This is a genomic window from Companilactobacillus insicii, from assembly GCF_003946015.1.
GTDB lineage: Bacteria > Bacillota > Bacilli > Lactobacillales > Lactobacillaceae > Companilactobacillus > Companilactobacillus insicii.
The window spans coordinates 1-57,671 of the sequence record NZ_RHNU01000003.1; the positions used below are offsets into that span (position 1 = coordinate 1).

Consider the following 57,671-nt stretch of genomic DNA (forward strand, 5'->3'; position numbering starts at 1 on the left):
GTGCATAAAAATAGGCATCCTCATTGAGGATGCCCATAGGCCAAAAATCATTCATCAATACTATTTGACAAAGAGCCTTTTTAATTCAATTTCAATGTTAAAAACTCTTTTAATCCAGTCGCTGGACGTCCCATTATTTTTTGATAATCATCAGTTAATGTATCAAGTAAACCCATACCACCGGCTTTATACATTGAAGCTAACATATGGCCTTCTCCACCTTGATCATACATATCACCAAACTCTTTTAGAGTAACTGGCTGATAACCAATCTTATGACCTGAAACTTCAGTTAAAACAGATGCCAATTCAGTCATAGTATAATTTTTATCTTGAGTTAATGTATAGACTTTGCCATCCTGACGCAATTCGTCATCTGTAGCAACCTTGGCAAAAGCTTTTGCACTATCTTCTAAGCTAATGAACGACAAAGCTTCTTTTCCGACTGGATAAATTACATTTTTGCGCTCAATTAACTCTGGCAAATATGGTACCAACGGATCAGCATAGAGCGCATTTTTAATAATCGTATAATGCAAATCTGATTCTGCCAATCGACGTGGTAAGTAACCGTAGAACGCTGACAAATCAAAAGGATTGTTTGCCTGATCCGCAATAAATCCCATTGCCAAAATATGACCAATCTTAGCTTTTTCAGCTGCCGAAATAACATTCTCTAACTCAGTTACTCGACTAAAACTGTCATGACTTTTACTTGGAACATAAATAAATACGTCCTTGCCAGTTAAAGCCTTGACCATCATATCCTCGTTTAAATAGTCAATTGGCAACACTTCTAATCCTTGATCAGATAATTTTTTTGCTTTACTTACAGTATGAACACCAACACTTATATCAGAGTTAGGTACAAGTTTCATTACTTCTTTTAATATTTGTGATCCTAAATGACCCGTTGCACCAGTAATAATATATTTCATATTTGGATACCTCTCAACTTTCAATACACACATGTTACTCAATTAGTTACAAGTATGCAAATATTCAGTTCTTAACTATGTCTTGCCACAATCTTATAGTCTTTTCTTATTTAGTATCAGTATCGCCAAATAAATAATTACTATTGATGAAACGATAGTAATCCAAATTGCAGGCATAATAGTATCAATTTGTTTAGTCCCTTTGATTAGCGACATATTATCGGTCACTAAAGCAATAGGATTATAATGTTTGAACTCTTTAAATAAATTCAATAGTGTCAATATAATAAAAACAACCACCGCAGTTAAAAATCCCATGTAATTACTATTACTTAAAGTTGAACCAAAGATCGTGACTGCAACAAACATCAATCCAAATATTATCAACAGACTCATACCCGACCAAACGTTAGGTGTCTTATTGTCGGGGAAATAATATGCTGTATACGCCCAATTAATCAAAAAGGTAATCAATATTGCGAAACACCACTGCATATACGCCACAAAATATTTGGCAATAATAATTGAATATCTCGATAATCCTTTTGTAACGAGATTTACCAAGGTACCTCGAGAAACTTCGCCACTAACCGTTCCACTAAAAATAACAACTAAAACAAAAATCCCAATTTGTGTCATATTTTTATAATATTGTTGCCAAGCATCGATACTTGTCGGATCAGGCATTTTGATAGTAAAGCTACTACTCGAAGCCATCTTTAATATATCCGGCGTTAGTTTAGCCATAAGTGGACCTTCAATTCCGAAGATAATAAAGACAATAGCGATAATTAGTAGATGATAACTACGCAATGATTCTAACGACTCTTTTCGAATAAAAAACCATGTATTCCTCATGACGTTACCTCCATGAAAATATCTTCTAAACTAGTCTCCTGACTCTTCATAGAGATTGGAACTAAATGATTTTTTAACAGTAACTTCAATGCTGACTCCGCATTAGTATGATAATCATCCTCATAATTTAATATTACTTTTCTTTGCTTAAGAATACTCTTAGGTCCAATAATCTGATTAGCTCGTTGGGCCAACGCATTTGATTCGAATTCAAAAATAATTTGTGACTTGGCATATTGTTGTTTCAAATTATCCAAGCTATCATTAGCCTTAAGTATACCGTCATGCAGAATTCCAACACGATCACTAATACGCTCTACATCATTCAAAATATGTGTTGAAAAAATTATTGTTGTTTTTCCTTTTAAACTAGCTAACAAACTAAGAAATTCACTACGTCCTATTGGATCCAAAGCTGATGTTGGTTCATCACAGATCAACAATCTAGGACTATTAAGCAACGCTTGAGCAATGCCTAGTCGCTGTTTCATCCCACGAGAAAATCCATGAATCCTACGTTTGTTAATAGGTAAATCTACAGTTTTTAACATTTTTACAATTTTGTTCGGCAAGTCTCTCTTGGGAATACCTGTTAATTGTCCACATAAAGTCAAATATTCAGTTGGATTCATATAACCATAATATTCTGGTACATCCGGTAAATATTCAATTTCACGATTAATATTAGAATTTCCATAATGAACTTTTGTACCATCTATCAAAATATTTCCAGAATCAATCGTCTCCAATCCTAAGATCATCTTCATTGTAGTAGTTTTACCGGCTCCATTCTCACCAACAAATCCGAAAATAGAGCCTTCAGGAACCTCAAAGTTAAGTCCTTTTAATACTTGCTTATCGCCAAAGCTCTTTTTAACATCATGCAATTCAAGAAGTGCCATCAGTACGTCTCCCGTCCAATAATGAAGTACAAAATAGCTCCAATTGGATTAAAAAGTAGTGTTAATAAGACCCACAATAAACGATTACCTACACGGTAATTTTTGTGTCTAAAAATATGAACTAAGGCGGCAACATCTAAAATAACTTCAAGTAAAATCAATGGAATAAAAAGTGGTAAATTATTCATAAAAATATCCGTATTATTCATTGCTCATACGCTCCTTTACGCGATTCAAACGTTTAATAATAGCTTCAAATTCTAAATTGTCCTGATATTGTTTTAAAAACGGATTTTCAACGACAATTGTAATAAAGTCTGACTTGAGCTGATTACCGTCACGAGGTAAAGAATGACCCAAATCAGTTTGATTCAGCCAATCATCAATCCCGTCGAAATATTCATCACCGTGTAATCTAATAGGAAATTTCATATTATCCAATAAATCAACATATTGTGACAAACAATCCAACACTTGAGTAGTTCTTTTCATTTGTGCAAATCCCATTATCGATGAAATGTAAAAATTAGCAACAATGGTTGGGTTAAGTTCTTTCAATGAAAAAGACTCAACAAGTGATAGTCCCTTTTTGTAAGTTGAAACGAACTTCTCAGGCTTGTCTATTAATAATTGTAAATAATTGTTGATTTGACTAAGCATAACAACGACATATTGGAATAGAGAACTTTGAACAGTGGTTATTGCCTTTTGCCTCTCTCCTTTTGCTTTATATGCCCAGGCAATTAGGCTTTCAGTAGAATAATATTCCGGAACATACTCCCCCAAAGTATCTAGAACTTCATCCGGCTTATTTAACATTAAAGAACAATATGCTGAATAGTTGGTGGCCTTATCTAGCAAGACTGGATCATTGGATATTTCTAAAACATGACTAAATAATTCTTGAGCTTTACTCAAATATGTCTTAATTTTATCCTCCTTAGATTGACCTGGAAGCAAATCACCATGGTTCAACAACAACTGACCAATTTCCAATATAAATGGTGCACATGAATAATACCGATGTGTTACGTCTTCAATTGAATTCCAAACTTCTTCCGGAGTTTTAGTTTCAAATTCAGCAGATATAGATGTATAAATATGACGAATTTGTTCAGTTGAAAGATTATTACTATAATCCATCAAATCATCGATAGAAATATTAAAATAACTAGCCAAAAGTGGGACCAACGTAATGTCTGGATAAGATTGACCATTCTCCCACTTAGATATAGATGCTTTAGAGACACCAATAAAATCAGCGAGTTGCTGTTGCGTAATTTTCTGTTTTTTGCGATTCTGTAAAATAATATTTCCCATATTCAGCCTCATATTTGCCTCCAATAAATTACTTTATAAACTAATTATATTAGGTAGACAAAATTAAGTATAGCGATACAAAGTTAACTATACATACTAATAATCAACTATGGAGAAACAAAAAAGCTGCATTTCTGCAGCTTTTGCTCTATTTATTAATGTTTATTAACACGTCTCTTGCGATATTCCAAAATAACTAAGATCATTACCAACAAAATTGCGATGATAAAGGCAATCAATAAGTAATTTGGTCCTGAATTCTTAACGACAGATGTCTTAGCTAGTTTCTTAGCCGTTTCAGTTGTAATGGTGAACTTACGGTCAAAGTGCCAGCTAGTTGTGCCTGATTTAGCATCCAATACAAGCTCATAAGTTCCAGACTTCAAAGTTTGCGATGGACTACCAATTAAATAATCAAAGTCGCTATTTGGTGCCATAGATAATTTAGATCTCTTTTGAGAGTAAACTTGTTTACCTTTCATATCTTTGACTGTCGCATTGACAGATATATTATCAATTATTGAAGGTGTAGGATTAATCAAATTAGCAGCCACATAATTATAGTTGTTAAACTGTTTCTCACTAATGTCACCTAATTGAATCTTAGGTTTGATTTTATCTTCATTTTGTTTTAATTCCAATCCGATAACATAAGCATATTCATTATTAATGCTGATGCCTTTTTTCTTTGCTTTTGGTGCGGAAGTTATCTCTTGAACTCTAATTCCACCAAGAATCACTCCTGAAAAATTATCCTTAGGAGAATCTAGATGAACAGTTACTAATTTAGTCGAGTTAGCATCAACTACTACATCTTGCGGACTTGTTACTAATGATTCAATATTGTATTTTAATTCATCTTTTTCAGGTGATCCATGGGTACCATAATCAATAATACCATTGTTATTAGTCAGGCCACGATTTACTGACACTTCATAGTGGTGGCTCTCATTATCTTTATTATTAATTTTGATAGTCAAATCTTGACTTTGTCCTGGAGTCACTTTCAGATCAAAGTATGCCCCAGACTTTTCAATTTGATTGTCCGGCAAATCCGCCCCGACCGTATAATTCAAAGTATCGGCCTTAACAGAAGTGGTTCCCGCTACTAAAAATACAAATAATGCACTGAACATTAAAGCAATTGGTAAGAATATTTTCTTTATCATTATCATCCATCCTTCCTAGTCAAGAACGAGATGTGAGGTTACAAGCCTCAAATTTCGATAAAAGAAAGGCAATACATTTTAGTATTGTCCTTCAAAAAATATTTTAAAATACTTTCTATGATGGAGCATCAGACAACGTCCAAGTCAACGTTGATTCATATGCGGCTGGTAAATTACCAGCTGGTACGTACAATGATGCTTCATTGTTTGCATATTGCGTTGTATAAGCACCAACACCAGCTCCAGCGGCAGCACTTTCAACTTGAACCGCCGTTGAACTCAATGTAAGTGGTGTAATGTATGATGGTGCAGCTGAGACATTGGTTGAATCATCAGCTGTGATTGGATCTGTAGTGGTTGAATCTAGTGACAACGTAGCACCCTTAAGAGTTAATGCGCTACCTGAAGCCGTATCTTTAAATGGTGTAGTTTGGGCAACAGTTACATTCCAACCTGAAGCAAATCCTGGGTTAGTTACATGTAGTGCAGAAATAGCAGTAGATGCATATGTTGTTTTACCAACAGAATAGTTTTGACTACCAAAGCTGATTGTTGGAACTTTATCCAAAGCTAGAGAACCTGTTTGTAGAATTGTCGCATCAGAAGCTGACGTTTGTGGTGCTGGACTCGTTTCTGGCGATGTCGTCGTGTCGGCTGCTACCGTCAAGACTGTCGAGACTGCCCCAAGGGCGATTGCTCCCAACACAGCCGTTCCCTTAATTAATTTTTTCATGATTTAATCCTCGAATAAAAAAGCTTTCTCGTAAAAATACTATTTTATTTGGATGCCATTAATATGTTTAAACATCCACCGTCTTTATAGTCCTTTTATTATCCGTTATCAAAATAAACGCTCAAAAAAAATAAACTAAAGACATAATAAAAATATCTTTAATTTATATTATCAAATCATTACCATTTATCATGATTCCACAAACGTCCATCAAGTTCATGCTGTATTTGATCAGTTCTAGTAGTTTGTTCAATGACAACTTTTTTCAATGCTGTTAAAAATGCACGTTTTTCATATTCAGGTTGAGAATCTTTTAGTTGATCAATCTGTTGGAGCAACCACTCTGATTGTTCATTCATATTATTCATCCTCACCTTCCTTAATCATCTTCAAAGTGTCACTAACTTGATCTAAATCTTCCATATTCTGAACAAAAGTATCTAGAATCAAGTTACCCATGACTTTATCACCATTCTCAAGATTATCAACAAAATCATGAAGTCGCTGCTCAAACCACTGTTGGCAATTTACTAACGAATCAGGCAATTGTTGAGTTAAATAACGTTGATAATCAATTAACATCTGCATTTGTTCATCCTCTGACATGTACCAAAATTGTGGCACTGCAAACAGTGGCATGATCTTCATTTTTCCTAAATTTGCAATCGCTCGATATGGCGCCATGGCTTCATCTAAGGTGATGTTCTCGGTCGCTCCTTTTTTGAAATCCTTCAATGGCATACCTGTTGTTACGACAATACCAAATTGCTTGTTTTCTAATGGAAAACTTCCATCACCATAAATAAAATTACGAGTAAGAACCTTATCTTCCCACTTTTTCAGCCCATATGGCGCAGCATACCAATACAGTGGAAATTGAAAAATAATTCTATCCGCCTGACGTAACAAATCCTGTTCTTTTGATATATCGATGCTATCCAAAGATTCAACATGATGCCAAACGGCTTTTGATTCTTCTGCACCTTTTTTTAAAAATTGTTGTGTTTGAGAATTATCAATTTCTGGATGTGAAACAATAATTAAAGTTTTCATAATTCACACCTCCATAGTGTTTTTAGAATAACATATTTTGATTATTACAGCTTCTCACAAGATTCGGTCTAAGTGATATAATTAGTGAATATAAACGTAAACATAAATTTGTTATTTAAATTACTTGGAGGATAAAATGCAAAAAATTATCGTTGATCCAGAATTCTGGGAAATATTTCCTGATGTTGAAATCTCTTGTATGACAGCACACAATATTGATAATCATGATGATAGCAATGTTCCTGATAACTTAATTCAACATGCTAATGAGGTTGCTAAGAAATGGGTACCTGATGACCCAATTAGTGCCAATCCTGTTGTACACGCTTGGCGCGAAGCATACCGGAAATTCAAAACCAAAAAAGGTGCACGTAACGCCGTTGAAAACCTTCTAAAACGGGCTAAAAACGATAAAGGAGTTGGTAATATCAATCCGGTGGTTGATGTTTATAACTCCGTATCGCTTGAATATGCATTTCCAATTGCTGCTGAGGATTTAGATAACATAGTTGGTGACGTCCACTTAACAGTAGCTAAAGGTGGAGAACCATTTGTACCAATCGGTGAAGATGAGACTGAAGAAGCACTACCTGGTGAGGTTATTTATCGCGATGACAAAGGTGTTCTTTCTCGTTGCTGGGCATGGCGTGATAGCTCTCGTGTAGAAGCCACTGATGATACCAAAAATCTATTATTCTACATGGAAAATATTCAACCTGAACGAAAAGACGATCATACTGAAGCTGGTAAACAGTTAATCAGTCGTTTCAAGGATTACTTAGATATCGACATCAACGATTTAACTATTATTAGTAAGGAAAATCCTGAGTTCATATTTAAAAAATAACTTAAAAATCGGATCAACATCTATTAATTAAATGTTGATCCGATTTTTTGTATTCAGCCAATTGAAATAAAATTAAATATTCTTAATTCCATCTATTAAACTCCAAGTTATTTTCCCAGAATATTTACCACTGGTGTTACGACCATTAAGTTTAAGAAATATTCCAGTTTGACTATCCCACTGTTTAGCAACATCAACCGTCTGACTGGAATTTGAATTCTTAATATTCGTATAAATACTTGTTAGTTCGGACAAGGGCATTAACTCTCCACCCAAGCTTTTATAAACAATATCACCATCAAGTAATTTTTTATTTTCTTCGTTAATCATCTTATCTGCTTCTGCTTGCAAGGTCCAACTACTTTCACCACTTCGGCCATCAGTAACCTCTAATTGCCATGGTTCTTTTCTTGGGACCAACTGACCAGCATATCCCACATTTACTGAATTAAATGAAACATCACGACTCACTTTTCCAAACTGTAACCCCCCACCGATAAATATGTTAATCACACTCTGTGACGTTGTTTGACCAGAATCGTCGGTCGCATATATTTTGACTGTATTCGGACCTATAAACAATTGAGATTTAAGAACATCAAAATTAAAAGATGCAAAATTTGATTGAGTACCTGTTAATTTGAAACTATTTGCAGGATTACTATTAACAATATAATGTAATGTAACCTTTGATGGATCTATAATTTGGTTATTAGAGTATTTAACAGTACCCCGAATTGGCACTAAATCGGGTACTGCATCCATCGAACCATAGTTAACTGTACCTGATGGATCAGTCGTTAGTAACATTGACGGTATTGTAATATTAAACTTTGGAGTATTATCATCCACGATAAAATTATCACTAGCAAAATGTGCATGTTGTTCCCCAACAGAAACGGGTTGAGTCTGATTATTAACGGTTGTGTGTAATTCTATTTTTGCATGTCGATTATCATTTGATAAACTTTTTAACAATAAATGATTTACTTTTCCATTATTAAACTCAGAATTAGAAATAAACTCAGGGTGATCTGGATCATCATCATAAGTTATTATTCCATCTTTAAAAGTAACTTCAGATGGTAAGTACATCGTTGCGGAAATCTCATTCCACTCTTTTGAACCATTTTTATAATCTAAATCATAAATAAAATCTAAGTCATCCCCAACATTTACCTTATCGTCATTTCCCGGAATAGTATTGCCCTTAGTTAAATCTTTTAAACTAACTGTAGAATCAGCATTAACAAACGAAGGAATGGACTCAAACACAATTAAATTATTCTCAAAAAATTTACCTGTACTACCAGTAAATCCCCATCTTAACTTCTTACTATCACCTAATTTAAAATGACTCATATCTAGTTTTTGTGAACCACGAATAGTCGTATCTTGTGCTATACCATTTAAATCCTTATCATCAAATGCATAAGACAAGGTACTAGTTTCATGATTAAATTTAACCGTTATATGATGCCACCTTGCATCGGTTAAAGATACTTCATCACGAAGGTTCTTGTGGTTCATTTTATAGAAGTACTTACTCCCCCCATTACCCCAACTATCACTGCGCTGATATGTGGCATTATGATCAAAAAACTCTGGATCTAGATCATTATTTTCGTATCCGTCGGGATAATCCATACTAATATGTTGACCTTTTATCTGTTGATAGTAGTCAAAACTTCCACTTGGATTCCTACCCGCTAAAATATCCGCATCAAACGAGACTCCTCTCCCATTGATATCATCTATAGCCGTAAGTCTATTTAGAAAAGTATCAAATTCAATGGCAAAACTATTCTGAATCGCAGTTTTAGATAATTCAAACTTACTTTGAAGGTTATTAAAATCTGCTCCCCAAACACCTAAAGTTTCACCATGAGCTGCTTTCCCATTATACCTAGATATTGCTTCAATTCCACCAAATGGATTTAGTGCTGAGGAATCAGGCTTTGCATTTTGTAAAACAAATGCCATTCCATCACCGACTTCTTTGGGATTTTCAGGATGTAATGGTCTTCCAAAGTACAACCACATAGACATGGACTGATCTTGCGAAACATCTAAGAAATTAGATTTATCTATATTACTCCAAATAGATCCTAATTGATTAAAACCATGAGTAACCCTTAAAATACCCGTTTTATCATCTGGATTTTCAGGAGATCTCAAAATCACTTTTGATGAATTAATATTTTCATCGGAGCCTGGATCTTTAAATTTTCCTAATAAAAATGTGGGATCAGAAATATCCAATCCTCTAGGAGCAGTATCCAAGGCATTTTTAAAATCCACAGGATCGGCAGATTCTGCATCAGCTGGAGTAACATACGTACCTTCATCTGCATCCGCATAAACTTCAGTAATATTTCCATCAATACTCTTAATTGTAAATAAATTAAAAAGCACAAAAAATATAAATAATATTTTATAACGTTTTTTATTAAACACCATAAAAATACCTTTCTTAGAATTTACTATTATCATTTTTATTTACATATTGTATCAAAAAAGTGAAAATAAATCTCATAAGATATACATTTATTTTAAAAAAGTATCAACTGTTTACATTGCAGTGCTGATGAACGTGAAGTGCCCCCTAAATGTTAGACAAAAATCCAGCATTTAAGGGGCACTTCATCTTGTAATTACAAACTTATTTTTCATTACATATTCTTAATACCATCTATTAAACTCCAAGTTATCTTGCCAGAATAACTACCACTTGAATTATCACCATTGAGTTTAAGAAAGATACCTAATTTATTATTCCAATCTTTAACAATATCCACTTTTTGACTGGTATCAGTATCTTTTTTATTCGTATAAATATCAGTTGGTGATGCCAATGACAAAAGTTCACCAGCAGTGTCCTTATAAACCATCTCACCATTTAGAGCTTCTTTAGTATCTAATTTATTTAATTTAGATGCCTCCGCTTGTAAAGTCCAGCTACTCTCGCCACTTCGACCATCTATAACTTCAACTTCCCAACCACTTTGCCTTTGTACAATCTGACCATCATATGAAAGATTTACTGGGTTAAATGACACATCTTTACTTACGTTTCCAAATCGCAACCCACCATCAACATTAATAGTTATCTGTACTTCTCTTGACTGCAAGGTGGCTGTCACACCATTATTAGTAACATTAGAAACAGCATGTAACTTAAGTATATTGGGACCAACATGCAGCTTATCTTTAGGAACATTTAAGTTAAACGTAGCGGTCTGAAAATCCTTTTGAGTGGTTAGAACCATGGGATCGTTTTGTTCACCATTTAGAGAACTATACATAGTAATATTGCTTGGTCTTATCAACATACCAGTTCCATACCAGACAGATCCCTCTATTAATACATTTTCAGGTATAGTATCAATATTTGGAAAACTAATTGTATCTGACGGATCGGTACTAATCATCAAATCATCTACAGTTATTCTAAATCTTGGGGTGTCATCATCAATAATAAAATTATCACTTTTGAACGAGGCATGTTGCTTAGCAACTGTGGTTGAAGTTTTAACAGGGTTCACTGTGGTATGAAGTGTGATTTTTGCATTTGGGTGATTATTATTCAAGACCCCTTTTAAAGTGTGCTGTATATTATTATCCTTTAGCTCATCGGCACTTATATGTTCTGTTAAAGAACCATCATCATAAGTTATATCTCCAGACTTAAAAGTCACTTGCTTCGGCAAATTAATATTGGCTAAAATATCTTCCCAGTTTTTAGACCCACTGGTGTACTTTAATCTGTAATTAAAATCTAAGTTATCACCTATATTTACACTGTCATCAGTATTGACAGGTTTATTAGTTGTCAAATCATCAATAGTTACATGCGATTCAGCATTAATAAATGATGGAATTGACTCAAAAACGATTAAATTGTTCTCTGTAAATCTACCGGTCGTACCGGTAAATCCCCAATGAACTCTATGATCCGCATTTTTGAAATTAAAATTATCGGTATGTAAATCAACCGTTTTGTAATAGGTTGTTCCCTGGGCAGTACCATCCAAATTCTTATCATCAAGTGAAAAGCTCATTTTTTTACTTGACGGATCCCATTTAACGGTCATGTGTCTCCAAGTTTGATTTGTTAATTTCATAAATTGAAAACCATCACCATGATTCAGAACAAAATATTGCTTTGGATCACTAGAACCTACTGAAGAATTCGTTAATCTATTATCATAAGTTAATGGATTAGCAGGGTAATTATTACCTATATGTTGTCCTTGTCTATCCATATCAAACGAAACACCTTTTCCATTCACTTGCTCAAACATTTGTAATTTGTTCACAAAAGTATCAAATTCCAAAGCCCAACTATTCTGAATGGCTGTCTTGGCAATATCTTCCTTAGTAGCATACTTACCATTATGAGCGATATTATCAAAGTCAACCCCCCACACGCCAAGAGTCTCACCGACGGCTGGTTTGCCATCATAAGTTGAGATTGCGCCATATTCTCTAGGATCATTCTGTAATACAAATGCCATTCCGTCTCCAACTTCCAACTCATCGCTTCCAAAGGGACGACCAAAATACAACCACATAGATAATATTTGCGGTTTATCTAAATCAAAATAATTATCCGCAGCAAAATTACTCCATATGGCACCTATTTGATTAATATTATCAGTTACTTTAAGTACTCCTGAACGATCATTAGGATCATCATTCCGACGAAGAACTTGGGCTTCATTCCCATCAAAAGTTCCTAATTTAAACGCGGGATCGTCAATATCTAATCCTCTAGGGGCTGTCTGCATGGCATGTTCAAAATCATCTTTATCTAATGTTTCCGCCATAACATTTATCGTCGCAGAATTAAATATAGTAACCAACGCAAGAAAAGTGATCATTGTAAAAGAAATCAATAATATTTTTTTATAAAATAGCATAGAAACCCTTCCCTTAGAGTTAATTATTATTGAAACAAATCAAAAAATACTAAATATATAAATATAATTTTATTGCTTTATTTAATGGCCTTTATTTTATATCACTTTTCAAAATTTATTTTTATCAATTTTGCAACCATATTGTATCAAATTAGTATCAATAAATCTCATATAACACACTTTTATTTTCAGAAAAATATATTCTTTTTGAAAACAATCCTTTTACAACTTACACACAAATAAACTAAAAAGCAGTCTAAGATTAATTCTAAATAAAGATAAGTCTCTTTACTCAGAATTAATCTTAGGCTGTTTGATTTACATGACAACTTCAACATTACGAATGTCCTCAAGATAAAATTGTTCACCAGAATCAATATAAAACAAATCATCATCATAACCACTGACTTTGCCAATCAAATCAGCTTCAACCTCGTTATTTTTATCATAAATGTTTAGTTGTACTTTGATTACTCGATTATATGTGAATGATTGCATCAAGAGTTTTGTTATTTCAGTACTGGTTTGTTCTTGTCGTAATTGATTAGTATGTTGAATTTGTTTCATCTGTTGATTTAATGCAGCTGTGTGATCTGATAAATAAAATCCTTGCCATTTCATCTTTCCACGATCGTGATAATAGTTATCAAAAAATGACTGCACAGTTGCAGGATCATATTCATATTTACTACTCATCTTTATGTCGTCTTTTCTGAATTAATTCTTGACTCAACGGCCAGCGCAAACCTACGAAGCCATCATACTTAATTGAGAATTGATATTTCTCGAAAATTTTATTAATTAGTTTTTCTAAATATAACAACCGATAGTCCTCAACCGTATGCAAAGGAATGGAATGTACCCTCTTCCCACGCGGACTAATATTGAAAAAAAAGTTATACGTTTCATCGTACTTATCATTCACGACTTGCAAATAATATTCGGTATCTCGACGTCTAATAAAATATGTTTCAATCCGCGAAATAATAATGCGAAAATCATTATCACTACTCATAAGCATTGCCACCATTGTGACCACCAACTAGCGTAGCACGATGGATTGCCGTACCACCTTTTAATAAGCTATTTGCATATACTAATGAATGAAATCCATACTTGGAGCGAATTTCATCAATAATTGCCAGCTTATCTTCTTTTTGAAATTGCTGCTTCACTGGGGTAAAAAAGTCTAACTGTTGAGCTGTTTTGGTAATCAATTTTGAAGAATAAACTGCCAAATTTCTAACCGGTTGTCCTTGCCATTGACTTTCAAACAAATATATCAATAATTCAGAAATATCTTGGTCACTATCCGTAGGATTCAAATTGTCAGCAATACTGAAGCCACCACGTTCTCCTTCGGCTCGGGCAGAATATGAATACGTCACACTCAAATAGAGACATCCTGCCTGTTTGTGATGATGCCGTAATCGTGATGCTACTTGTTGACCCATCTCTTTAATCACTGTCTCAATTTCTTTTTTGTCAAAATAATCTCGTGGTAAAACTTGTGAATTTCCAATACTGTGAGACTTGGGCGTAATATTATCCGCTAAGCGAGTTCGATCAATTCCCCAGGCAATTGCAAAAATCTGTTCACCAATCAAGCCAAGCTTTTCTTTCAAATAAAATGGATTACTTAAAGCCAGTTCTCTCATATTATGAATACCAAGGCTTTTCAAACGTTTTTCAGTTCGTTTAGCAATACTCCAGACATCTGTCATATTCTCAATTGTCCAAATCTTTTCAGGGACAGTCTCATAATGAATTTCACCCATTAGTTCAGGATCATGTTTGGCGTAAATATCCAAAGCAATTTTTGCTTGAACTGGATTGTCACCAATTCCTACGGTTGTGTATAATCCCAATCGGTGTCGGACTGTCTTTTGAATCAAGCGTGCTACTTCCCTAGGACTATCACCGAATAAACGCCACGATTTAGTCATATCAATAATGGACTCATCAATTGAATATGGCCAAACATCACACTCAGCAGCAAACTCACGAAAAATACTGTTAATTTGAAGATTTCGTTTAATATACAAATTCATACGTGGTGGTACAACAATTAATCTAGGATCTTGAGGCAAATTGCGTTGACGAGAAACATTGGCTTGAAGATGGAATAATTTTTTAGCCATTGGAGAGGTTGCTAAAACTAGTCCTCCATTGGTATTGTCAGCTTCACTCATAACAACGAGTAACTCTTTTAAAGGATTCAGGCCTCGCATTGTAGCCTCAACACTGGCATAAAACGATTTATTATCAATTAAGAAAAAAACACCATGTGGTTCTTTGCTATAATCCATCGTTAATACCTACCTTCTATTACTTAATAAATATCTTACAAGTCCAATTATACGAACATATGTTCTATTTTGTCAATCTATTTTTTATCCAAATTAAACATCAAAAAACATCTATGAAAAAAATCATAGATGTTTATATTATTTAATCTTGAAATAATTTTACAAGATCTTCAGATTTAAGATTTTGCTTTTCTTCGCCACGTACATCTAATTTAATCTGACCATCCTGCACCATAATCAGTCTGTTTCCATACTTCAAAGCATCCGACATCTTGTGGGTTATCATCATTGTCGTCAATCCCTCATGCGTAACAATTTCACGAGTTATATCCATAACATCACGACTAGTTTTGGGATCTAGGGCAGCAGTATGCTCATCCAACAACAATAATTTTGGCTTACTTAGAGTCGCCATTAATAGCGATAAGGCCTGACGCTGACCACCTGACAAATACTTAACTTGGGTCTCTAGTCTGTTTTCCAATCCCATATTCAATGTTTTCAATAGTTCTTGATATCTATTCCAACGGTCAACTCTTCTAAATCTACGAAGACTAAACGTATTAGTATGATCCTGAGCTAAAACTAAATTTTCAGCAACGCTTAAATCACCTGCAGTTCCCATCTTTGGATCCTGAAACACACGTGACATCCAACGAGCACGATATGAAACTGGCCTTTTAACCATATTATGATTATCCAAAACAATTTTTCCGGCATCAGCTGATAAAGTTCCAGCAATTGTATTTAATAATGTTGACTTACCCGCACCATTATTACCAATAACTGATATAAAGTCACCGTCGTAAACTTTCAAACTAACATTTTTCAAAATATGTTTCTCATTCTCCGTCCCTGGAAAGAATACCTTTTGCAAATTCTTGACCACTAGTATTTCCGACTTCGTTTCGTTGTTCATAATCTTCACCTTCCGATAACTGTGCTAGATACTGTTTTAGCTGTCTCTTTGTATTTATACGATTTTGAATAATTGGAACACAGATAACAATAACTAAGATTATTGCTGACAAAATCTTCAAATCATCTGGTGGGAATCCTAATCCCATTGCAATTGTGAGTAATAGACGATAAATTATTGCCCCTACTACCATTGCCATCAATCTCACCATTACTTTTCGACCACGCAAGAATATTTCACCTACAAGAACTGAGGCCAATCCGATGACAATTGTTCCAATTCCCATTCCAATATCAGCATATCCATTGCTCTGAGCAATTAGGGATCCCGATAAAGCTATCAATCCATTTGAAATCATGTAACCAAATATAATCATGCCATCAGTTTTAATACCATTGGCGGCACTCATAGCCTTGTTATTACCAGTTGCCATCAAAGATAATCCCAATCTTGTCTTGAAGAGGCTATACAGAAGAAACACAACTATTGACACAATAATCAATCCAACAATAATCGTCTGGACATCTGGATTGATGCTATCCGGTAAGTAATTAGTCAATACTTTTTGGTCTAACAATGGAATATTAGACTTACCCATAATGTGCATATTCACTGAATATAAACCTGTCATTGTTAAAATTCCCGCCAACAAAGAAGGGATTCGCAGTTTCGTATCCAAAATACCAGTTATCATCCCTGCCAAACATCCAGCAACAAACCCAGCAAGAGTCGCAATAAATGTTGAATGTCCTTGAAGCATCAAACTAATTGTGACTGCAGCACCAAATGGAAAACTTCCTTCTGTCGTCAAATCTGGTATGTCCAAAATTCTAAATGTGATGAAAACACCTATAACCAAAGGCGCCCACAGCAATCCTTGTCCTAAGCTAGATATAAGCATATATGAATATCTCCTTTTAAGGTTTTGTAATTGAGCTAGGATCGATACCAATTTCCTTAGCATTTGCTTTATTAACATATAATTTTAAAGTCTTTGAAGTTTCTACAGCCATTGTTTGTGGCTTTTTCTTATTGATCAATACTTGATAGGCCATATCTCCTGCCTGTTTACCAAGGTCTTTATAATTGATTCCATAAGTCGTTGTACCACCGTCTTGCGCCATTTCGATAGATCCAGTAACTACTGGAAGTTTTGCTTCTCTAGCTTTTTTACCAATGGTTTTCATTGAACTTGCCATCAAATTATCTGTTGGTAAGTAGATACCTGAAACATTATTCTTCATTCCTGAGACTGCACTAGCAACATCATTAGTACTTGTTACACTGACAGTTTTAATTGCAATATTATTTTTCTTGGCATATTTTTTAGCTCTATTAACCAAAAGTACTGAGTTCTCTTCAGATGAGTTATACATAATACCAATGGGTTTATCATTTTTAACAATTGACTTTAATAGCTTCATTTGCTTCTCAACGGGTGCGCTATCGCTTGCTCCCGTTACATTTGTATTAGGTTTATTATTTGATTTAACTAAACCTGCGCCTTTAGGATCTGTGACAGCTGTAACAATGATTGGTGTTGTTTTTGTTTTTTTAGCTAACCCCTGTGCTGCTTGTGTCCCTATTGCCAACATGAGTGAAGGCTTTTTTTGAACCAATTGTTGACTCATTGAGTTCACATTCGATTGATCACCTTGAGCGTTCATATACGTATAATTAACTTTCATTGACTTATCATGCTTTTTAACAGCCTCAGTTAATCCTGACTTGAAGCCATTTCTAGCAGCATCAAGTGATCCATGTTGAACATTTTGTAAGATACCAACATTGATCGTCTTGCTATCCGATTTTGATGATGAAGAGCAACCAGCCAATACTACCATTGCCATAATTAGTGTTATTAATCCCATTAAATATTTTTTCATAAGTAATATCCTCCCGATAATTAAAAAAGGTAAATAAAAAGCCAGATAGATTTTTAGAAAATCCATCTGGTTAAACATCGGGCCCGAATATTGTCTCCAGATAGATTTTACCCGTATCTATCTGGCTCATGACATGTTCAAAAACTTTAGCCAATCAATAGATACGAACGCTACTGCTTACGCGTCCGCATCCAGTTGACTGAACACAAACGCTATCTAAAGAAAAAGCTAAAGGCAAATTGACTATTCAAATGTGTGCTATTGCTATTCAGTTTTATCATAGTTAATTACCTTTCCTTTCATGTCTTTAATTTACAATGACTAGTAAACCATGCAAAAATTATACTGTCAACAATTAATTTAATATTCAAATAATATTATGAGTAAATATCTAATTTATCAAACTGGCTCAAATACTGTCATTACAACGTTTATTATTGGCCGACTGCATTATTATAAATATTTGAAATTGTTTTTTCATAATCAGAATTTGATACTCCAAAAACAATCTTCATATCACTGCCTTCTTGAATTACCAACCTTATATTAATTAAGCTTTTATCCAAAAACTGTATTATTCTACCAGCAATAGCAGGACGACTACTTAATTCCGTCGAAACTGCTGCAATAAGTGCAATATTATCATTAACAAATACACTATCAAGATTACAATTACTCTTCAACTCGGATATTACAACGTTAAGAATTCCCTTTAACTCATTTTGCGGTAGCATAAATCTAAATGAATCTGTACCTGAAGGAACTGCATCAACAATTAAATTATGCTTTTGAAAAATTGACAGAACACTTTGTAAAATCTCAAGATGCTTGTTCAATTGATACTTCTTCACAGTAATAATTGTATAATTCTTTTTTCCAGCAATCCCTGTTATCAACTGTTTACTGTTTCTTTTAATTGTGTCGACAACTAATGTCCCACCACTATGAGGATGATTTGTATTAAGGATTTTTGTTGGAATATTCTTTATTCTAACTGGTTGTACAGCTTCTTCTTGAAAGACATTAAAGCCCATATATGACAACTCTTGCAGCTCACCATAAGTTAACGAATCAATTCGTTTACACTTACTGACAATTCTAGGATCAGCCATTAATATACCAGATACATCTGTCCAGTTTTCATACAAATCAGCATCCAAAATATTAGCCAAAATGGCGCCAGAAATATCACTACCACCGCGTTGCATTAGTTGTATTTTTCGATCTTTTATACCATAAAATCCTGGTATAACAACTCTTTCATTACTTAGATACAGTTTACTGAATTTTTGCGCAGTCTGTTGCATATCAATTTCATTATCAACAAAAGTCATAAAATCTGCCGCATCAATGAACTTGAATCCCAAATATGCGGCCATCAAATGTGCAGTTAAAAATTCACCACGAGAAATCAAGTAATCACTAGAACAATCTTTCAAATTATGCTCAATAATCTTAATTTCACTTTCAATATCAAAATTTATTTTTAGATCATTTTTGACTTTTAAAAATCGATCAGTAATTTTGTTTAAAACTTCAGAGAAATCTGCTTTCTTCAGTCTCAAATCATCTAGTTTTATCAATAGATCAGTAATTTTTATTTTTTCAGTATTACTCTTACCAGCCGCACTAACAACCACCACTTTGCGTTCGTCATCATCATTAATAATAGCCTTTACTTTTGAAAATTGTTCTGCATCTGCAACTGAACTGCCACCAAATTTAACTACTTTCATTATGCGACTACCTCCCTGGGTAAACTAGCCATAAAGGCCTTACTGTCACAGGAAAGAACCTCTTTCATAAGCTCATGCATTTGACCAGCAGAAATTTGTTCTACACGAATAAAGTGACCTTCGCGATAAACTTTATAATCTGAAAAAATATCACTAACATCAACTGACGAACGAACAAGATAATCGCTCTTTGTTAAATTGGAACAATATTCTACTTTACTGTCAAAATCACGTACCAAATGATTTTTGGATTCTTTTATATCCAAGATATCTTGGACGACCGCATTAGCAGTTGGTAACATTCCTGCCCCTTGACCAAAAAAATCTAGCTTTCCAATCGTGTCACCATTTAAGGAAATCAGGTTGTAATTATCAGGTGTATTAGCTTCAAGAGTGTGACTTAAAAATAATGTCGGTTCAACTATATAATCAAACTTATTTTCACGTTGATGTGTCTTACCAATTAATTTGATAGACATTCCTTTTTTAGCAAAATAAGCAATATCACTGGCACTAATATTACGAATTCCAAATATAGGCATCTTGTCTTGATCTGATATATCAATGTTATAGGCAATATCTGCACTGATGGATAACTTATTGGCGATGTCAATTCCATCAATATCTGCACTAGGATCTGCTTCAGCGTATCCCAAATTCTGTGCTTCTTTTAATACTTCAGAAAAAGATTGTCCGCGTTTACTCATCTGATCAAGAATGAAATTACTAGTTCCATTAAAAATACCTTCAATAGAATTGACCCGATCGATTCTCAGAGCTTTTTCAAGTCCTTGAATCCAAGGAATACCGCCACCAACACTGGCTTCAAAGTAAAATTTCACACCATTATTACGTGCTGCCTCAGTAAACGCTTTGAGATACAACGCTATAACGGCTTTGTTAGCCGTAATAACATGTTTTTTATGTTTCAAAGCTTCAAGAATGTACTCATGAGCGGGTTCAATACCGCCAATTGCTTCAACTACTACATCCAAATTTTTATCATCCAAAATTTCATCTATACTATCTGTCATTTCTGGCAAAATACGTTTTTTATTCTTACGAATTAAAATATGATCAACATGGAGGCTTTCGGTCTTACCACTAGCCTTCTTTACTATTTCATAAACGCCTTTACCTACTGTACCAAATCCCAAAATAGCTATGTTCATGGTAATAACCTCCTGTTTTCTGTGTTCATTATTAGTAAACACTTGTTTTTTATTTAAAAACAAGTTATCATAATAACATTCAAATTGCAAGGGGTTAGGATAATGAATAATTTTTATACAAGTACAAGAAACAATACAATTAAAATTTCAGCTAAAGATGCTATTCAACAAGGATTCTCTGAGGATGGTGGACTATATGTCTTTCCAAACTTCAATAATGTTTCCATTAATATAAAAGAATTGAAAAATAAAAGCTATCAAGATATTGCTAAATTGGTATTAAGACAACTTTTACCCGACTTTTCAGATAAAGAAATATCTGATTGTGTTAATTCTGCCTATGATTCAAGCTTCGACACAGATGAAATAACCCCTGTCACTGATGTCGATAATTTTCATATACTAGAATTGTTTCATGGACCAACAAGTGCCTTTAAAGATGTTGGATTGCAATTACTTCCTCAATTAATGAAACACTCAATTGCTAACAAGCGCGTAATGATATTAACTGCAACTAGTGGCGACACTGGTAAAGCAGCGTTAGAAGGTTTCAAAAACTCAGATAAAATAGCCATTACTGTTTTCTATCCTCATAATGGTGTCAGCAGGGTTCAAAAACTTCAAATGACTTCAACCACAGGTAACAATACGGAAGTAGCCGCAATTGAAGGCAACTTTGACGATGCCCAAAGTAATGTTAAAAAAATACTAAATGATGCTTCACTAAAAAAAGAATTAGGAAATAACATCAGCCTATCTAGTGCTAATTCAATTAATATTGGACGTTTGATCCCGCAAATTGTTTATTACTTCTATTCATATAAACAACTGTTGCAAAACAACCAAATACATACTGGTGACAAGGTTAATTTCAGTGTCCCAACAGGAAACTTCGGCGATGTTCTTGCTGGATATCTTGCCAAACAATTAGGATTACCTGTTAATAAATTTATTGTTGCAAGTAATGAAAACAAAGTTCTAACAGATTTCTTCAACAGCGGTATCTACGATCGAAATCGTCCCTTTTTTAAAACAGTCGCACCAAGTATGGATATTCAAATATCCAGTAACTTCGAAAGACTACTGTATTACAAGAGTAACGGTAACTCAGAATACGTCAAAAAGTTAATGAATGAACTAGAACAAAATGGAAAATACAAAGTATCTGATGAGTTGCTTAATAGCATTAAAAAAGACTTCTATTGTGGGTACAGCACTGACGAAGAAATTAAACAATCAATCAAAGATGTCTACGATAAGTACGGATATCTGATGGATCCTCACACGGCCGTTGGATATAAGGTTATGCGAGACTATGAAAGAATTGACGATTCATGTCCAACAATTCTATTAAGCACAGCTAGTCCTTATAAATTCGTCAAAGTAGTATCAGAAGCCATCTTAAAAAATAACAGCGATGATGATCTACAATTGATGACTGATATTCAGGAAAAAACTGGCATTGAAATACCAAAGAACTTAGCCGCAGTTTGGAACCTAGCTATCTTACACAAAGATGTTATTAAAAAAGAAGATATGAGAGACTACGTCAAAATGAAAGTTGAGGCCGACTTATATGATAAGAATTAAGGTTCCAGCAACAAGCGCAAATATTGGTGTTGGTTTCGACACACTGGGATTAGCTGTTTCTTTTTACGGAATAGTTGATTTTGAACCAAGTGAAAAAAAATTAGAGATTAACGGATGTCCAAAGAAATATCAAGACGAAAATAACTTGATTTATCAAGCTTTTTCAACAGGATGTGAGTATTTGCATCACAATATTCCCAAAGTGAAAATAAATATCAACAATAATATACCAATAGCTCGTGGTCTTGGCAGCTCCGCAATTTGTATCGTTGCCGGATTAAAAGGAGCAAGTGCTTGGTTCGGTGATGCTATGAATAATGAAGAAATTCTAAATCTAGCCACAAAAATGGAGGGTCATCCCGATAATGTTTCACCGGCTATCTACGGTAATTTATGCGCTTCAATAAATCACGATGGTAATATTCAAGTAGCTCACTACAAAGTGGATAATAACCTAAATTTCATTGCTATTATTCCTGATTATCCAATTAGTACTGAAGCGGCTCGGAAAGTACTACCTGATAAAATAAGTTATGCTGATGCGGTTTATCAAATTGGACATTTAGGAGTATTAATCAAAGCACTTGAAATTGGTGATATGAAAATGATTAAATCAGCTATTGTTGATAAAATGCATGAACCATATCGTAAAAAACTGATTCCCGACTATGAACACATATCTAAAATTTGTGAAGAAGAAAACGTCATTCTTTATATCAGTGGTAGTGGTTCAACTTTAATGGCAATTGCTCAGGATGATCAAATCGATTCATTATTTGATAAAATTTCCGGTCAATTTCCAAAATGGCAAATAAAACCTTTGTCAGTTGACACTAAAGGTGCGACAACAAACATAATTTAACAAAAAGTACCCATAAGAGACGATGAAACTACCGTCGTTCTTACGGGTACTTTTTTGTACCTACTGCACTTTAAAGTACGTAATTGTTTAATTGATCTAACCCCTTATAATGATATTCATGTTCAAAAACACATATAAGGAGTTGAAAATATGAACAACAAAAAAATATCACCAACATGGATCCTAATGTCATTAGCAATAAGTGCCTTTGCGATTGGATCAACAGAATTTATTAGTGTCGGAATAATGCCAATACTAACTAAGACATTCAATATCTCGCTAGCAACTGGAGGATTGACCGTTTCCATCTATGCTGCTGGAATTATGATTGGAGCACCGATTCTAACCCTGATTACAAATCGCTGGAGTCGGAAAAAATTATTAATTGGTATTATGGTTAGTTTCGTAATCGGTAATTTAATTGCCGCACTTGCCCCAACATTTTGGATTCTATTATTAGGTCGTATTGTAACGGCACTATCACATGGGATTTTTATGGCAATTGCATCATTGATTGCCGCTGATGTAGTGGCTCCAAATAAACGAGCTTCAGCTATTGCCGTTATGTTTACAGGACTAACAGTTGCGACCGTTACTGGTGTACCACTAGGTACTTTTATTGGTCAAAACATTAATTGGCGTGCATCCTTTTTCTTCCTAGTTATTCTAGGATTGATTGGATTAATCACAAATATTATCTTAGTACCGAATAATTTGCCACTACCTAAGCCAACTAATGCCAAAGGTTTGTGGAAGATTATCAAACAGCCCGAACTATTACTAATTCTCATTATTACTGCACTCGGATATGGCGCTACCTTCCCTGTTTATACTTACTTAACAACAATTCTAAACAAACAAATGGGTTGGTCAGAGGCTGCAATCGTAATTATATTGATTTTTTACGGTGTCGCTGTTGCTATTGGAAATACTATGGGTGGCCGACTGGCTAATAATAACCCACTTAAGGCCTTACTAAAGATGCTAGTCGGACTTGGAGTAGCTCTTATTCTTGTTAGGGTTACTATGAATATGCACCTCTTAGGGCTAATCTCTATTCTAATTATGGGACTATTTGCATTCATGAATGTTCCTGGATTACAGCTATACATCGTTCAATTAGCTGAGAGATTCACTCCTAACGAAATATCTCTGGCTTCAGCATTGAATATTTCAGCTTTCAACGTTGGAATAACTTTTGGCTCATCAATTGGTGGACAAGCAGTTGCTGCCAATCAACTAGTTAACACACCTTGGTTAGGAATCGGTATGTTAGTTGTTGGTATCGTATTGATCGTTGTTCTACAAAAGATAGTCGCCGCAAAGGATATGACACCTAAGGATATCGAATTAGAAAATTGCTAAAACTTGAGTAATCTATAATTGATGGTAAGATATTAATACTAGTCTATAAGGATGGTAATTACTGATGAAACAATCTATTTATAACATTGGCGTCGAAGCTACGATGAGTATCATTGGCGGAAAATGGAAACCAATCATCCTTTGCCACCTTAAACATCAAACGATGCGTACTGGCCAATTAAGACGTGCCATTCCAAATATCACTCAAAAAATGTTGACGCAACAATTACGTGAACTGGAAGACGATGGCATTGTTGCACGTAAAGTCTACAACCAAATTCCACCTAAGGTAGAATATTCATTAACTGAATATGGAGATAGTTTAAACCGTATTCTTGAAGAACTATGCCTCTGGGGTGAAGATAACATTGCTCGCCGTAAAGCAAAAGGTGAAAATATTATCTTACTTAAGAGTGATTACATGGAGACACAAGAACTACCTGATGTTGAATAAAATAAAAAGAACAGTTCATCTGAACTGTTCTTTTTGATTGAACATTAGTCTATCTATCGTGATATACTTTTAAAAGAGTTATTACAATTTAAAGCGAGGAGATTTATCGTGGAAAAATATTATATAGTTGACAGTTCTATTCTCCCAGAATCATTTGACAAGGTTATCAAAGCTCGTGAACTATTAGAAACTGGAAAATCCAGTAATGTCAGTGAAGCTGTAAAAATGGTCGGAATAAGTCGTGGTACTTATTACAAATACAAAGATTTAGTATTCTTACCTGACGAAGATATGAATGATCGAAAAGCTTTAATTTCGATGATGTTAAATCATGAACAAGGTATTTTATCTAAAGTACTAGGAATCATTTCAGAAACAAACGCTAGTATTTTAACGATTAATCAAAACATCCCCATTCACAATATTGCTAGTGTTGTTATCTCACTAGATATAAGTCATCTAACCGGAACACTTGATGATTTAATGGATAAACTACGTGAATTTGATTTCATAAGTAATGTACAACTAATTTCCGTTGAATAACTACTTAGGCCAAGCAATATACATTGCCATGATTACGCCAAAGGTACCAATACAGTAAAAGAATTTTGAGATATACTTGCTCTTAATGTGACTAGCTGACAACAAAAATGACAACCCTATGACAAATGTCAAAGGAATCGTTAAAAAATTCATGTATAGTCCTCCGTTTAATTAAAATAATTGTTATTACTAATGTAACTAAAAAATGTGACGAAATAATGAATATCATATGTTTATTTAATGCTCAAAAGGGAATCCAAATTGGATTCCCTTTTGCTTTATATTTAATGAACTTTTTTCATCTCATCTCGAACTTGCGAAATGAAATACAGAGATCCGGTTATGAATAATACATCATCTGAACTCATCTCAGATTTAATATCATTCAATCCCTTATGCCAATCATCAACCAAAGTTATCTCATCAATATTTTTAAGACCAGCATAATCATCCAAATTTAATGAACTTGGAAAATCAAAAGTTGTAATGGTGATTTTTATATTAGGAACTTGATCTAACATATCCAACATTTCATCAATATTTTTAGTTGTAATGGCAGAAAACAAAACATTAATTTTTTTATCGCCAAACTCATTAATCATATTATCGGTTAAACGGCGCATGGCATGTGGATTATGTGCTCCATCCATAATAATCAATGGTGATTCACTCACAGTTTCCATTCGGGCAGGCCAACGAACCTTTTTTAGTCCTGCCCGAATTTGATTCTCATTAACTCTAATATTTTCATGCTGACAATAGAGTGAGAACAATTCCAAGGCCACACCAGCATTCTCCGTCTGATGTCTACCTTTGAGTGGAATTCGTAAATCCTTCAATTGGAATTGATGATTTCTAAAATTAAATCTTTCATTACGATTTCTATCAAAGCCAATGTAATCAACTAAGAAATCTCTATTTTCACTGTAAAAAGGTGATTTAGTTCGAACAGCTTGATTGCGAATTACTGCCAATGCATTCTCTGGAATATCGCCGGCCACGATTGGAATATGATTTTTAATGATACCAGCCTTTTGCTGGGCAATCTTCTCTAATGTATCACCCAATATATCAACATGGTCCAAACCAACTGTTGTAATAGCTGCAAGCATCGGATGTACGACGTTTGTGCTGTCCATCTTACCACCAATTCCAGCCTCAATAATGGCGATATCAACTCTATCCTTGAAGTAATAAAATGCCATCCCTGTTAAAATTTCAAATTCAGTTATTCCCCGCAAATGCTCATCTGCATCTAATTTTTCAATTAAGGGAATAAAAATATTTACTAATTCAACAAAATCTGCTTCTGGAATTGGTTGTCCATTTACTGAAATTCGTTCGTAAAAGGTTTCTATATACGGTGAGGTAAATGTTCCAACTGTCAAGTCAAGTTCTTCAAGCAAGCATCTAAGATACATGACAGTTGATCCCTTTCCGTTCGTTCCAGCAATGTGAACACTTTTAACATCATCTTCAGGATTACCAAGCATCTTTAATAATGCGTTGATCCTATCTAACCCTGGTCGTGAACCAAACTTTCTTCTTGTATGAATCCAAGCTACAGCTTCTTCGCCTGTTCTAATCATGACAAACACCCCTTTATACTGCTGTAACTAAGCAGCGAATCTCTTAGATAATGACTTAAATGGTATTACGTTACCAAAGAAAACAATCATAACAGTTTGAAGTGGCAACATAATTGATGCTTTAACAATGCGAATCATCCACAATCTTCCATCAGTAAATGGAATCTTATACATAATCGACAACCATAGTGGTGTTAGGAACAAGCTGATAATTAAAGTATTTAGTAATACACATAAAAAGGCATTTTTCCAACTAATTGGTTTCTTGTAGAAGAAATATCCGTACAAAACACCTGTAATAAATGCATTTAACGTAAATCCAATAAAGAATGCACCCTTACCAAGAACTGTACTACCAATTAAATCAGCGATTACTGATCCGATACCAGTCCAAAGAGGTCCAAATAAACTAGCCATTACGACTTGTGGTATAAAATCAAAAGTTATCTTTAATAGTTGTGTTTCAAAACCAAAAACTTGTGACAATACTATCATTAATGCAATTAATAATCCCATTGTTGCTATAAATTGTGCGTTGCTTCTCTTATCCATTCTTAGCATCTCCTCTTCGAGCTGCCACATAAATCCTTTATGCAGCGAATGCGTTGGCAAAACCGCAAATGGATTGTCATTTTTCGTTCGGGAAGCACATTCCGTCTCTCCGACACTTAACGCTCTGCCAACTACTCTGTCCTATTTGATATATTTTTAATGATGAAACTTGTAACTGAAGTAATAGAATCCTGATACAAATATAGAACTGCCAACAATATTTCCTAAATAAACGGGAATTAAATTATTTATAAAATCTCCCCACGTGACTGCACCCTCAAAAATGGCTGCAGGAATTACGAAACAGTTAGCAATACTATGTTGGAATCCGATTGCAACAAAGATCATGATTGGAAACCAAACACCTAATATTTTGCCAGCAGCATCTTTGGCCCCATATGAAAGCCACAAAGCTAAACCGACAAACCAATTACAACCGATGCCTGAAACAAAACTTGGCATGAAGGGTGATGCTACTTTACTTTGAGCTATTCGAATTAAATCTTCACGAAATATATCTGAATGAGTTAATCCAACAAGATATCCAAAGAAGTAAGCAACAAAAAGTGCACAGATCAAATTGGCAAAAGTAATGACTACTAAATTTTTAACAAAGTCTAACCAAGAAATCTTCTTAGCATAAGCAGCCAGACTAACTGCCATCATATTGCCGGTAACTAATTCTCCACCAGCTAAAAGAATGACGATTAAACCGATAGGGAAAACTGATGCACCAACTAAAGATGCAATACTAGCCAAGTCCTCAGGTATCGACGCCGATACTCTGATATAGGCTAAGTATCCTAAGGAAATCATGGCTCCACCAATAAATCCCAGAATAAGTTTTGCCAGAAGCGGCTTCTTGATCTTGGCTGTTCCCTTGGTAATACTTAATTCCACAATTTCTTCAGGACTATACACGTTTTTTCATCCCCTAATCTTTCACACTATATCTAATTCTTCAAACGTACCAAGTATCTTAATATCCTGTGATACGCTGACAAACGCTTTTGGATCCACTTCTTTCATGATTGCGGCAAGAATTTCCATTTCATAAACAGTAATAACCGTAATCAGAACTGATTGAGTATTAAAATCATAAGCACCATATGCTTGTGGAATAGCCGTGATACCTCGTTTGAGTTTCTTTTGAAGTGCAGGAATAACTACGTCGGGTCGTTGGGTAATAATCATAACCTGAACTTTTTGATGTTTAACATAGACCAGATCTGTAACTTTTCCACTAACAAAAATTGAAACTAAACTATAAAAAGCATATGGCCAGCCGAACAAATATCCAGCTGTTAAAACAATCACACCATTAAATGCCATGGAAATTGCTCCAACACTAATCCCAGTTGCTTGTCGTAACGTGATTATTAAGGCATCCATACCACCGGTAGAAATCCCATGTTTAAGAGCTAATCCCATCGAATAACCATTAATTAATCCACCAAAGACTGCACAAATTATTGGATCTTCAATCAAAGTCATATTAGGCATTATTTGAATGGCAAATGAAGCAAATGTAACTGCGATGATAGTAAATACAACAAACTTACGATTGATTTTGAACCACGCCAGAATAAACATCGGAACATTCAGTAGATAATAAATAACTGAGATAGGTATATTGATATTATCAGCTCTTTCAGCAAGTGTAGATAATATCTGAGCTATACCAGTTAGTCCACCAGAATAAATATGTCCTGGCTGCCAGAAGAAATTCAAAGCCATGGAATATAAGACGGCATATATCATAGCAATCGTTAGTTTGGTAACAACATCTTGCCAAAACCTCTCTCGCTTATTATTCAACATGTTTTAAATTTGTATCCCTTCTTAATAACTTTTGATAAAACAAAGAACAAGTAAAAAGGTTCGCAGCGGTCTAAGTCATTCAACACTTTTTACTTGTTCATTTGTTAATTATTTAAATTGAATATCTAAGTCCACTGTATTTTCAACAGCGTCTAATAATTTACCATTTTCAAGTACTTCGGTTGCTTTGTTAAGTTCATCGTAAATTTCAATATCTTTATCATTTTCAATAAAGTTAACTGATTTACGGAATTCTTCATATGCAGGTTGTGTACCCTTTCCGAGTCCGTGTTGACGTGACTTGATATCAAGGGCTTGGCAAGCGGCCATGATTTCAGTAGCAACAATTCTTCTTGAGTTACCAATAATTTCTGCGGCTGTACGTGCAGCAGTTGTACCCATACTTACGAAGTCTTCTTGGTTTTCACATGAAGGAATTGAATCGACACTAGCAGGATGTGCAAGAATCTTGTTCTCTGATGCTAATGAAGCACATGCATATTGTGTGATCATGAATCCTGAGTTAAGTCCTGGATGTTTAACTAAGAATGAAGGCATCTTACTTAGTTGAGTATTAACTAGACGTTCTACACGACGTTCCGAAACATTTCCAATTTCAGATGCTGCAATTCCAAGGAAGTCAAATGGTTGTGCCATTGGTTCACCATGGAAGTTACCGCCTGAGATAACCTTTCCTTCGCGTGTAACAATTGGATTATCTGTAACTGAATTAATTTCGATTTCTACTTTTTCTTTTACGTAAGCAACTGAATCTTTACTTGCACCGTGAATCTGAGGGATACATCTTAGTGTGTATGCATCTTGAACACGATCTTGTGTTGCTTCAGTTGTATAATCTGATCCATCTATCAATCTACGAATATTACGAGCAGTTGCTAATTGACCACTTTGTGGGCGAATCGTATGTAAGTCTTCTTCAAATGGACTTGAGATACCTGAGTGAACTTCAAGAGATAAGGCACCAGCAATATCTGAGAGTTTTAGTAATTCAATTGAATCGTAAGTTGCTAGAGCACCCACTGCTGTTAAGACAGTTGTTCCATTAATAAAGGCAAGTCCTTCTTTTGCACTCAATTGGATTGGTTCCAAGCCAGCCTTTTCCATTGCTTCTTTACCAGGTAGTAATTCGCCTTTATAGTAAGCTCTACCTAATCCTAATAGTGGAAGAACCATATGTGCTAATGGTGCTAAATCTCCAGATGCACCTAATGAACCTTTTTCAGGGATAAATGGATGTACTCCGGCATTTAACATATTCATTAAAGCTTTGACTGTACTTAAGCGAATTCCTGAAAAGCCTTTAACTAGTGAGTTAACACGAATCAACATAATTGCACGAACTACATCTTCTGGGAATGGATCGCCATAACCTGATGAGTGTGTTCTAATTAAATTCTCTTGTAATTGAGCTGTATCTTCTTGAGAGATACTTACGTTACAAAGTGAACCAAATCCTGTATTAACACCATACACAACACGTTTGTCTTCAACGATCTTATCGATGATCTTACGTGAATCATTAACTACTTGTTCTGATTCCGGAGCAATACTTACCTTAGCGTTGTGACGTGCTACTGAAACGACATCCTCTAATTTTAAACTGTTACCGTCTAATACGATTGTCTTTTCTTTGATCATTTGTAAAACCCCCATTTATTTTTGAATTAACTAAAAATCTTAAGCTGGATCTACATCATCTGAATCAGTGTCAGAGCCTAATTTCTTTCCTTTAATAAACAAGAAGTACATTGTACTTGCTACGATCACACCGACTAATCCAGCAATCAAGTTAACTGGATTAGCTGCCGCAACTACCCAAACACTAACAATAATTGAAATTATAGGAATAACTGGGCCAAATGGTAATTTGAATACTGGTTCGTTGTCCATTTTCTTCTTTCTTAACCAAATTACGGCAAGTGCAGTTGGAATGTACTGGAAGAAACGGAAAACAACACTTAATTCAGCTAATTGTTCAAATGAACCACTTAGTAAGAACAATACTGTAATAATTCCTGAAACAATAATTGCTACAAATGGTGCACCCTTTTTGTTTTGTTTAGCAATGACTTTAGGTAGTAATCCTTCATCAGAAATTGATGCACCATAACGAGGAATCATTAATGAATCACCCATATTCAATCCAGCAATTGATACTAATGCACCGATTGAAATAATCCACTTACCAGCAGGTCCTATCATTTCTACGAATGCATCTTGTACAGGAGCGTTACTTTGTAAAATACCCGTACCGAGCATTGCAATAGTACCTGCAATAATCATGAAGTAGAACAATGAAACAATACTGATTGATCCGATAATAGCCTTTGGTACGTTCTTTTTAGGATTACGCATCTCACCAGCAACAACTGGCAAGGCTTCGAATCCGATAAATGCATAAAATACTGTTAAAGCTGTTGATGAAGCAGCTTTAGAAATTGTCATACCTGGACTTAATTGTACAAATGGTGTGAAGTGTCCAACTTTAATACCATGTTTAATGAAAAATATTGTAACAAGAGTAAATGCAATAATTGGAATAATCTTTGCAATAGTAATTGTGATTGTAAAAACCTTTGAAGTCTTAATACCAGTACTATTGATAATTGATAAGAACGTTACTAATAAAATACTTATAATTGTATTTTTTCCTTCTAGTGAAGGGAACGTTTGAATCAACAACTTGGCAAAACCGGCTGCCATTGCGGCCCAAGCTACAATGGTAACGAACCAGCCTAAGATACCAACATTGAATCCAACAAAGTCACCAAATGCCGTTTTAGCATATTGGAAAGCTCCACCGTTCTTATTAAAGTACCCAGAAACTTCAGCGAAACAAACTGCTAGCATCAGAACAAGTAACACATCTAACAACATGGCAACCAGTGAAGCTGGTCCCAAGTCTTTGTAGATGTCCTTTGGTAGAAGGAAGATTCCTGATCCGATAACAGCATTGATACCATAAAGCGTAGCTCCATTTAGACTAAACTTTGCGTCTTCGCCTACCTTATCTAATTCCGGAATATCCTTGATATCTGAATCTTCAGGAATTTGGCTTTTACTTTTCATGTTTGATTCTCCTCTCAGTGTTTACATCTGTTCTTGAAGCGCAAATCTTAAATTGATTCCTTCTCACTTGTCCAAACTAAAATGGCCATAGGATTTATTGAAGAACCTGCCGCACTTGTCACAAACATTGTCGAGGTTGAATTTGTCTTAAAATATAATGAATCATTTTTACTAACGAATTTACTTTGCATTGATTCGTCGTCTTTAAAAATCACTGAGCATCCATGTAAGAAATAACAAATGTATTCTGTATCTTCCTTAAGCTTCAAAGATTTATTATCGATTAGAAAGTTTATATGTCCGTCTAGATCAGAACTATATATCAAATTAAAATCAACACATTTGCCATGACTAATAATTCTGTCATCTCCTGCAAAATAATACTTTTGGAAAGGTGCTAGAGTGATAGTCTTTGAATTATTTTCCAAAGTTAATTGATTTTGCAGAGGTAATATTATTCTGTTATAACCCGGCAAGGGCGTAAATTCTGTCGTGTCTAATTCAACTGTCGCACTAGAAATCCGATAGTCAAAATTGCCTGGTCGATATTGTCCATTGGTTGGAGATAAGTAAAATTGTGTCGTTTGTCCCCCACTCCAACTTGTTACTTGGTAGTCATTCTCTGTTAATCTTTGCAATTGCATTTCTAGAATAATCCAGAAATATTTCCATTCTCATCAACATCAATACGTTCTGCGGCTGGTGATTTTGGTAGTCCTGGCATTGTCATGATTGCTCCAGTTTGAGCGACAATGAATCCGGCACCGGCAGAAACTTTCAAGTTACTGATTTTAACTGTGAAGCCTGTTGGTGCGCCTAACTTCTTAGCATCGTCAGAGAATGAGTATTGTGTCTTAGCCATACAAATTGGATAGTCATTGAATCCTAGTCTTTCCAATTCTGATAATTGTTTACGTGCGCCACGTGTGAATTCAACACCTTCACCGCCATAAACTTTTTGAACAATTTTATTTAATTTTTCTTCGATTGAGTCTTCTAAGTCATATACAAAGCTAAAGTTATTAGGTTGATCGGCTGCTTCAACTACTGCATTAGCTAAGTCAACAGCACCTTCGCCACCTTTACCCCATACATCTGATAGAGCAACTTTAACGCCAAGATGCTCACAAGCTTTTTGTACGACTGCCAATTCAGCATCTGTATCATTAGGGAATTTATTGATTGCTACAACTACTGGCATTCCATAAACATTTTGAATATTATCAATGTGTTTCTTCATGTTAGGCAAACCTGCTTCAACAGCAGCAGTATTTTCTTCATTCAAGTCTGTCTTCTTAACACCGCCATGCATCTTCAAAGCACGAACTGTTGCCACAAGTACAACTGCGTCTGGCTTCATATCAGCTAAACGACATTTGATATCGATGAATTTTTCAGCACCAAGATCAGCACCGAAACCTGCCTCTGTAACTGCATAATCTGAATATTTCAAAGCAAGTTTTGTAGCTAAAATACTGTTACATCCGTGGGCAATATTTGCGAATGGTCCACCATGAATAAACGCTGGTGTATGAGCAAGTGTTTGAACAATATTAGGATTGATTGCATCTTTTAATAATGCTGTCAATGCTCCTTCTGCTTTCAAATCACCAGCTGTAACAGGATCTCCATCCATGTTATAAGCTACGATCATTTTACGTAATTTTGATTTAAGTTCAGTAATATTATTTGATAGACATAATACAGCCATTACTTCTGAGGCAACTGTAATATCATATCCATCCTCACGAGGAACACCGTTTACACGACCTTGCAGTCCATCAACAATATGACGTAATTGACGATCATTCATATCAACTACACGTTTCCAAGTAATCTTACGAGTGTCAATGTTCAATGCATTACCTTGGTGAATATGATTATCTAATAAGGCAGCTAATAAGTTATTTGCAGCACCGATTGCATGGAAATCACCTGTGAAATGAAGATTAATATCTTCCATAGGAACAACTTGTGAATGTCCACCACCGGCAGCTCCACCTTTGATACCGAAGACAGGCCCTAACGATGGTTCACGAACAGCAATGGCTGCTTTTTTACCAATATTTGATAATGCATCGACTAGACCAACTGAAACAGTTGTTTTACCTTCACCAGCGGGTGTTGGTGTTATAGCTGTAACAAGGATAAGTTTTCCACGTTGACTCGCATCGTCTAAATCTTTCATATTGTTAATATCGATCTTAGCTTTATATTTTCCATACATTGATAAATCATCTTCAGGAATACCAACTGATTCAGCAATGTTTTGAATTGGTTCCATTTCAACTTGACTTGCAATTTCAATATCAGATAAATTTGCCATAATATTTAATTCCGCCCTTCTCATCAGTATTAACAGCTATACAATTTTTAAAGTTTCTTCGTAAATTTTGTCTGCCAAAGGACATCCCTCTTCTAATAAGGTTGTTCCTTTTTGTTTGTATTCATTAACAAATGCTTCGTCTTTGATGCCAGATAAATTAATTAAAACATTCAACCATGCCCCTTGAAGTGCTGATTTCAAGTTCAAAGCCGCAACTCCTAAGTCACTGGCAGCATTTGTATTTGATTTACCGATAATTGATTCAGTAACTCTCAATGCTTCAACACACTTTTCCATGATACTGAACGGTGCTTTTGTTGCACCTTGAAGTGCCTTTTGCATAGCAGCTCTACGCGCTGCCTTTTCTTCATCAGTTGATTTTGGCATTGAGAAAACCGCTGATACTTCATTGAATGCTTCAGTATCTTTATCAATTGCATCTAACAACTCAATCTGTAATTTACTAGCTTCCTCACGAGTTTCTTTTGCAATATCTTCAAATTCAAGGTATTTTTTCTTTCCGATAGTAAGTTCAGTAACCATCTTAGTTAGTGAAATTCCCATTGAACCAGCAAGTGCAGATGCTGAACCTCCACCTGGAGCTGGCTCATCAGAACCAAGAACAGTCATGAATTCACGTACTTGCATGTCAGTTAGTTTCATTGATTGCTCTCCTTAAATTAAGTGATTTTCAAGAACTTGTTTATGATAATCAAAGTCTTCAACTTGTAGATAATATTCAGCTACGTCTACCAATGCTTTAGCAGGTGTTAAACCGATTACTTCACTACCAATAATATTTACTCCATAACGTTTTGCTTCAAATTTGATTGTTTCAAATGTACGATACAATGGTGTTCCTTCATAATTGACCATATTCATGGAGACCTGAGCAATGTTACGATCTTCAAGCATTAATCCAATACCTTTACAATACTTGAATCCGCCACTTGAACCACGAACAATCTTGGCAATCTTCTTAGCAATTGTTACATCGTCTGTATCAAGATTTACGTTAAAGGCAACTAATGGCATACGTGCACCAATGGCTGTAACTCCCGCTGTAGGATGAATCTTTCTTTCACCATAGTCTGGTGCCCATTCGTCTTGAAGAAGTTTTTCTGGCATTCCTTCAAATTGACCTTTTCTTACTTTGGCAAGATTTCTACGAGCAGGTGTTGATGCTGAATCTTCATACAAGAAGATTGGAATATCTAATTCATCATTAACACGTTTTGCAACTTTCTTTGAAATTTCAACACATTCTTCTGCGGTAATGTTCTTGATTGGTACAAATGGAACTACATCTGTTGCACCCATACGTGGATGGCCACCTTCGTGCTTAGTCATATCGATGTGTTCACTAGCATATTTAACAAGTTGGAATGCTACTTCTTGAATTCCATCCTCGTTACCTACTAATGTAAATACACTACGGTTATGATTTGTATCTGAAGAGTGATCTAATAGTGTAACACCTTGAACGCTCTTGGCTGTATCAACTAAACCATCAATTGTTTCTTGATTTCTGCCTTCACTGAAATTTGGAATACATTCAATTAATTTGTCCATGATCAAACATCCTTTCAAATTTGTGTACTTGTTTGCTTTAATAAAAGACAACAAATTCAGATTTTTTATGGGTCAAATTTATTTTTTATCACCTCTGTTTATCTAAAAGTTATCCAAAATTTTTGGATATCCCCCGAACCATCTTTCCAAATCTAATTTATCTGTTATCGCTTTCATTAACCGCTATTAATCTATCATGGTACTTATAACCGGTCAATAGCAACCATATCAAGGGTTTCAGCGATTTTAATATTCAAAATATTTATAATTTTTTTAGTTTTATGAAATAGTGTTTAAACACATTTTTATAAAAATCAAAATTTGACACTTTTTTGACAGTTCACTTTTAAAATTGCATATTATCAAAAGTTGTATCTATCAACACTTCAATTAATTTTATCGATAGGAACTATTAATTTTATTAATAGAAAACCCGTTACGATAAGCGGTATTCAAAAACTAGTATTTTCGGTGAACTAATTGTCAAGTGAAACATTTCTCAACATGCTCTTATTTGACGTTTAATAGATTCAAAGATTAAAAAAAAATCTCTAAAATTAATTTTTTCTAATCATCCAAAAAAACAGAAAAGACGCTAAAAATGACATTTCTCGTCAATTTTAGCGTCTCTTCTAATATTATTTTTTTAATTTACTAACTATTCTTGGATGGACTTGTTTCGTCAAAAATACTATTTAAATATTGTAATTCAAATCGATCACGATACTGACTCAGATTTTCCTTTGCCTTTTCAAGATAATACGCTTCATCTTGATTGAGTAATTCACGTAGTGAAGAGTCACAAATTCTCTCATCATTGATCATCTTCTTAACAATTGCTTGAATAAAATAAACGATTCCCATATCTCTAGGATTGGATAAATGAGTGTAATACTCATTGAAACTTAAAAGAAATCTTAATACAGCATCATAGTCCCCATCGTGCAATTCATTTAATGCTAAATACGCATTAAGTTGCGTTCGTTTCCATGGTGACGTCAAATTATCGTACAGCTCCTTAGCTTTACACAGATACATTTTTGAACCAGAATAATCTTTTTTTGCGTACAAAGAAATTCCCATATCAACATAAAAGATAACCAGACTAGTCTTTAATCCTGTTTCTTCGCACAATTCTATTGCCTTTTTCTCATAGTTTACTGCTTCATCATAATTTTCACGTAGACGTTCTATTTCAGCAAGATAGTCATACGCCGCCGCAATATTACTTGAATACTTCTCTCTAACTTCATCAGAAATTGTAAAAATAGTTACTGATTCAACTAATAGATGTTCAGCCTCAGTCAAGTTTCCGACCATTAAATAATACAAGCCCTTTAAGCGCAATAATATACCAATTGATTGATGATCATTACATTTAATTGAAATATTCATGGCCAAATCAATGTAGTGGGCCATGTCCGTTGCGTTATCAGTTTGAATATAGTAATAAATCATTTGCCTGTATCCTCGAATCAAGAAATAATCATGATGAAATTCCTTTGCCTTAACAATGACTCGCTGAATATTTTCAATCCCTTGATTGTAATTACCATAGTTTATGTAATAACGACCCTCAAAGTACAAGTATTTCATTAATAATAACTCATAAGTTTGATTACCTTCATACTGATATTCTATTGCTTTCAGCCGATCACCAATTTGTTTGAACTTAGCTAATTCATCATGCCACTCTATTCCCTCTAATTCGACGGACTCTTTATTGTATTCAGTATAAATTGGGAAAAGTTCATGCTGAAATTTTAATGATATTTGCAAGTGCGACAATTCATAATCTAAGGACTTCAATTCTTGATTGGCAAATTTGTAATGATATGCAATTTGCGATAGCAACGTCGATTCATCATCTGATGTGCGCAACTTTTGTTCTAACAAAACAGCAATTTTTTCATGGACAACTCTCAACTTGGAGGGTGCTTGTTGTGAGTATACAAATTCTCTAAATTTTTTATGAGTAAAACTTAATTGAATCTCCCCTTCTAACATATGCTCGTTAATTAGCTGATGATCCTTGATAGTTTCAATGTCCCTAGCGATACTGCTTTCAGTTCGATTTAACAACGTTGAAACAATTTTTAATGGAGCATTACTTGGAAAATAAGAAACCATCTCTAATATTTCGTTCTCTCCAGGTTCCAAATCCTGAAGGATAAATTTTAATTCCTTTTGAATTTTAGGCGTCATATAATCAGGACGAAGTCCCAATTTTATTTGTCTGATATATTCCATTAAGAAAAATGGATTTCCTTCTGATTCGTTATACAACTCGTCTAAAGTAGCAAAGTCTAACTCATTACAAGGAATCTGTTTATCTACAAATGCTGTCATTGATTCACGACCAAACGGCTGAAGATCAATAATGTTCAACTTGCCATAATGACTGACTGTATTAATAAAGTCGTCAATATGTGTCTGATAATTGGATCTTAATGTTAATAAGAATAGAGTGTCATTGTCATGTAACATCAAACTAGTTAGCAACCGTAGGCTCCATTCATCCATCCACTGTAGATTGTCAATATTAATTATTAATTTGTTGTCTTGTCCAATAATCTTCAATGTCTCTAAAATAATCTGTGATAAATAATTAATATCATCATTAGTTAATTCATCATCAAAATTTTTTAAACTATCTTCAGAAAAATTAGGGAAAAATTTTTGGCAAGTTTTTTCAAATACATTTGAAGTTACGATTTCATTGTCCTTTATTATAATCTCAATTTTTTGCAATATCTCACGCCATGGACGCAGCGTAAAACTTCTTTCAGAATGGAAACAAGTGAAATTAAGTAACAAATGGCTCCTACGCATGTTATTAAGAACTAGATCTGACAATGCTGTCTTACCTATTCCAGCATCTCCTTGAATAATAATTGATTGAAAATCATGATCATGAAAAAAACTATCAAAATTAGCTTCCAAGGTTTCTATTTCTTGTGTACGACCAAAGAATTTAAAACTTTCGGCGCTTTCTTCGTGATTCTTTCGTCGATTAACAATTTCCAAGGTTTTTTCATAAATTTTTCGTGTTTCTTCACTAGGCTCGATCCCGAGCTCTTCTTTTAAAGTACTGACCAATTCATAATACGCTTCAATGACCTTACCATTACGATGACTATCTTGATAAAATCTCATCAACAATTGATAGTTTCGTTCATCATATTCATCAATAGAAATCAATCGTTGAATATTACGTTCAACATCATCCAAATGATTATTGGCAATATCACTAGAAACTTTTCGATAACAATTTTGTACAAATTTTTGTTCATAAATATTACGCATTCGCGTAGTCCACTGGTCAAAATTCTCAGAATCCTTCAAAAAGAATCCTTTCAAGAATTCACCCTGATACTTAATCAAATGTTCAGTCGGATTATCAATAAATTCTTCGACATCACTCTGAACTGGTAATTCTTCGTTTAACTGTAGAACAGATTTGTTTGGCGAGACGATATAATCGTCACCAAGAACTTTGTTAGCCTGATAAATCGTATTACGGAGATTTTTTCTGGCACTCTGTTCAGACTTATTTGGCCACAACAATCCAGCAATTTCATCCCTGCTAATAGATTGATTTACAGCTAAATAATACAAAAGAGCATTGATCTTGGAGAATGAGAAAAAAATCTGTTGATCGGCTAAGTATATCTTGGGATTACCAAACAATTGAAATTTTAGTGTTTTCTTCATATTATGCTCACCCCATAATTACTATACGTCAAAAAATTGTCAAATAACACAATTTAGTGAAACCGATAACAAAAAAATCAGCTCTCAATCATTTTTTGAGAGCTGATTCATTAAATTTTTAATTAAACTCTTTGTCTTTCCTGAACTACTAAGTTACCGTTCTTGTATACTTCACTTACAAGATTACTTGCAAAGAAATAGAATGGATAGTCTATATTAGGTGAATCAAAAATTGTAATATCGGCATTCTTACCTTCGTCAAAACTACCGATACTTTCATTACGACAAACTGAATATGCAGCGTTGATGGTTACGGCGTTTAGCACTTGGATAGGTGTTAATTTCATCATGAATGTTCCTAGTTGCATAATAAATTGCAAATTAGACGTTGGACAACTACCTGGATTACTATCGGTCGTTAACGTAATAGCCATACCATGTTCAATCATCTTCTTAGCAGGAGCATAAGTATCTTGCATCAAACTAAAGGTTGTTCCAGGAAGCAAGTTACCAATAACATGAGCTTTGCTTAACTTATCAATTCCTTCATCCGTAATTACCATAAGATGCTCAGCACTGACTGACTCTAATTCGGCGGCAACATCTACCCCACCGATTGAATCGATCTCATCAGCATGAATTCGCAATTTGAACCCTTGATCTTTAGCGGCTTGCAATAAGCGTTTTGATTGTTCAGCAGTAAAGACACCCGTTTCACAGAAAATATCACAGAATTCTGACAAATGTTCTTCCTTAACCTTTGGTAGCATTTCATTAATAATTAAGTCAATAAATTCATTTGATCTGCCTTTGTATTCTGGTGGAACTGCATGAGCTGCCATAAAGGTTGAAACTAGATCCATGTCATGATCTTCATTGATCTGTTTGATTACTTCTAACTGTTTCTTTTCGGTCTCCCAGTTTAGTCCATAACCACTTTTAGCTTCTACTGTCGTTACTCCGTGGATAATCATATCATCTACTAGTTTTGAAGTTTTATTGTATAAAGTTTCAAAACTTGCATCCCGTGTGGAGTTAACTGTACTTAGAATTCCTCCACCTGCAGCCAAGATATCTAAGTAAGGAACTCCGTTTAATTTCTTAGAGAATTCATTTTCACGACTTCCTCCGTATACCAAATGCGTATGGCAATCAATCAAACCTGGTGTAGCCATCTTACCAGTGTAATCCACCACCTCAGTGGTAGGTGCTAACAATTCACTATCTGGTTCTCCTTGCCCAATAGCTAATATCTTGCCATCTTTAATAGCTATATAGCCATTTTCGATAACTGTAGCATCGGACATCTCCTCACCTCTTAATGGATGACCAATATCTGAGGGACAAAAAACCTGACTAAAATTCTTTAGTATCTTATCTGCTTTCATTATGCACACTCCATCAATTATGACTTTTCTTCATTCTAAATACAGGCTGTCAAATTTGTGTCAAAAAAATAGTAAGCGTTTCAGAGGCTGATACAGCAATATTTATTTTCCAGTATAGACTCTCAATTGACACATTCTTAATATACTGAACGTGCAGTATTAAATAACACAGTCTAAGTCACAGAAATAGAGTACATACTAGGAGGCTATTAAAATGATCGATTACAAAGAAATGGAAGCAGCAATGACAATCAAGTTAGACGATGAATTACCAGAAAAGACCGTCTTCCAAGAAGGTATCAGACGTGCGCCTGATCGTGGATTCCGTTTGACTAAAGAACAAACAGAACTTGCTTTGAAAAACGCACTTCGTTATGTACATCCTAAATATCACGATGTAGTTATCCCAGAATTTCTAGAAGAATTAAGAACTCGCGGACGTATTTATGGATACAGATGGTATCCAAAAGAAAAAATCTATGGCAAACCTATTGATGAGTACGAAGGAAACTGTACTGCTGGTAAAGCGATTCAAGTTCAAATAGACAATAACTTGAACTTCGACGTTGCTCTATATCCATATGAATTAGTTACATATGGTGAAACAGGATCAGTTTGTCACAACTGGATGCAATATCGTTTAATTAAAAAATACTTACAAGCTATGACAGATGAACAAACATTAGTAGTTGAATCAGGTCACCCACTTGGCTTATTCAAATCAAAGAAAAGCGCACCTCGTGTTATTATCACAAACGGACTAATGGTCGGTGAATATGACAACATCGATGACTGGGAAGTTGCTGAAGAAATGGGTGTTACTAACTACGGTCAAATGACCGCAGGTGGTTGGATGTATATCGGACCACAAGGTATCGTTCATGGAACATTCAATACCCTACTTAATGCTGGTAGATTAAAACTTGGTATTCCTGACGATGGAGATCTAACTGGTAAATTATTCATTTCATCAGGTCTTGGTGGAATGAGTGGTGCTCAAGGTAAAGCTGGTGAAATTGCTAAAGCCGTAGCTATCATCGCCGAAGTCGACAGATCAAGAATTGAAACTCGTAAGAGCCAGGGCTGGATCAGTCAATTAGCAGAAACACCTGAAGAAGCTGTAAACATGGCTGAAGATTACATGAAACGTGGAGAAAGTACATCTATTGCCTTCCATGGTAATATCGTTGACTTACTAGAATATATCAACAAGAACCATATCCACGTTGACTTACTATCTGACCAAACATCATGTCACAATGTTTACGAAGGTGGTTACTGCCCAGTTGGTTTAACATTCGAAGAAAGAACAGCAATGTTAGCTGATGACAAAGAAAAATTCCGTGGTCTAGTAGACATGACTTTGAAACGCCATTTTGAAGTTATCAAATCATTGGTCGCTGATGGAACTTACTTCTTTGATTACGGTAACTCATTCATGAAGTCAATTTATGACTCAGGTATTACTGAAATTTCAAAGAATGGTCATGACGATAAAGACGGATTCATCTGGCCTTCATACGTTGAAGATATTATGGGACCTATGTTATTTGACTACGGATATGGACCATTCCGTTGGGTATGTTTGAGTGGTAAACATGAAGATCTTATTCAAACAGATCATGCTGCAATGGAAGTTATCGATCCTAATCGTCGTTATCAAGACCGTGATAACTACAACTGGATTCGTGACGCTGAAAAGAATGCTTTGGTTGTTGGAACACAGGCACGTATCCTCTATCAAGACTGCTATGGTCGTGTAAATATTGCCTTGAAATTCAACGAACTAGTTCGTGAAGGTAAGATTGGTCCAGTTATGCTTGGACGTGATCACCACGATGTATCAGGTACAGACTCACCATTTAGAGAAACATCAAACATCAAAGATGGTAGTAACGTATGTGCCGATATGGCAACACAATGCTACGCAGGTAATGCTGCACGTGGTATGACATTAGTTGCTCTACACAACGGTGGTGGTGTTGGTATCGGTAAAGCTATCAACGGTGGATTTGGATTAGTCCTTGATGGTTCAGAAGAAGTTGATGAAATTATCAAATCATCAATTGCTTGGGATACAATGGGAGGAGTTGCTCGTCGTAGTTGGGCACGTAACCCACACGCTATCGAAACATCAATCGAATACAATAAGATGAATGCTGGTACTGACCATATCACAATTCCTTATCTTGCAAATCAAGATGCTGTCGATGCAGCTGTAGATTCAATGTTCAAATAAAAATTAAAAAATATATTTAAATTTAGTCATACAAACTAAAATGGCCCCCTTTTTATAGGATGTCATTTTTTTACGCGTGTTTGATTATGAAAAAAGAGTTCTCAAAATGAGAACTCCATATTAACTTAATTGAAAATACGAACACCAAATGATGGCTCAAAACTTGAAGAAATTGTATCGATTTTGACATTAGTTCCTGGACGAAGAGCATTCAAATATTGATTGTTACCTAGATATAATGCGACATGATAACTTGCTCCCGCTGGACCCCAAAATACTAAATCACCACGTTGTAATTGATTAAGTGAGACCTTAGTACCAGCTGTTTCTTGTGGCACTGTCCATGATCCGATATTTTGACCGGTAACTTGACGGAAGACATACTGCATCAATCCTGAGCAATCGTAACTATCCGGTCCCTTTGCGTTCCAAACATATGGTTTGCCTAATTGTGACTTTGCTACTGAAATAATGTCATCAATAGTTTGTTCTTTGGACTTGCCATTTAGAGATACTGGCGCACGATTACTAGTTATTTGAGTTGAAACACCTGCAGGAATATAGCCACCACTACTCAACTCGTACCAAATTCCATCACTTTCTTGCAAGGTGGAAGAAACCTGAAGTAATGTTCCTGCTGATACACTACCCTGACTGCCTGATCCATAATTATCATTGTTATAAACTAATGTGTCTTTATTTACCTTAATAGCGGCAAAATTAGGATCCCAAGTATTAGCCGCATTTTGGTCAAAAACTTCATTAGTAATCTTAGTATATGTACCATCGATCCATTGATTACCGCCAATACGATACCAAGCATCCCCATTACTATCAATTACTTTTTCAGAGAATTTCCATTCGGTACCATTAGTTAACTTTTGACCAGAAGCAACTTTATTAGCACCATATCCGTTCCACAAATCGATACCGCCTTGTGGTGCATAACTGATTGTTGCTGTACCTGTATTATCATGTTGTAACTGAACATCACTTACTTTGACGTATTCATGTGTTGCCACGCGATAAAAGTTGCCCATATCAGCAATCGTTATTTTTTTATCAGTCGCCCAAGGAGTATTAGCTGCTAAAGCACGATTTGTAATTAATTTTCCGCTTTCGTTATAAATAGAAGTTACTTTTGTTGTCCTGACTACTTTATTAGTTGCAGCATCAACGTTGGTTGGATTGGACACGGCAATACCGCCAATGATTCCAGCACTGATTAATAGCGTAGTTAATATTTTTTTATCCATAATATAATAATCCTCATACTTATTTGTTTATACCTCTCTCAGAGTATCATCTACTAAGGATGTATTCAATGAAAAATATTATATGTTATCACACAAATAATAGTCACTTTTTAATGTAAAAAAGTGCATAATTAAAACATATTCAGACAACGAATTATATACTTGGGACATATTATTATTTGAGCCATTTTTTACTATCAAATTATTTGCAATTACATTTTTGGTTTATATTGAAACGATTCTCGGATTAAAATTACTGGATGTATGGGCATGTAAACATAGTGACGCGAACGGAAAAATCATTAGTCCTTATAAATAAAAAACATTAGAGGAAATTATTATGGAATCAGCAATATCATTAATTATTCTATTATTTGCGGTTGCAATCAGCATTATAGTCTCCAATATTATTCCTAAATTATCTGGAACATATATAAGTTTAATTCTAGGTATAATATTGGGCTTAATACCTTTTACCGATAGTTCAGTACTAGCATTTAACGATAAAATTTTTATGTTATTAGTTATTGCTCCCCTTCTTTTCTTTGAAGGACAGGAAACTAAGACCTATATAGTAAGAAAAAAGTTAAAAAATATCTTTAGTACTGCCATATTTTTAGCAATTATCTCTGCCATTACTACGACATTAATATTACATTCAGTTATAGGATTATCAGCATCATTGGCACTAATAATTGTCACAATCAGTGTTCCAACGGATGCAACTGCAATGGGTTCCGTAAGTGATGGTTTAATAATCCCAGATCAAATAAATACCGTCTTAAAAATGGAATCTTTATTTAATGATGCAACCGGAATTGTTTTATTACAGGCCGCTTTAATCTGGTTCAATACTGGGCACTTAGCATTCAGTCAAAATATATCATCGTTCCTTATTTCGGCAGTTGGAGGAGTATTGTTTGGCGGTATAATGGCATTACTATTCATGATATTCAGACAATCACTAGTTAGAACTAACTACAATTCGATAAATGCACAGAATTTACTATATTTAATGACGCCATTTATAATCTACCTTTTATCGGAAAAATTAGAAGTCTCAGGAATTATCGCTGTAGTTACTGCCGGATTAATTTTCAACAACGAAGCAAGACGTAGTAGATTTTCAGCGCCAAGACAATTCCACACCGGTGTTGAATTGTATAACTTTTTAACGGAGATACTTAATAGTTTTGTGTTTGTAGTCTTAGGCATTAACTTGACACGTATTGCTAAACAACAACTGAACGGTGCAAAATTACCTTTTAACTGGTTTGTGATTGCAATATTAATTTACATCACATCATTATTAGTACGATTCATATATAGCAAACTGGTAAGTAAATTTTCAACCAAACAAAGTATTATCTTCGCATTTGGTGGAGTACATGGATCTGTAACATTAGCAATGGCATTCTCAGTTATCGGTTCGAGTATTAGCAGTAATTCAAGAACTTTTAATTTCATTATTCTAATTGAATCAACCGTGATAATTATGAGTATGCTGGTACCAACTTTATTATTCAAAATTCTTTTACCAAAAGACGAATTCGATAATGAATCAAAAGTAAAAATTGATAACATTAGAAATAATATGGTCCAACTAGGAATTGAACATGTTCAAAATATGGATATAGACGAAGTCGTTAAACAGAGTGTCATATACGATTTGCGGGATCAAATAAAAAATAACAAAGTAAGCTCATTTCTTAAACAATGGAAATTTGCGGGATCTCAAGAAGCAATATTCACGCCCCATCAGAAACTTCAAGAACGCAGAGCTTTAATGGAAGCTTTCACATGTGAGACCCAATATCTCTATGAAATTGCATTGAAACACGTAATTGATTCTAAGTATATATATGATTTAAATAGTGAAGTATTATTGTCAGAATCATTAGTGTTAGATCCAGAAAACAATTTAACCGAGTAAGAGGTGTTTTTTCTCTAATATTTAATCCAATCACTGACCTGTTTATCGGCACGATCAACTTTGTTACCATCCACTACCAAGGCTGGGGCAAAGGTATTATTAACCGCTCCTTGTTGTCCAAGAATTTCTTTAATTACTTGAACACTATCACCCTGACCATATCCTCCTTCAGTCATGAAGGGGGATATTTTTTTATCAGACAATTTATTTCCATAAGTATTCAAAAAGGAGTTCATTGGATGTGATAACGTCATTGCCCAAATTTGATATCCAAGATAAATTGTTTGATATTGATCAAGACTTGGTAATTGCATATTTAGTTCTGGATAAGCCTGATTCTCTCTTTCAAAATTAGCTCTTGCTAACGTTCTTGGATAATTACTCGAATAAGGCTTTTTCACAGTGATTTCCAAAACATCGGCATTAGTTTCTTTTTCAATTTTACTAGCCAATAATTCAGTACTACCTGATCTTGAGAAATAAATAATAATACTTTTAGCAGAATCTGTTAACTTGCAAATAGGTTGATTATTTTTATTAGTATCCATTCCATCAGATGGAGTTCCTGCACCGTTAGCCCACTCAATACCAGTTTTTCCTAATTGATAAGCCATTATTTTTTGATCATCAATCGTTTCATTTTGTAATCTTTTGTTCAATTTCATATCCTCCAAAAATCAAATATCAATGAAAACAAAAAAGTCTAGTTACTTTAAATGAAAATAAATCTCCCACGTAACTAGACAATTTTAATTGTTTTGTTCAAATATAGTTCTGTTCCTTAATATACAGGTCTAGTCTCACCTTGTGTTGCGGCATCGGCGATACCAACTGAATCATCCTTCAAGTATTCTGGATCAGCAATGATTTTTACGATCACATCAGCCATACTTTGACGAGATCCTGAAACACCAACATATTGTTCACTCTTGTATGTGATATCATACTTAACTTCATCACGATCATTCAACCATGGAAATCGTAGTGTCGTTTATGGCAATCCAGATTCTGCAAGTAGTTTGTCAGCATTAATTGCAGCATCCAATCCACTCTTGACCATGCTGTAATTCCAACGACCAAACTCACCAGGAACTTCGTTATACAAACCTAACAGGCTTGATTCAATGACACGTTCAACCTTATTTTCTTTCATAGCTTTGATAACATTCTTAGTCATAGTATTGTTAGCATCGTGGTCAACAAAAGAAATATAGACAATATCTTGACCCTCCATCGCTTTATTAACTGTTTCAAAATCTTTGACATCACCATCAACCAAAGTAACGTTCTTATTAGAACTTAATTCAGCCAGACGATTACTATTACGTAATAATAATGTTAATTCAACATCTGATTGTTCCTTCAAAATACGATCTTCAACGATTCTTGCAATTTGTCCATTTGCGCCTAATACTAATACTTTTTTCATTTTTATCTCTCCAATTATTTTAGTTTAGCTAAACTTGTTCCAAATATTTGTTCAATTGTTACAGGATCACGGTGATCGAAGAATTGACTTTCTCCCTTATCAAGGCCATTCATAACCTTCATTTCATCATCTGTTAATTTGAAATCAAAGACATCGATATTTTCTTCCATACGATTTTTGTGTACTGACTTAGGAATAACGGTGATACCTCGTTGGAGTAGCCATCTTAGGATAACTTGACCATTTGATTTATTGTATTTATCTGCGATTCCTTTAATAGTTTTATTTGCAAAGATGTCATGCTTACCTTCAGCGAATGGCGCCCATGCTTCAACACGAATATCTTCTCCTTGATTGAAATTAACTTCAGAATTCTGTTGATACCAAGGGTTAACTTCAATTTGGTTAAGTACAGGCTTGATTTCATTTGATAATTCTAAGTTCTTTAATTGATCAGCGTAGAAATTAGAAACACCAATGGCATGAATCTTACCAGCTTTATAAGCATCTTCCAAAGCACGCCATGCACCTGAAACATCCCCATATGGTTGATGTAATAAATATAAATCTAGATAATCAACCCCAAGATTGTCTAATGATGTTTCAATAGCCTTTTGTGCTCTCTCAAAATTGGCATCTGAAACCCAGAGCTTAGATGTAATGAAGAGTTCTTTACGATCAACTCCACTGCGCTTGATAGCACGACCAACGGCTGTTTCATTTTGATAAGCTGCAGCTGTATCGATTAAACGATACCCAGATGAAATTGCATCAACAACTGCTTGTTCACATTGTTCTAAGTCTGTTACTTGAAATACTCCGAATCCTAACTGTGGCATTTCAACTCCATTATTTAATTTAACTGTTTCCATATTACTTACCTCTTTATTTAATTCATGAGTTCATTATATGTTCACATTGGGAGCTTGAAAATTACCAGATAAACATGCTACCATACGCTTGACGTATAGCATTTTAATGAGGTGATTTTTTGATAGATAACTATTTACTTGAGGAACTGGTTACTTTTAACAAATATGGAACACTTGCAGCCACAGCTGAAAAACTAATGGTAACTCAACCTACTATTACTAGAGGTATGCAGAAACTAGAAGATGAATTAGATGTTAAAATATTTGATCGCCAGCCTAATCATGTAGCTCTGACAAAAACTGGTATTTTGGCGGCTAAAGAAGCACAAAAAGTTCTTGATCAAAATAAAAGCTTCATTGATACAGTTCAAAAATATGAAGCGAGTCACACTACGATAAGGATTGGATCAATAGCACCCGGACCTATTATATTGTTGAAGTCTTTGAGTAATGTTGATGATAATGTTGTAATAAATGATTCTCTATTACAAACAGATTCAGTTATATCTAGTATAGAGGATCGTAGTTTTGCCATGATTATTACCAATCAAGAGATTATGACAGATTCGATTGAATCCCGATTCATTGGCAGTGAAAAATTATCAGTAAACTTAGACAAGTTCACCTACCTTGCCAACAAGACCTCGGTTACATTTGAAGAACTAAAAGGAATGAGTTTTGTCGTTGTCAATGATATCGGCATTTGGAAAAAAATTGTTCAAGACAATATTCCTGATGCTAGATTCATGTATCAAGAACAATTTGATGCTTTTACCGAAATAACTCAGTATTCTAACTTTCCATATTTCAGTACAAATGTCTCAGGTAAAGATAGCCATCATCTTCCAAATAATGACGATGATCGAATCAGAATTCCCATCAGTGACGATGCTGCTACGATAGACTTCTACGCTACTTATTTGAAGAATCAAAAGTCTAAAGTAAATCCTTTAATTAAGCTCATGTCACAAGCTTGGAACTAAAAACAATCGCTTCAAAAAAAACAGAATTCCTCTGATTATGAGGAATTCTGTTTTTCACATTATATATTATTTCAAATACTTATCTTTTTCAGCCAAAATCTTACGTACATCGTCAGTAGACTTAGTATCCATCATCGCATTTCTCAAATCAGTTGCTCCCAATTCTGGACGAGCATAAATTTTGAAGAACCGCTTCAAGGATGGAAAACGTGGTACATCATAATGAGTTGAAAAATCATCAAAGAGATTTAATTGCATTTGTAGTAAAGCTAATAATTCATCTAATGAATGTTTTTTAGGTTCTTTTTCAAAAGCAAACGGATTGGCAAAGACTCCTCGACCAATCATAATCCCATCCAATCCAGGGTGTTCCTTATATAGTTTCATGCCCGCTTGGTAATCCGGAATATCACCATTGATCTGAATCAAAGTCTGTGGTGCAATTTCATCTCGCATTTTAATTATGTCATCAATAAATTCCAGATGAGCAGGCACCTTACTCATTTCCATTTTTGTACGTAAGTGAATTGTTAAAACATCAACATTTTGGTGCAGTAAAAATGGAATCCAATCTTCGAATTCTTCCGGCTTACTATAGCCAAGTCGTGTCTTAGCACTGACGGCTAAGCCTGAGGTTTTTGCGGCAGCAATCACATCCTGAGCCCATTCATGATTACGTATCAAATCACTACCACCGTGATTTTTAATAACAGTACCATCAGGACATCCCATATTGATATCAATAGCTTGAAAACCTTGTTCTGCTAAATAAACAGCTGCAGTTTCAAAATCAGTCGCTTCATTTCCCCAAAGTTGCACAACTGGACGATTTTTTTCTCTTGAATCCATATAAAGTCTTCCGTGAACAGGAAACTTTGTATTAGGATCAGTGATGGCTTTAGCGTAAACAAATTCACTAAAAAAAGTGTCCGGCGCACATGCTTGGGTGATTACTTGACGAAAAACTGTATTGCTAACAGCTTCCATCGGAGCCATTGTAAAGAACGGACGATGTTCTTCTTTTGCTTGATTTGAAATTTTTGACCAAAATGCTGATTCTGTCAAACTAGTTTACCTCTTTAGTTATTAATTATTTTCTATCATTAATATATTACTAGTTTGCTTTCGAAGAATCTAATATTTAAATTTGAAACCAATCATACATACTAACCAAATTTAAAAACTAATAGAAAATTTATTAAAAATGTATTGCCTTAAAGTAAGGTTCAAGGTTTATGATAACCATACAAATTAAACAAGAAGGTAAATAATGATGACAAACGTATTAATTATCGGAGCCACAGGTTCCGTTGGCCAAACAACTCGCAATTACTTTTTAGACAACACAAATGACAATCTAACTCTAATGTCACGTCATCCACAAAGATTGAATATCGATGATACCCGTGAAAAAGTTATCCAAGGTGATGTTACTGATCAAACAATTATGAGTGAAGCACTTAAAGGACAAGACGTTGTCTTCGCTACACTTAGTGGTAATCTAGCAAAAATGGCTGATAGTATTGTGAAGGCTATGGACAAATCAGATGTTAAACGTCTCCTATTCATTACTTCAATGGGTATCTATAATGAAATTCCTGCATCCATTGGTGCCGGTGGTAACCTCTCATCTAATCCAATGTTACAAACATATCGTAATGCAGCTGATATCATTGAAGCATCTGATTTGAATTATACGGTGATCCGTCCAGGATGGTTCGATAATAGTAACGATATAGACTACGAGATCACACATAAAGGTGAACCATTCGGTGGACACGACGTCTCAATTAAAAGCATCGCCAATTTAGTAGTTAGATTAGCCCATGATTCCAAACTTGGTTCACGTGATAGTTTAGGAATTAATAGAAAATAATAGTTGAAGATAAACAAAGAATGAAAAATACAATGGACATTGGCAAAATTATATATTCTGCCAATGTCTTTTTTTCTAAAAATATTTATAATTCATTGGAAAAAATCATTAACTAAGTTAAACTCTTTAGTTAGAAAAAACAAAAGAGGGTTTTATTTATGAGTAAGTTCTCAGTTTTAATAACACTTTTCGCCGCCTTGGCGACTCCACTAATAATGGCACGTTTTCGAATCACCAGAATTCCCGGAACAGTTGCTGAGATAATCATGGGCATTATTATCGGTAAAACAGGATTAAATATTATTCAACCAAGTTCCACATTAACCTACTTAGCCAATCTAGGTGTTATCATGTTGATTTTCCTAGGTGGAATGGAAATAGATTTTTCACTATTTGAAAAAAAGCCAAAAGGATCTGAAAAATCTCCTCTAGGTTTAGCATTCGGTAGTTTCATATCAGTTTTAATCATGTCAATAATTTTAAGTGTGGCCTTGTATTACACTGGTCTCTTTAACAACATTATTTTAGCAACCATCTTAGTCAGCACAATTGCCCTAGGCGTCATCATATCGTTGCTTACAGAAGTTGGACTACTAGATAACGAATACGGTCAAACCATGTTGCTGATTTCAGCAATGGGAGAATTTATCCCCTTAGTTGCTTTGACAATTTATTCCGCTGTTCAACAACGAAATTACTTTTCAGCCTTCCTTTTACCAGTCATCTTCATTGCTGCCATTGCTCTATTGAGACGATTCAAGCCCATTTACGTCTTCTTCGACAACATAGACAAAACAACAACTCAACTAGATATTCGTTTAGCTTTCTTCCTAATATTCACACTAGTAACTGTAGCCGAACAAATTGGCGCTGAAAGTATCCTAGGTGCTTTCTTGGCAGGTGTAGTTATGAAATTGCTCAATCCCAAAAAAGATACTCAAGAAAAGCTTAGTTCAATGGCATATGGTTTCTTTGTACCAATTTTCTTTATAGTTACTGGAGTAAATCTAAATCTCAGAACTATGCTTAAAGATTACAATGCCCTATTATTGATTCCAATATTCTTTGTTGCTTTTATATTAGCCAAATCAATTATTTATTTTGTTTTGAAACACAAGTTTGGCAGAAAATATTCGTTTGGTGCTTCAATTCTTATGTCAACGACCATTACTCTAGTCCTTCCTATCTTACAAGTTGGTCAAAATCTTAAAATTATTAATGAAGCACAAAATGGCGCCATCACATTGGCAGCTATTATTACATGTATCGTTTGTCCAATAATATTCAATAAAATATTGAGTTCTGACGAACCAGAAATTCAGGAAAATTAAAGACTTCAATTGAAGTCTAAACCATGATATTATGTACTTGGAGGTGAATTGATATGACTGTTACATCATTAAGATTTAAAGACGATCAATATAAACAGGTTAAAGACTTAGCAAAATTCTACGGTATCTCGGTAACCGAATTTATGAGACAAACCGTACTTGAAAAGATCAACGATGAAAACGATTATCAAGATGCTATGAGGAACCTTAAAGAAAGTCATGGCGAAACCGTTAAGCGTACGGAAATACTTAAAAGATTGAATCTAAATTGAATACATATACTTGGGAATTCGCCAAAAAAGCTGATAAGGAATTCAGCAAACTAGACAAGCAAATTCAAATTAGAATTATAAAATGGCTAGACATGCATATTGAAGCTTCTAACAATCCTCGTGCCTGGGGAAAAGCATTGGAAGGCGACTTAGGAACGCTTTGGAGATATCGTATTGGAAAATATCGATTAATAGCGGATATACACGATGATAAATTCGTAGTTGTAATTCTAAAATCCTCTAAAAGAAATGATATTTATAAAAATTAAAAATAAGGTAGAAACCATCTAAAAATGATTTCTACCTTATTTTTTAATTTTACATATGTGAAGTCAAAACTTTAACAAATTCAGCTAGCTCAACTTCATTATCTTCAGTGAATCTATTCAATGACGGTGAATCAATGTCTAAAACACCAATTTTTTTGCCGTCTTTAGTAATTGGAACAACTATTTCAGAATTACTAGCACTGTCACATGCAATATGTCCTGGAAATTCATGAACATTAGCAACGCGATGAATACTTTGATCTTTAAAGGCTGTACCTACCACACCGGATCCTACTTTGATATGCATACAGGCAACTTTACCTTGAAAAGGTCCGAGATCTAACTCACCTGTCTTATCGTTATACAAATAAAAACCAGACCAATTCAAATCATCATATGTATCATTAATCAAAGCACTGGCATTAGCTAAATTCGTAATCAAGTTGGTCTCTTGATATAATAGCGCATCTAACTGTTGATTCATCAATGTCATTTCTTTTTCTTGCATTTAAAGTTCCTCCTGAATTATGGCTTCTTAACTATATTACGGTTAACAATGTATCGAGTGATCACTCCTCTAATATCAAACTGAGCAATCAACGTCGCCATAATAACCAAGCTTCCACCTATAATTAAATTTTGAGTTAGAGATTCAACGTGGAATATTACTGAAACAATGCTGGCAAATAACGATTCAGTCATTAATACTAATCCAGCAGTCACAGTATCAGTGTATTTTTGACTAATCATTTGAATAACTTGTGCTGCAAACGTAGCGACTACACCCAAATAAATAACTGGTCCAATAGCCACTCCCCAATTTATTTGAGGTAACTTACCGACATCAACCGTTAATGAATACAATATGCCACAAATAGCCTGAACAAATCCTAATTGGAATGCCAGTACTTGTGGCCGAGCATTCTTTGTCGCATATCCATAGTAAGTCATTTGCAATGCATAAAAAATTGCACTAAGGATTGTTAAGAAATCTCCAATATGGAATTTCAAACCACTCGAAACAATTCCAGTCAAAAACACCATCCCAAGTATACATAATACAATAGATACGTAAATTTTTAGTGGCGGAACTCTTTTGAAAAATAACCAGGCAATAAATGGCAGCAAAATAACATAAATTGATGTTATAAATGAACTATTACTTGGCGTTGTGTATTCCAACCCTGTTGATTGTAATTGAACCACAACAAAATTGAAAACGGCGCAAACCGCCCCAATTTTAAACTCTTTCCAAGTCATCGTATGGATGATTCTTCGAAAAAAAATATAGACTAATATTGACGAAATAATACCTCGCAATGTATTAATAACTGACGGTGGCATATTGCCCGCAATCGCCATTTTGATAAATGTGTAACTAGTTCCCCACATGAAAGCAACCAGCAATAGATTCCTATTTGCTCGTGATTGCACCATCAAACCACCTGTTTCGATAATTAATGTTGATAATATTAGTCTTACTATGATTCATACGCAATAACATTTTTTATATTTTTTCAGAAATCTTAACTATTGTTCTACCAACATGCTTACCTTGCCTTAATTGTTCTATAACTTGTGGAACATTATCCAAATTCACTTCATTATATTTTATATTTTCAAAAATATTCCATTCATCGACAAAGCGATTCCAAATCACTGAACGTTTTTCAATTGGATAACTGACAGAGTCTATTCCGAGTATATTAATACCTCTTAATATAAATGGTAAAACAGTTGTATTCAAACTTATTCCGCCAGCATTTCCACACATTGTCATACTGCCACCATAACAAATCTGAGGAAGTAATTCAGACGCTACATTGCCACCAACAGTATCTAAAACAAAATCAAATCGTTGTTTCTCTAGTGGCTTACCGCTTATTTGAATATTTCTTGAATCAACCACGTTAGCCGCACCTAGTCTCATTGCTATTTTCGATTGATAGTCTTTTCTCACAAGTGAATTTATATGATTGAATCCCATTTTTAACAATATTTGTACCGCAACACTGCCAACACCACCAGTTGATCCAGTCACTAAAACTTGAGGATCATCTTTAACAGACATACCGTTTGCAAGCAACTTTTCAACTGACAATCCTGAGGTAAATCCAGCTGTCCCAATCATCATTGATTGTTTCATTGACATACCGCTAGGTAATTTTATGATCCAATCCGCTGGAATTCTGGCATATTCTGACAGACCACCCGTGTGCGACATACCAACTTTGAACCCTGTAACTAACACCTCATCACCAATTTCAAATCTGATATCATCTGACTCAACTACGATTCCGCTCAGATCAATTCCAGGAATCATTGGATAACTCCGAATAACTCCCCCATTAGGTTGAACTGCCAACATATCCTTGTAATTAAGTGAACTGTACATAACTTTTATCAATACGTTACCAGCTGATAAATCATCAATCGATAGATTTTTAATACCATACCCATTTTCATCCACAGTAATTGCTTTAAATTTTTTCATAAAAATACCTCAAATTATCTTTCCATTTAAGAATATCATGAAAATTAAAAATACCAGAAACCCCAATAAGGATTTCTGGTATTTTAGTTTGGTTTTGTTCAAAAAACAACTGATTCCTAGTGACTATAGATTAAAGTACTTCAACAGTAGCTGATGTTACACCGTATGAAGGGATTGATGCATTAGGCATAGCAACGTCCAATTGTTGTGGGTTGCTGTATGCAAATGTTCCTGTATCATTAACTGTTCTGTACAATACTGTACCGTCAGCTAAAGTAATCTTCAATTGTGTACCCTTAGGGAATACTGACAAGTTAGCAGCAACACCGCTGTAACCCATGTTTGAACCTAATACAGCTGGATCATAGAAACTGATTTTGAATGTTCCTTGCGATACACCTGATGTACTTGTAGTGTTTTGTGTTTGTGTAGCTGCTTGTGTCGTAGCAACTGGTGTTTGTACTTCTTGAGTTGCTGCAGGTTGTGCAGTTGTTGTATCACTTGCTTGTGTTGTAGTTGTTGCTGAAGGAAGATATACTGTTTCTCCTGGGAAAATCAAGTCAAATCCACCGACAACACGTCCGTTAGCTTGTTCAAGTTCTGCAATTGTAACTCCATTATTAGCAGCGATACTCTTGTAAGTATCCCCTGCTTCAACTGTCACGCGAGTGCTGTCTACGGTGATCGCAGCTTCAGCAGTCTTTGCAGTTGCTCCCATTGCAGTTAGGGCTGTTGTACTAAGTAAAGCAATAGATAATACTTTTTTCATAAATTTAAAACATCCTCATATTTTTTTTAGCTCTCAACGCTATGAGTGATACTATAACAGGGTTACATTACATATAAACCTAAATAATATTACAAAAACTGAACTTTACGTAATATAAGTAACACAAATGAAACAATTGATAAGTAAAAACCTATCGTATCAATAAACACCGCCTACGTAAAATTTCAGAAAAATTATTATAATTTACAGGTTTTTTTGAAATTTTTTTTAATAGTTTATTAGGCAAAAATAAAAAAGCCCGTAATATAGGCTTTTTACTATTTTTCATCTTATGAAAAATATTTCAATAATTCAAAG

54 protein-coding genes, 1 pseudogene and 1 riboswitch (1 of these 56 running past the window's edge) are annotated in these 57,671 nt (G+C 34.6%); of the genes and pseudogenes, 13 read left to right on the plus strand and 42 right to left on the minus strand.

The window, feature by feature from the left end; genetic code table 11:
* Positions 1 to 80 precede the first annotated feature (80 nt).
* The 9 genes from EKM79_RS01395 to EKM79_RS01435 all read right to left on the minus strand — a co-directional run bounded on the left by EKM79_RS01395 (position 81) and on the right by EKM79_RS01435 (position 6,973).
* Positions 81 to 938: an SDR family oxidoreductase gene (locus tag EKM79_RS01395; protein WP_125565352.1), complete on the minus strand. Its 858-nt coding sequence runs from the start codon at positions 936 to 938 to the stop codon at positions 81 to 83.
* A 93-nt stretch (positions 939 to 1,031) separates the two neighbouring features.
* A complete protein-coding gene (locus EKM79_RS01400) occupies positions 1,032 to 1,796 on the minus strand; it encodes an ABC transporter permease (RefSeq protein ID WP_125565353.1) in 765 nt (254 codons plus the stop codon).
* On the minus strand, positions 1,793 to 2,698 hold the full coding sequence (locus EKM79_RS01405; RefSeq protein WP_125565354.1) for an ABC transporter ATP-binding protein: 906 nt from the start codon (positions 2,696 to 2,698) through the stop codon (positions 1,793 to 1,795). The genes EKM79_RS01400 and EKM79_RS01405 overlap by 4 nt, the downstream gene beginning before the upstream one ends.
* Positions 2,698 to 2,907, minus strand: coding sequence for a PLDc N-terminal domain-containing protein (locus tag EKM79_RS01410; protein ID WP_125565355.1), 210 nt, complete (start codon positions 2,905 to 2,907; stop codon positions 2,698 to 2,700). Before EKM79_RS01410 ends, EKM79_RS01405 begins: the two co-directional genes overlap by 1 nt.
* Entirely contained in the window at positions 2,900 to 4,030 is a 1,131-nt protein-coding gene (locus EKM79_RS01415; RefSeq protein ID WP_125565356.1) for a helix-turn-helix transcriptional regulator, read from the minus strand. The genes EKM79_RS01410 and EKM79_RS01415 overlap by 8 nt, the downstream gene beginning before the upstream one ends.
* A 143-nt stretch (positions 4,031 to 4,173) precedes the next feature.
* The gene (locus tag EKM79_RS01420) at positions 4,174 to 5,187 is read right to left on the minus strand and encodes a WxLIP family cell surface protein (protein WP_164505970.1); all 1,014 of its coding nucleotides are present in this window, start codon (positions 5,185 to 5,187) and stop codon (positions 4,174 to 4,176) included.
* A gap of 115 nt (positions 5,188 to 5,302) precedes the next feature.
* Positions 5,303 to 5,920, minus strand: coding sequence for a WxL domain-containing protein (locus tag EKM79_RS01425; RefSeq protein ID WP_125565358.1), 618 nt, complete (start codon positions 5,918 to 5,920; stop codon positions 5,303 to 5,305).
* Between the two features lie 179 nt (positions 5,921 to 6,099).
* Positions 6,100 to 6,288 (minus strand): hypothetical protein, encoded by a 189-nt coding sequence (locus EKM79_RS01430; RefSeq protein ID WP_246005594.1) that lies wholly within the window; start codon positions 6,286 to 6,288, stop codon positions 6,100 to 6,102.
* Complete coding sequence (locus EKM79_RS01435) at positions 6,281 to 6,973, minus strand: NAD(P)H-dependent oxidoreductase (RefSeq protein ID WP_125565359.1); 693 nt, start codon at positions 6,971 to 6,973, stop codon at positions 6,281 to 6,283. The genes EKM79_RS01430 and EKM79_RS01435 overlap by 8 nt, the downstream gene beginning before the upstream one ends.
* Before the next feature lie 136 nt (positions 6,974 to 7,109).
* On the opposite strand from EKM79_RS01435, the gene EKM79_RS01440 reads away from it, so the two are divergent.
* Positions 7,110 to 7,820 carry a B3/B4 domain-containing protein gene (locus EKM79_RS01440; RefSeq protein ID WP_125565360.1) on the plus strand — a complete coding sequence of 237 codons (711 nt, stop codon included), beginning with the start codon at positions 7,110 to 7,112 and terminating at the stop codon, positions 7,818 to 7,820.
* 72 nt (positions 7,821 to 7,892) lie between these two features.
* Here the strand turns inward: EKM79_RS01440 and EKM79_RS01445 are convergent, their stop codons facing one another.
* The 10 genes from EKM79_RS01445 to EKM79_RS01490 form a co-directional block, all read right to left on the minus strand.
* Positions 7,893 to 10,235: an L-type lectin family protein gene (locus EKM79_RS01445; protein WP_164505971.1), complete on the minus strand. Its 2,343-nt coding sequence runs from the start codon at positions 10,233 to 10,235 to the stop codon at positions 7,893 to 7,895.
* Positions 10,236 to 10,492: 257 nt separating this feature from the next.
* A complete protein-coding gene (locus EKM79_RS01450; RefSeq protein WP_125565362.1) occupies positions 10,493 to 12,649 on the minus strand; it encodes an L-type lectin family protein in 2,157 nt (718 codons plus the stop codon).
* 411 nt (positions 12,650 to 13,060) lie between these two features.
* Positions 13,061 to 13,438 carry a hypothetical protein gene (locus EKM79_RS01455; protein ID WP_125565363.1) on the minus strand — a complete coding sequence of 126 codons (378 nt, stop codon included), beginning with the start codon at positions 13,436 to 13,438 and terminating at the stop codon, positions 13,061 to 13,063.
* Complete coding sequence (locus tag EKM79_RS01460; RefSeq protein ID WP_246005595.1) at positions 13,431 to 13,772, minus strand: acetyl-CoA carboxylase; 342 nt, start codon at positions 13,770 to 13,772, stop codon at positions 13,431 to 13,433. Before EKM79_RS01460 ends, EKM79_RS01455 begins: the two co-directional genes overlap by 8 nt.
* Positions 13,750 to 15,051, minus strand: a complete 1,302-nt coding sequence (locus tag EKM79_RS01465; RefSeq protein ID WP_125565364.1) for a Y-family DNA polymerase — start codon at positions 15,049 to 15,051, stop codon at positions 13,750 to 13,752. The genes EKM79_RS01460 and EKM79_RS01465 overlap by 23 nt, the downstream gene beginning before the upstream one ends.
* Positions 15,052 to 15,193: 142 nt before the next feature.
* Positions 15,194 to 15,970, minus strand: coding sequence for an ABC transporter ATP-binding protein (locus EKM79_RS01470; RefSeq protein ID WP_125565365.1), 777 nt, complete (start codon positions 15,968 to 15,970; stop codon positions 15,194 to 15,196).
* Entirely contained in the window at positions 15,894 to 16,871 is a 978-nt protein-coding gene (locus EKM79_RS01475; protein ID WP_125565366.1) for an ABC transporter permease, read from the minus strand. The genes EKM79_RS01470 and EKM79_RS01475 overlap by 77 nt, the downstream gene beginning before the upstream one ends.
* A gap of 16 nt (positions 16,872 to 16,887) precedes the next feature.
* The gene (locus tag EKM79_RS01480; RefSeq protein ID WP_125565367.1) at positions 16,888 to 17,856 is read right to left on the minus strand and encodes an ABC transporter substrate-binding protein; all 969 of its coding nucleotides are present in this window, start codon (positions 17,854 to 17,856) and stop codon (positions 16,888 to 16,890) included.
* A gap of 434 nt (positions 17,857 to 18,290) precedes the next feature.
* Entirely contained in the window at positions 18,291 to 19,592 is a 1,302-nt protein-coding gene (locus EKM79_RS01485) for an aspartate kinase (RefSeq protein ID WP_125565368.1), read from the minus strand.
* On the minus strand, positions 19,592 to 20,764 hold the full coding sequence (locus EKM79_RS01490; RefSeq protein ID WP_125565369.1) for a homoserine dehydrogenase: 1,173 nt from the start codon (positions 20,762 to 20,764) through the stop codon (positions 19,592 to 19,594). The genes EKM79_RS01485 and EKM79_RS01490 overlap by 1 nt, the downstream gene beginning before the upstream one ends.
* 102 nt (positions 20,765 to 20,866) lie before the next feature.
* On the opposite strand from EKM79_RS01490, the gene thrC reads away from it, so the two are divergent.
* The 5 genes from thrC (at position 20,867) to EKM79_RS01515 (ending at position 25,578) form a co-directional block, all read left to right on the plus strand.
* Positions 20,867 to 22,354, plus strand: coding sequence for a threonine synthase (thrC, locus tag EKM79_RS01495; RefSeq protein WP_125565370.1), 1,488 nt, complete (start codon positions 20,867 to 20,869; stop codon positions 22,352 to 22,354).
* Positions 22,341 to 23,216, plus strand: coding sequence for a homoserine kinase (thrB, locus tag EKM79_RS01500; protein ID WP_125565371.1), 876 nt, complete (start codon positions 22,341 to 22,343; stop codon positions 23,214 to 23,216). Before thrC ends, thrB begins: the two co-directional genes overlap by 14 nt.
* Positions 23,217 to 23,366: 150 nt before the next feature.
* Positions 23,367 to 24,581, plus strand: a complete 1,215-nt coding sequence (locus EKM79_RS01505) for an MFS transporter (protein WP_125565372.1) — start codon at positions 23,367 to 23,369, stop codon at positions 24,579 to 24,581.
* 64 nt (positions 24,582 to 24,645) lie between these two features.
* Positions 24,646 to 25,035 carry a winged helix-turn-helix transcriptional regulator gene (locus tag EKM79_RS01510; protein ID WP_125565373.1) on the plus strand — a complete coding sequence of 130 codons (390 nt, stop codon included), beginning with the start codon at positions 24,646 to 24,648 and terminating at the stop codon, positions 25,033 to 25,035.
* 108 nt (positions 25,036 to 25,143) lie between these two features.
* Positions 25,144 to 25,578, plus strand: coding sequence for an ACT domain-containing protein (locus EKM79_RS01515; protein WP_125565374.1), 435 nt, complete (start codon positions 25,144 to 25,146; stop codon positions 25,576 to 25,578).
* Here the strand turns inward: EKM79_RS01515 and EKM79_RS12185 are convergent, their stop codons facing one another.
* The 13 genes from EKM79_RS12185 to hutI all read right to left on the minus strand — a co-directional run bounded on the left by EKM79_RS12185 (position 25,579) and on the right by hutI (position 41,630).
* The gene (locus tag EKM79_RS12185) at positions 25,579 to 25,731 is read right to left on the minus strand and encodes a hypothetical protein (protein ID WP_164505972.1); all 153 of its coding nucleotides are present in this window, start codon (positions 25,729 to 25,731) and stop codon (positions 25,579 to 25,581) included.
* 131 nt (positions 25,732 to 25,862) lie between these two features.
* Positions 25,863 to 27,167, minus strand: a complete 1,305-nt coding sequence (locus tag EKM79_RS01520) for a bifunctional folylpolyglutamate synthase/dihydrofolate synthase (protein WP_125565375.1) — start codon at positions 27,165 to 27,167, stop codon at positions 25,863 to 25,865.
* A 27-nt stretch (positions 27,168 to 27,194) separates the two neighbouring features.
* Positions 27,195 to 27,719 carry a folate family ECF transporter S component gene (locus EKM79_RS01525; RefSeq protein ID WP_125565376.1) on the minus strand — a complete coding sequence of 175 codons (525 nt, stop codon included), beginning with the start codon at positions 27,717 to 27,719 and terminating at the stop codon, positions 27,195 to 27,197.
* 40 nt (positions 27,720 to 27,759) lie between these two features.
* Positions 27,760 to 27,860, minus strand: a riboswitch (THF riboswitch).
* Positions 27,861 to 27,875: 15 nt separating this feature from the next.
* Positions 27,876 to 28,640, minus strand: a complete 765-nt coding sequence (locus EKM79_RS01530) for a formate/nitrite transporter family protein (RefSeq protein WP_125565377.1) — start codon at positions 28,638 to 28,640, stop codon at positions 27,876 to 27,878.
* Between the two features lie 21 nt (positions 28,641 to 28,661).
* Positions 28,662 to 29,540: a YitT family protein gene (locus tag EKM79_RS01535; protein WP_125565378.1), complete on the minus strand. Its 879-nt coding sequence runs from the start codon at positions 29,538 to 29,540 to the stop codon at positions 28,662 to 28,664.
* Between the two features lie 108 nt (positions 29,541 to 29,648).
* Positions 29,649 to 31,199 (minus strand): histidine ammonia-lyase, encoded by a 1,551-nt coding sequence (gene hutH, locus EKM79_RS01540; RefSeq protein ID WP_125565379.1) that lies wholly within the window; start codon positions 31,197 to 31,199, stop codon positions 29,649 to 29,651.
* Between the two features lie 39 nt (positions 31,200 to 31,238).
* A complete protein-coding gene (locus EKM79_RS01545; RefSeq protein WP_125565380.1) occupies positions 31,239 to 32,630 on the minus strand; it encodes an APC family permease in 1,392 nt (463 codons plus the stop codon).
* A 47-nt stretch (positions 32,631 to 32,677) separates the two neighbouring features.
* The gene (locus EKM79_RS01550) at positions 32,678 to 33,274 is read right to left on the minus strand and encodes a HutD family protein (RefSeq protein ID WP_125565381.1); all 597 of its coding nucleotides are present in this window, start codon (positions 33,272 to 33,274) and stop codon (positions 32,678 to 32,680) included.
* A 2-nt stretch (positions 33,275 to 33,276) separates the two neighbouring features.
* Complete coding sequence (locus EKM79_RS01555; protein ID WP_125565382.1) at positions 33,277 to 34,956, minus strand: formate--tetrahydrofolate ligase; 1,680 nt, start codon at positions 34,954 to 34,956, stop codon at positions 33,277 to 33,279.
* A gap of 36 nt (positions 34,957 to 34,992) precedes the next feature.
* Entirely contained in the window at positions 34,993 to 35,619 is a 627-nt protein-coding gene (locus EKM79_RS01560) for a cyclodeaminase/cyclohydrolase family protein (RefSeq protein ID WP_125565383.1), read from the minus strand.
* A 12-nt stretch (positions 35,620 to 35,631) separates the two neighbouring features.
* On the minus strand, positions 35,632 to 36,528 hold the full coding sequence (gene ftcD, locus EKM79_RS01565; RefSeq protein WP_125565384.1) for a glutamate formimidoyltransferase: 897 nt from the start codon (positions 36,526 to 36,528) through the stop codon (positions 35,632 to 35,634).
* A 654-nt stretch (positions 36,529 to 37,182) separates the two neighbouring features.
* The gene (locus EKM79_RS01570; protein WP_125565385.1) at positions 37,183 to 40,242 is read right to left on the minus strand and encodes an ATP-binding protein; all 3,060 of its coding nucleotides are present in this window, start codon (positions 40,240 to 40,242) and stop codon (positions 37,183 to 37,185) included.
* A 122-nt stretch (positions 40,243 to 40,364) separates the two neighbouring features.
* The gene (gene hutI / locus EKM79_RS01575) at positions 40,365 to 41,630 is read right to left on the minus strand and encodes an imidazolonepropionase (protein WP_125565386.1); all 1,266 of its coding nucleotides are present in this window, start codon (positions 41,628 to 41,630) and stop codon (positions 40,365 to 40,367) included.
* Positions 41,631 to 41,844: 214 nt separating this feature from the next.
* Between hutI and EKM79_RS01580 the strand changes: the two genes are divergently transcribed.
* A complete protein-coding gene (locus tag EKM79_RS01580; protein ID WP_125565387.1) occupies positions 41,845 to 43,869 on the plus strand; it encodes a urocanate hydratase in 2,025 nt (674 codons plus the stop codon).
* A gap of 125 nt (positions 43,870 to 43,994) precedes the next feature.
* On the opposite strand, the gene EKM79_RS01585 is transcribed toward EKM79_RS01580, so the two are convergent.
* The gene (locus EKM79_RS01585) at positions 43,995 to 45,125 is read right to left on the minus strand and encodes a C40 family peptidase (protein ID WP_125565388.1); all 1,131 of its coding nucleotides are present in this window, start codon (positions 45,123 to 45,125) and stop codon (positions 43,995 to 43,997) included.
* A gap of 340 nt (positions 45,126 to 45,465) precedes the next feature.
* Here EKM79_RS01585 and EKM79_RS01590 point away from each other — a divergent pair, with 340 nt between their 5' ends.
* Positions 45,466 to 47,058 carry a cation:proton antiporter gene (locus tag EKM79_RS01590; RefSeq protein WP_125565389.1) on the plus strand — a complete coding sequence of 531 codons (1,593 nt, stop codon included), beginning with the start codon at positions 45,466 to 45,468 and terminating at the stop codon, positions 47,056 to 47,058.
* A 14-nt stretch (positions 47,059 to 47,072) separates the two neighbouring features.
* Here the strand turns inward: EKM79_RS01590 and EKM79_RS01595 are convergent, their stop codons facing one another.
* From EKM79_RS01595 to EKM79_RS01605, 3 genes and pseudogenes are all read right to left on the minus strand, one after another.
* Complete coding sequence (locus tag EKM79_RS01595; RefSeq protein ID WP_125565390.1) at positions 47,073 to 47,723, minus strand: flavodoxin; 651 nt, start codon at positions 47,721 to 47,723, stop codon at positions 47,073 to 47,075.
* A gap of 116 nt (positions 47,724 to 47,839) precedes the next feature.
* Positions 47,840 to 48,487: pseudogene (locus EKM79_RS01600) on the minus strand (NAD(P)H-binding protein).
* 14 nt (positions 48,488 to 48,501) lie between these two features.
* A complete protein-coding gene (locus EKM79_RS01605) occupies positions 48,502 to 49,359 on the minus strand; it encodes an aldo/keto reductase (protein WP_125565391.1) in 858 nt (285 codons plus the stop codon).
* Positions 49,360 to 49,478: 119 nt separating this feature from the next.
* Between EKM79_RS01605 and EKM79_RS01610 the strand changes: the two genes are divergently transcribed.
* Positions 49,479 to 50,342: a LysR family transcriptional regulator gene (locus EKM79_RS01610; RefSeq protein WP_125565392.1), complete on the plus strand. Its 864-nt coding sequence runs from the start codon at positions 49,479 to 49,481 to the stop codon at positions 50,340 to 50,342.
* Positions 50,343 to 50,408: 66 nt separating this feature from the next.
* Here EKM79_RS01610 and EKM79_RS01615 read toward each other — a convergent pair whose 3' ends face one another.
* Complete coding sequence (locus tag EKM79_RS01615; RefSeq protein WP_125565393.1) at positions 50,409 to 51,407, minus strand: tRNA dihydrouridine synthase; 999 nt, start codon at positions 51,405 to 51,407, stop codon at positions 50,409 to 50,411.
* 208 nt (positions 51,408 to 51,615) lie between these two features.
* Here EKM79_RS01615 and EKM79_RS01620 point away from each other — a divergent pair, with 208 nt between their 5' ends.
* The 4 genes from EKM79_RS01620 (at position 51,616) to EKM79_RS01635 (ending at position 54,090) form a co-directional block, all read left to right on the plus strand.
* Entirely contained in the window at positions 51,616 to 52,218 is a 603-nt protein-coding gene (locus EKM79_RS01620; protein ID WP_125565462.1) for an NAD(P)H-binding protein, read from the plus strand.
* A gap of 158 nt (positions 52,219 to 52,376) precedes the next feature.
* Positions 52,377 to 53,549 carry a cation:proton antiporter gene (locus EKM79_RS01625; protein ID WP_125565394.1) on the plus strand — a complete coding sequence of 391 codons (1,173 nt, stop codon included), beginning with the start codon at positions 52,377 to 52,379 and terminating at the stop codon, positions 53,547 to 53,549.
* A gap of 53 nt (positions 53,550 to 53,602) precedes the next feature.
* Complete coding sequence (gene relB / locus EKM79_RS01630) at positions 53,603 to 53,821, plus strand: type II toxin-antitoxin system RelB family antitoxin (RefSeq protein WP_125565395.1); 219 nt, start codon at positions 53,603 to 53,605, stop codon at positions 53,819 to 53,821.
* Entirely contained in the window at positions 53,818 to 54,090 is a 273-nt protein-coding gene (locus EKM79_RS01635) for a type II toxin-antitoxin system RelE family toxin (protein ID WP_125565396.1), read from the plus strand. Before relB ends, EKM79_RS01635 begins: the two co-directional genes overlap by 4 nt.
* A 49-nt stretch (positions 54,091 to 54,139) precedes the next feature.
* Here EKM79_RS01635 and EKM79_RS01640 read toward each other — a convergent pair whose 3' ends face one another.
* The 5 genes from EKM79_RS01640 to EKM79_RS01660 all read right to left on the minus strand — a co-directional run.
* Positions 54,140 to 54,598: a GAF domain-containing protein gene (locus EKM79_RS01640; protein ID WP_425454015.1), complete on the minus strand. Its 459-nt coding sequence runs from the start codon at positions 54,596 to 54,598 to the stop codon at positions 54,140 to 54,142.
* 17 nt (positions 54,599 to 54,615) lie between these two features.
* A complete protein-coding gene (locus EKM79_RS01645) occupies positions 54,616 to 55,527 on the minus strand; it encodes a DMT family transporter (RefSeq protein WP_125565397.1) in 912 nt (303 codons plus the stop codon).
* 70 nt (positions 55,528 to 55,597) lie between these two features.
* Positions 55,598 to 56,584, minus strand: coding sequence for a YhdH/YhfP family quinone oxidoreductase (locus EKM79_RS01650; protein ID WP_125565398.1), 987 nt, complete (start codon positions 56,582 to 56,584; stop codon positions 55,598 to 55,600).
* A gap of 130 nt (positions 56,585 to 56,714) precedes the next feature.
* Entirely contained in the window at positions 56,715 to 57,353 is a 639-nt protein-coding gene (locus EKM79_RS01655; protein ID WP_125565399.1) for a DPBB and LysM peptidoglycan-binding domain-containing protein, read from the minus strand.
* A 290-nt stretch (positions 57,354 to 57,643) separates the two neighbouring features.
* Positions 57,644 to 57,671, minus strand: the final stretch of a protein-coding gene (locus EKM79_RS01660) for a hypothetical protein (RefSeq protein WP_125565400.1). 674 nt of this gene lie beyond the right edge of the window; 28 of the gene's 702 nt are visible here — the last part of the coding sequence; its start codon lies off the right edge, out of view — the gene reads right to left on this strand; its stop codon occupies positions 57,644 to 57,646.

What these genes read in the sequence shown, in the direction of transcription:
- EKM79_RS01395 (WP_125565352.1), bottom strand. Translation starts at nt 938, where the DNA reads ATGAAATATATTATTACTGGTGCAACGGGTCATTTAGGATCACAAATA.
- EKM79_RS01400 (WP_125565353.1), bottom strand. Translation starts at nt 1,796, where the DNA reads ATGAGGAATACATGGTTTTTTATTCGAAAAGAGTCGTTAGAATCATTG.
- EKM79_RS01405 (WP_125565354.1), bottom strand. Translation starts at nt 2,698, where the DNA reads ATGGCACTTCTTGAATTGCATGATGTTAAAAAGAGCTTTGGCGATAAG.
- EKM79_RS01410 (WP_125565355.1), bottom strand. Translation starts at nt 2,907, where the DNA reads ATGAATAATACGGATATTTTTATGAATAATTTACCACTTTTTATTCCA.
- EKM79_RS01415 (WP_125565356.1), bottom strand. Translation starts at nt 4,030, where the DNA reads ATGAGGCTGAATATGGGAAATATTATTTTACAGAATCGCAAAAAACAG.
- EKM79_RS01420 (WP_164505970.1), bottom strand. Translation starts at nt 5,187, where the DNA reads ATGATAAAGAAAATATTCTTACCAATTGCTTTAATGTTCAGTGCATTA.
- EKM79_RS01425 (WP_125565358.1), bottom strand. Translation starts at nt 5,920, where the DNA reads ATGAAAAAATTAATTAAGGGAACGGCTGTGTTGGGAGCAATCGCCCTT.
- EKM79_RS01430 (WP_246005594.1), bottom strand. Translation starts at nt 6,288, where the DNA reads ATGAATAATATGAATGAACAATCAGAGTGGTTGCTCCAACAGATTGAT.
- EKM79_RS01435 (WP_125565359.1), bottom strand. Translation starts at nt 6,973, where the DNA reads ATGAAAACTTTAATTATTGTTTCACATCCAGAAATTGATAATTCTCAA.
- EKM79_RS01440 (WP_125565360.1), top strand. Translation starts at nt 7,110, where the DNA reads ATGCAAAAAATTATCGTTGATCCAGAATTCTGGGAAATATTTCCTGAT.
- EKM79_RS01450 (WP_125565362.1), bottom strand. Translation starts at nt 12,649, where the DNA reads ATGGCGGAAACATTAGATAAAGATGATTTTGAACATGCCATGCAGACA.
- EKM79_RS01455 (WP_125565363.1), bottom strand. Translation starts at nt 13,438, where the DNA reads ATGAGTAGTAAATATGAATATGATCCTGCAACTGTGCAGTCATTTTTT.
- EKM79_RS01460 (WP_246005595.1), bottom strand. Translation starts at nt 13,772, where the DNA reads ATGGTGGCAATGCTTATGAGTAGTGATAATGATTTTCGCATTATTATT.
- EKM79_RS01465 (WP_125565364.1), bottom strand. Translation starts at nt 15,051, where the DNA reads ATGGATTATAGCAAAGAACCACATGGTGTTTTTTTCTTAATTGATAAT.
- EKM79_RS01470 (WP_125565365.1), bottom strand. Translation starts at nt 15,970, where the DNA reads ATGAACAACGAAACGAAGTCGGAAATACTAGTGGTCAAGAATTTGCAA.
- EKM79_RS01475 (WP_125565366.1), bottom strand. Translation starts at nt 16,871, where the DNA reads ATGCTTATATCTAGCTTAGGACAAGGATTGCTGTGGGCGCCTTTGGTT.
- EKM79_RS01480 (WP_125565367.1), bottom strand. Translation starts at nt 17,856, where the DNA reads ATGAAAAAATATTTAATGGGATTAATAACACTAATTATGGCAATGGTA.
- EKM79_RS01485 (WP_125565368.1), bottom strand. Translation starts at nt 19,592, where the DNA reads ATGAAAGTAGTTAAATTTGGTGGCAGTTCAGTTGCAGATGCAGAACAA.
- EKM79_RS01490 (WP_125565369.1), bottom strand. Translation starts at nt 20,764, where the DNA reads ATGAACATAGCTATTTTGGGATTTGGTACAGTAGGTAAAGGCGTTTAT.
- thrC (WP_125565370.1), top strand. Translation starts at nt 20,867, where the DNA reads ATGAATAATTTTTATACAAGTACAAGAAACAATACAATTAAAATTTCA.
- thrB (WP_125565371.1), top strand. Translation starts at nt 22,341, where the DNA reads ATGATAAGAATTAAGGTTCCAGCAACAAGCGCAAATATTGGTGTTGGT.
- EKM79_RS01505 (WP_125565372.1), top strand. Translation starts at nt 23,367, where the DNA reads ATGAACAACAAAAAAATATCACCAACATGGATCCTAATGTCATTAGCA.
- EKM79_RS01510 (WP_125565373.1), top strand. Translation starts at nt 24,646, where the DNA reads ATGAAACAATCTATTTATAACATTGGCGTCGAAGCTACGATGAGTATC.
- EKM79_RS12185 (WP_164505972.1), bottom strand. Translation starts at nt 25,731, where the DNA reads ATGAATTTTTTAACGATTCCTTTGACATTTGTCATAGGGTTGTCATTT.
- EKM79_RS01520 (WP_125565375.1), bottom strand. Translation starts at nt 27,167, where the DNA reads ATGATTAGAACAGGCGAAGAAGCTGTAGCTTGGATTCATACAAGAAGA.
- EKM79_RS01525 (WP_125565376.1), bottom strand. Translation starts at nt 27,719, where the DNA reads ATGGATAAGAGAAGCAACGCACAATTTATAGCAACAATGGGATTATTA.
- EKM79_RS01535 (WP_125565378.1), bottom strand. Translation starts at nt 29,540, where the DNA reads ATGTTGAATAATAAGCGAGAGAGGTTTTGGCAAGATGTTGTTACCAAA.
- hutH (WP_125565379.1), bottom strand. Translation starts at nt 31,199, where the DNA reads ATGATCAAAGAAAAGACAATCGTATTAGACGGTAACAGTTTAAAATTA.
- EKM79_RS01545 (WP_125565380.1), bottom strand. Translation starts at nt 32,630, where the DNA reads ATGAAAAGTAAAAGCCAAATTCCTGAAGATTCAGATATCAAGGATATT.
- EKM79_RS01550 (WP_125565381.1), bottom strand. Translation starts at nt 33,274, where the DNA reads ATGCAATTGCAAAGATTAACAGAGAATGACTACCAAGTAACAAGTTGG.
- EKM79_RS01555 (WP_125565382.1), bottom strand. Translation starts at nt 34,956, where the DNA reads ATGGCAAATTTATCTGATATTGAAATTGCAAGTCAAGTTGAAATGGAA.
- EKM79_RS01560 (WP_125565383.1), bottom strand. Translation starts at nt 35,619, where the DNA reads ATGAAACTAACTGACATGCAAGTACGTGAATTCATGACTGTTCTTGGT.
- ftcD (WP_125565384.1), bottom strand. Translation starts at nt 36,528, where the DNA reads ATGGACAAATTAATTGAATGTATTCCAAATTTCAGTGAAGGCAGAAAT.
- EKM79_RS01570 (WP_125565385.1), bottom strand. Translation starts at nt 40,242, where the DNA reads ATGAAGAAAACACTAAAATTTCAATTGTTTGGTAATCCCAAGATATAC.
- hutI (WP_125565386.1), bottom strand. Translation starts at nt 41,630, where the DNA reads ATGAAAGCAGATAAGATACTAAAGAATTTTAGTCAGGTTTTTTGTCCC.
- EKM79_RS01580 (WP_125565387.1), top strand. Translation starts at nt 41,845, where the DNA reads ATGATCGATTACAAAGAAATGGAAGCAGCAATGACAATCAAGTTAGAC.
- EKM79_RS01585 (WP_125565388.1), bottom strand. Translation starts at nt 45,125, where the DNA reads ATGGATAAAAAAATATTAACTACGCTATTAATCAGTGCTGGAATCATT.
- EKM79_RS01590 (WP_125565389.1), top strand. Translation starts at nt 45,466, where the DNA reads ATGGAATCAGCAATATCATTAATTATTCTATTATTTGCGGTTGCAATC.
- EKM79_RS01595 (WP_125565390.1), bottom strand. Translation starts at nt 47,723, where the DNA reads ATGAAATTGAACAAAAGATTACAAAATGAAACGATTGATGATCAAAAA.
- EKM79_RS01605 (WP_125565391.1), bottom strand. Translation starts at nt 49,359, where the DNA reads ATGGAAACAGTTAAATTAAATAATGGAGTTGAAATGCCACAGTTAGGA.
- EKM79_RS01620 (WP_125565462.1), top strand. Translation starts at nt 51,616, where the DNA reads ATGACAAACGTATTAATTATCGGAGCCACAGGTTCCGTTGGCCAAACA.
- EKM79_RS01625 (WP_125565394.1), top strand. Translation starts at nt 52,377, where the DNA reads ATGAGTAAGTTCTCAGTTTTAATAACACTTTTCGCCGCCTTGGCGACT.
- relB (WP_125565395.1), top strand. Translation starts at nt 53,603, where the DNA reads ATGACTGTTACATCATTAAGATTTAAAGACGATCAATATAAACAGGTT.
- EKM79_RS01640 (WP_425454015.1), bottom strand. Translation starts at nt 54,598, where the DNA reads ATGCAAGAAAAAGAAATGACATTGATGAATCAACAGTTAGATGCGCTA.
- EKM79_RS01645 (WP_125565397.1), bottom strand. Translation starts at nt 55,527, where the DNA reads ATGGTGCAATCACGAGCAAATAGGAATCTATTGCTGGTTGCTTTCATG.
- EKM79_RS01650 (WP_125565398.1), bottom strand. Translation starts at nt 56,584, where the DNA reads ATGAAAAAATTTAAAGCAATTACTGTGGATGAAAATGGGTATGGTATT.
- EKM79_RS01655 (WP_125565399.1), bottom strand. Translation starts at nt 57,353, where the DNA reads ATGAAAAAAGTATTATCTATTGCTTTACTTAGTACAACAGCCCTAACT.